This window comes from Micromonospora sp. NPDC051300 (genome assembly GCF_044455315.1).
Taxonomy (GTDB): Bacteria; Actinomycetota; Actinomycetes; order Mycobacteriales; family Micromonosporaceae; genus Micromonospora; species Micromonospora robiginosa.
The window spans coordinates 1-57,671 of sequence record NZ_JBITEP010000016.1 but is presented as its reverse complement, the minus strand read 5'-3'; the positions used below and the strand labels follow the sequence as shown (position 1 = coordinate 57,671).

General features: G+C 71.8%; 48 protein-coding genes (1 of these 48 running past the window's edge). 27 read left to right on the top strand and 21 right to left on the bottom strand.

The genetic code is table 11. The features are described from left to right. The 9 genes in view from ACIA5A_RS18935 to ACIA5A_RS18895 are tightly spaced (at most 4 nt apart) and all read left to right on the top strand, a layout consistent with a single transcriptional unit that may run on beyond the window. Positions 1–35, top strand: partial view of an amino acid adenylation domain-containing protein gene (locus tag ACIA5A_RS18935; protein ID WP_396763637.1) — the final stretch only. 14,602 nt of this gene lie to the left of the window's left edge; the window shows 35 of its 14,637 coding nt (coding positions 14,603–14,637); the start codon falls outside the window, past its left edge; the stop codon is at positions 33–35. Beyond that, positions 32–7,390, top strand: a complete 7,359-nt coding sequence (locus ACIA5A_RS18930; protein ID WP_396763634.1) for an amino acid adenylation domain-containing protein — start codon at positions 32–34, stop codon at positions 7,388–7,390. The genes ACIA5A_RS18935 and ACIA5A_RS18930 overlap by 4 nt, the downstream gene beginning before the upstream one ends. A 2-nt stretch (positions 7,391–7,392) precedes the next feature. Further along, on the top strand, positions 7,393–9,054 hold the full coding sequence (locus tag ACIA5A_RS18925) for an ABC transporter ATP-binding protein (RefSeq protein ID WP_396763631.1): 1,662 nt from the start codon (positions 7,393–7,395) through the stop codon (positions 9,052–9,054). Continuing rightward, complete coding sequence (locus tag ACIA5A_RS18920; RefSeq protein WP_396763628.1) at positions 9,047–10,723, top strand: ABC transporter ATP-binding protein; 1,677 nt, start codon at positions 9,047–9,049, stop codon at positions 10,721–10,723. Before ACIA5A_RS18925 ends, ACIA5A_RS18920 begins: the two co-directional genes overlap by 8 nt. A gap of 4 nt (positions 10,724–10,727) precedes the next feature. Continuing rightward, positions 10,728–11,528, top strand: coding sequence for an alpha/beta fold hydrolase (locus tag ACIA5A_RS18915; RefSeq protein WP_396763625.1), 801 nt, complete (start codon positions 10,728–10,730; stop codon positions 11,526–11,528). Then, on the top strand, positions 11,525–12,328 hold the full coding sequence (locus ACIA5A_RS18910) for a siderophore-interacting protein (RefSeq protein WP_396763623.1): 804 nt from the start codon (positions 11,525–11,527) through the stop codon (positions 12,326–12,328). The genes ACIA5A_RS18915 and ACIA5A_RS18910 overlap by 4 nt, the downstream gene beginning before the upstream one ends. Continuing rightward, positions 12,312–13,340 carry a FecCD family ABC transporter permease gene (locus ACIA5A_RS18905; protein ID WP_396763620.1) on the top strand — a complete coding sequence of 343 codons (1,029 nt, stop codon included), beginning with the start codon at positions 12,312–12,314 and terminating at the stop codon, positions 13,338–13,340. Before ACIA5A_RS18910 ends, ACIA5A_RS18905 begins: the two co-directional genes overlap by 17 nt. Before the next feature lie 2 nt (positions 13,341–13,342). Then, on the top strand, positions 13,343–14,422 hold the full coding sequence (locus tag ACIA5A_RS18900; RefSeq protein WP_396763617.1) for a FecCD family ABC transporter permease: 1,080 nt from the start codon (positions 13,343–13,345) through the stop codon (positions 14,420–14,422). Further along, a complete protein-coding gene (locus tag ACIA5A_RS18895) occupies positions 14,419–15,231 on the top strand; it encodes an ABC transporter ATP-binding protein (RefSeq protein WP_396763614.1) in 813 nt (270 codons plus the stop codon). The genes ACIA5A_RS18900 and ACIA5A_RS18895 overlap by 4 nt, the downstream gene beginning before the upstream one ends. A gap of 319 nt (positions 15,232–15,550) precedes the next feature. Here ACIA5A_RS18895 and ACIA5A_RS18890 read toward each other — a convergent pair whose 3' ends face one another. After that, on the bottom strand, positions 15,551–17,008 hold the full coding sequence (locus ACIA5A_RS18890; RefSeq protein ID WP_396763611.1) for an SDR family NAD(P)-dependent oxidoreductase: 1,458 nt from the start codon (positions 17,006–17,008) through the stop codon (positions 15,551–15,553). A 175-nt stretch (positions 17,009–17,183) separates the two neighbouring features. Beyond that, positions 17,184–19,700 carry a glycoside hydrolase family 3 N-terminal domain-containing protein gene (locus tag ACIA5A_RS18885; protein ID WP_396763608.1) on the bottom strand — a complete coding sequence of 839 codons (2,517 nt, stop codon included), beginning with the start codon at positions 19,698–19,700 and terminating at the stop codon, positions 17,184–17,186. Positions 19,701–19,911: 211 nt separating this feature from the next. Between ACIA5A_RS18885 and ACIA5A_RS18880 the strand changes: the two genes are divergently transcribed. After that, entirely contained in the window at positions 19,912–20,385 is a 474-nt protein-coding gene (locus ACIA5A_RS18880) for a hypothetical protein (RefSeq protein WP_396763605.1), read from the top strand. A gap of 158 nt (positions 20,386–20,543) precedes the next feature. On the opposite strand, the gene ACIA5A_RS18875 is transcribed toward ACIA5A_RS18880, so the two are convergent. Together ACIA5A_RS18875 and ACIA5A_RS18870 are read right to left on the bottom strand one after the other, a co-directional pair. After that, positions 20,544–20,939: a hypothetical protein gene (locus ACIA5A_RS18875; protein WP_396763603.1), complete on the bottom strand. Its 396-nt coding sequence runs from the start codon at positions 20,937–20,939 to the stop codon at positions 20,544–20,546. A 32-nt stretch (positions 20,940–20,971) separates the two neighbouring features. Further along, the gene (locus ACIA5A_RS18870; RefSeq protein WP_396763600.1) at positions 20,972–22,981 is read right to left on the bottom strand and encodes a hypothetical protein; all 2,010 of its coding nucleotides are present in this window, start codon (positions 22,979–22,981) and stop codon (positions 20,972–20,974) included. 23 nt (positions 22,982–23,004) lie between these two features. On the opposite strand from ACIA5A_RS18870, the gene ACIA5A_RS18865 reads away from it, so the two are divergent. From ACIA5A_RS18865 to ACIA5A_RS18855, 3 genes are all read left to right on the top strand, one after another. Continuing rightward, positions 23,005–23,238: a response regulator transcription factor gene (locus tag ACIA5A_RS18865; protein ID WP_396763597.1), complete on the top strand. Its 234-nt coding sequence runs from the start codon at positions 23,005–23,007 to the stop codon at positions 23,236–23,238. 140 nt (positions 23,239–23,378) lie between these two features. Continuing rightward, positions 23,379–24,608, top strand: coding sequence for a glycoside hydrolase family protein (locus ACIA5A_RS18860; RefSeq protein WP_396763594.1), 1,230 nt, complete (start codon positions 23,379–23,381; stop codon positions 24,606–24,608). A gap of 110 nt (positions 24,609–24,718) precedes the next feature. Further along, entirely contained in the window at positions 24,719–25,435 is a 717-nt protein-coding gene (locus ACIA5A_RS18855; protein WP_396763592.1) for a flavodoxin family protein, read from the top strand. Here ACIA5A_RS18855 and ACIA5A_RS18850 read toward each other — a convergent pair. The 7 genes from ACIA5A_RS18850 to ACIA5A_RS18820 all read right to left on the bottom strand — a co-directional run bounded on the left by ACIA5A_RS18850 (position 25,378) and on the right by ACIA5A_RS18820 (position 31,748). Next, positions 25,378–25,914: a hypothetical protein gene (locus ACIA5A_RS18850; protein ID WP_396763589.1), complete on the bottom strand. Its 537-nt coding sequence runs from the start codon at positions 25,912–25,914 to the stop codon at positions 25,378–25,380. The genes ACIA5A_RS18855 and ACIA5A_RS18850 overlap by 58 nt on opposite strands. After that, entirely contained in the window at positions 25,904–26,257 is a 354-nt protein-coding gene (locus ACIA5A_RS18845; RefSeq protein WP_396763586.1) for a carboxymuconolactone decarboxylase family protein, read from the bottom strand. Before ACIA5A_RS18845 ends, ACIA5A_RS18850 begins: the two co-directional genes overlap by 11 nt. Positions 26,258–26,299: 42 nt before the next feature. Beyond that, entirely contained in the window at positions 26,300–27,508 is a 1,209-nt protein-coding gene (locus ACIA5A_RS18840; RefSeq protein ID WP_396763583.1) for an MFS transporter, read from the bottom strand. Positions 27,509–27,515: 7 nt separating this feature from the next. Then, positions 27,516–28,028 (bottom strand): aromatic-ring-hydroxylating dioxygenase subunit beta, encoded by a 513-nt coding sequence (locus ACIA5A_RS18835; RefSeq protein ID WP_396763580.1) that lies wholly within the window; start codon positions 28,026–28,028, stop codon positions 27,516–27,518. Next, the gene (locus ACIA5A_RS18830; RefSeq protein ID WP_396763577.1) at positions 28,025–29,296 is read right to left on the bottom strand and encodes an aromatic ring-hydroxylating dioxygenase subunit alpha; all 1,272 of its coding nucleotides are present in this window, start codon (positions 29,294–29,296) and stop codon (positions 28,025–28,027) included. Before ACIA5A_RS18830 ends, ACIA5A_RS18835 begins: the two co-directional genes overlap by 4 nt. Next, positions 29,293–30,459, bottom strand: coding sequence for a glycosyltransferase (locus ACIA5A_RS18825; RefSeq protein ID WP_396763574.1), 1,167 nt, complete (start codon positions 30,457–30,459; stop codon positions 29,293–29,295). The genes ACIA5A_RS18830 and ACIA5A_RS18825 overlap by 4 nt, the downstream gene beginning before the upstream one ends. Before the next feature lie 689 nt (positions 30,460–31,148). Next, a complete protein-coding gene (locus ACIA5A_RS18820) occupies positions 31,149–31,748 on the bottom strand; it encodes a hypothetical protein (protein ID WP_396763571.1) in 600 nt (199 codons plus the stop codon). Between the two features lie 237 nt (positions 31,749–31,985). Here ACIA5A_RS18820 and ACIA5A_RS18815 point away from each other — a divergent pair, with 237 nt between their 5' ends. Further along, positions 31,986–33,182: an NAD(P)/FAD-dependent oxidoreductase gene (locus ACIA5A_RS18815; protein WP_396763568.1), complete on the top strand. Its 1,197-nt coding sequence runs from the start codon at positions 31,986–31,988 to the stop codon at positions 33,180–33,182. Between the two features lie 54 nt (positions 33,183–33,236). Here the strand turns inward: ACIA5A_RS18815 and ACIA5A_RS18810 are convergent, their stop codons facing one another. Both ACIA5A_RS18810 and ACIA5A_RS18805 read right to left on the bottom strand, forming a co-directional pair. Next, positions 33,237–34,184: an RICIN domain-containing protein gene (locus ACIA5A_RS18810; protein ID WP_396763565.1), complete on the bottom strand. Its 948-nt coding sequence runs from the start codon at positions 34,182–34,184 to the stop codon at positions 33,237–33,239. A 119-nt stretch (positions 34,185–34,303) separates the two neighbouring features. Next, positions 34,304–34,978, bottom strand: a complete 675-nt coding sequence (locus ACIA5A_RS18805) for a hypothetical protein (protein ID WP_396763563.1) — start codon at positions 34,976–34,978, stop codon at positions 34,304–34,306. A gap of 252 nt (positions 34,979–35,230) precedes the next feature. Here ACIA5A_RS18805 and ACIA5A_RS18800 point away from each other — a divergent pair, with 252 nt between their 5' ends. Then, positions 35,231–37,177 (top strand): S8 family serine peptidase, encoded by a 1,947-nt coding sequence (locus ACIA5A_RS18800; protein WP_396763562.1) that lies wholly within the window; start codon positions 35,231–35,233, stop codon positions 37,175–37,177. 39 nt (positions 37,178–37,216) lie between these two features. On the opposite strand, the gene ACIA5A_RS18795 is transcribed toward ACIA5A_RS18800, so the two are convergent. Then, positions 37,217–38,152, bottom strand: a complete 936-nt coding sequence (locus tag ACIA5A_RS18795) for a helix-turn-helix domain-containing protein (RefSeq protein WP_396763559.1) — start codon at positions 38,150–38,152, stop codon at positions 37,217–37,219. On the opposite strand from ACIA5A_RS18795, the gene ACIA5A_RS18790 reads away from it, so the two are divergent. Continuing rightward, positions 38,075–38,992, top strand: coding sequence for a carbohydrate ABC transporter permease (locus ACIA5A_RS18790; RefSeq protein WP_396763556.1), 918 nt, complete (start codon positions 38,075–38,077; stop codon positions 38,990–38,992). The genes ACIA5A_RS18795 and ACIA5A_RS18790 overlap by 78 nt on opposite strands. A 14-nt stretch (positions 38,993–39,006) precedes the next feature. Beyond that, a complete protein-coding gene (locus tag ACIA5A_RS18785) occupies positions 39,007–39,375 on the top strand; it encodes a carbohydrate ABC transporter permease (RefSeq protein WP_396763552.1) in 369 nt (122 codons plus the stop codon). Here the strand turns inward: ACIA5A_RS18785 and ACIA5A_RS18780 are convergent. Continuing rightward, complete coding sequence (locus ACIA5A_RS18780) at positions 39,372–39,590, bottom strand: hypothetical protein (RefSeq protein ID WP_396763549.1); 219 nt, start codon at positions 39,588–39,590, stop codon at positions 39,372–39,374. The two genes, ACIA5A_RS18785 and ACIA5A_RS18780, sit on opposite strands and share 4 nt — an antisense overlap. A 55-nt stretch (positions 39,591–39,645) precedes the next feature. Between ACIA5A_RS18780 and ACIA5A_RS18775 the strand changes: the two genes are divergently transcribed. Beyond that, a complete protein-coding gene (locus ACIA5A_RS18775; RefSeq protein ID WP_396763546.1) occupies positions 39,646–39,954 on the top strand; it encodes a hypothetical protein in 309 nt (102 codons plus the stop codon). A 127-nt stretch (positions 39,955–40,081) separates the two neighbouring features. Here ACIA5A_RS18775 and ACIA5A_RS18770 read toward each other — a convergent pair whose 3' ends face one another. After that, on the bottom strand, positions 40,082–40,744 hold the full coding sequence (locus ACIA5A_RS18770) for a hypothetical protein (RefSeq protein WP_396763543.1): 663 nt from the start codon (positions 40,742–40,744) through the stop codon (positions 40,082–40,084). A gap of 367 nt (positions 40,745–41,111) precedes the next feature. Here ACIA5A_RS18770 and ACIA5A_RS18765 point away from each other — a divergent pair, with 367 nt between their 5' ends. The 6 genes from ACIA5A_RS18765 (at position 41,112) to ACIA5A_RS18740 (ending at position 48,395) form a co-directional block, all read left to right on the top strand. Then, on the top strand, positions 41,112–43,199 hold the full coding sequence (locus tag ACIA5A_RS18765) for a PQQ-dependent sugar dehydrogenase (RefSeq protein WP_396763540.1): 2,088 nt from the start codon (positions 41,112–41,114) through the stop codon (positions 43,197–43,199). Positions 43,200–43,347: 148 nt separating this feature from the next. Beyond that, positions 43,348–44,865 (top strand): alkaline phosphatase D family protein, encoded by a 1,518-nt coding sequence (locus ACIA5A_RS18760; RefSeq protein WP_396763821.1) that lies wholly within the window; start codon positions 43,348–43,350, stop codon positions 44,863–44,865. An 11-nt stretch (positions 44,866–44,876) separates the two neighbouring features. Beyond that, positions 44,877–46,244 (top strand): hypothetical protein, encoded by a 1,368-nt coding sequence (locus ACIA5A_RS18755; RefSeq protein WP_396763537.1) that lies wholly within the window; start codon positions 44,877–44,879, stop codon positions 46,242–46,244. 260 nt (positions 46,245–46,504) lie between these two features. Beyond that, positions 46,505–47,251, top strand: coding sequence for a hypothetical protein (locus ACIA5A_RS18750; protein ID WP_396763534.1), 747 nt, complete (start codon positions 46,505–46,507; stop codon positions 47,249–47,251). Positions 47,252–47,401: 150 nt separating this feature from the next. Further along, entirely contained in the window at positions 47,402–48,016 is a 615-nt protein-coding gene (locus tag ACIA5A_RS18745; RefSeq protein ID WP_396763531.1) for a GAF domain-containing protein, read from the top strand. A 172-nt stretch (positions 48,017–48,188) separates the two neighbouring features. Beyond that, a complete protein-coding gene (locus ACIA5A_RS18740) occupies positions 48,189–48,395 on the top strand; it encodes a hypothetical protein (RefSeq protein ID WP_396763528.1) in 207 nt (68 codons plus the stop codon). Between the two features lie 47 nt (positions 48,396–48,442). On the opposite strand, the gene ACIA5A_RS18735 is transcribed toward ACIA5A_RS18740, so the two are convergent. The 4 genes from ACIA5A_RS18735 to ACIA5A_RS18720 are packed head-to-tail and all read right to left on the bottom strand — an operon-like array spanning position 48,443 to position 52,307. Continuing rightward, complete coding sequence (locus ACIA5A_RS18735) at positions 48,443–49,249, bottom strand: ABC transporter ATP-binding protein (protein WP_396763525.1); 807 nt, start codon at positions 49,247–49,249, stop codon at positions 48,443–48,445. After that, entirely contained in the window at positions 49,246–50,277 is a 1,032-nt protein-coding gene (locus ACIA5A_RS18730; RefSeq protein ID WP_396763522.1) for a FecCD family ABC transporter permease, read from the bottom strand. Before ACIA5A_RS18730 ends, ACIA5A_RS18735 begins: the two co-directional genes overlap by 4 nt. After that, positions 50,274–51,293 carry a FecCD family ABC transporter permease gene (locus ACIA5A_RS18725; protein WP_396763519.1) on the bottom strand — a complete coding sequence of 340 codons (1,020 nt, stop codon included), beginning with the start codon at positions 51,291–51,293 and terminating at the stop codon, positions 50,274–50,276. Before ACIA5A_RS18725 ends, ACIA5A_RS18730 begins: the two co-directional genes overlap by 4 nt. A 3-nt stretch (positions 51,294–51,296) precedes the next feature. Next, positions 51,297–52,307 (bottom strand): ABC transporter substrate-binding protein, encoded by a 1,011-nt coding sequence (locus ACIA5A_RS18720; RefSeq protein WP_396763516.1) that lies wholly within the window; start codon positions 52,305–52,307, stop codon positions 51,297–51,299. Positions 52,308–52,710: 403 nt separating this feature from the next. Between ACIA5A_RS18720 and ACIA5A_RS18715 the strand changes: the two genes are divergently transcribed. The 3 genes from ACIA5A_RS18715 (at position 52,711) to ACIA5A_RS18705 (ending at position 57,245) form a co-directional block, all read left to right on the top strand. Further along, positions 52,711–53,292 carry a dihydrofolate reductase family protein gene (locus tag ACIA5A_RS18715; RefSeq protein WP_396763514.1) on the top strand — a complete coding sequence of 194 codons (582 nt, stop codon included), beginning with the start codon at positions 52,711–52,713 and terminating at the stop codon, positions 53,290–53,292. A 366-nt stretch (positions 53,293–53,658) separates the two neighbouring features. Continuing rightward, entirely contained in the window at positions 53,659–55,371 is a 1,713-nt protein-coding gene (locus tag ACIA5A_RS18710) for an ABC transporter transmembrane domain-containing protein (RefSeq protein ID WP_396763511.1), read from the top strand. After that, a complete protein-coding gene (locus tag ACIA5A_RS18705) occupies positions 55,368–57,245 on the top strand; it encodes an ABC transporter ATP-binding protein (RefSeq protein ID WP_396763508.1) in 1,878 nt (625 codons plus the stop codon). Before ACIA5A_RS18710 ends, ACIA5A_RS18705 begins: the two co-directional genes overlap by 4 nt. 32 nt (positions 57,246–57,277) lie before the next feature. Here ACIA5A_RS18705 and ACIA5A_RS18700 read toward each other — a convergent pair whose 3' ends face one another. Further along, positions 57,278–57,415, bottom strand: coding sequence for a hypothetical protein (locus ACIA5A_RS18700; protein WP_396763505.1), 138 nt, complete (start codon positions 57,413–57,415; stop codon positions 57,278–57,280). Positions 57,416–57,671 lie beyond the last annotated feature (256 nt).

Below are 57,671 nucleotides of genomic sequence, written 5' to 3'. Positions count from 1 at the left end.
TCGACGACTTCGAGGACGGGTGGGAGACCCTGTGAGCAAGCCGCCTGGACTGCAGGACATCCTGCCGCTGTCCCCGCTGCAGGAGGGTTTCTACTTCCTGTCCTCCTACGCCGGGCAGGACGCCGACGTCTACACCGTGCAGCAGGTGCTGGAGTTGTCCGGGCCGGTCGACGCCGACCGGCTGCGGGCCGCCGCCGCCACGCTGCTGGAGCGGTACCCCAACCTGCGGGCCGCGTTCCGTCCGCGCCGAAGCGGTGAGCCGGTGCAACTCGTCCCGGCCCGGGTGGAGACGCCCTGGTCGGTGGTGGATCTGCGGGGGACCGGCGCGGAGGCGGTCGAGGCGGCGCTGACCCGGCTGCTCGACCAGGAGCGGGCTCGCCGGTTCGATCTCGGCCGGCCGCCGCTGCTGCGCTGGGTGCTGGTCCGGCTCGCCGAGGACCGCCACCGGCTGCTGCTGACGGCCCACCACATCCTGTTCGACGGCTGGTCCGGCCCGCTCCTGGTGCGTGACCTGCTCCGGATCTACGCCGGCGAGCCGTTGCCGCCGGCCCCGCAATACCGGGACTACCTCGCGTGGCTGGCCGGGCAGGACACCGGCGCCTCCCGTTCGGCGTGGGCGGCGTACCTGGAGGGGGTGGGGGAACCGACAGTGCTCGGCCGGGTGGACCCGCACCGGCGGGCCGTCGTTCCCGTCGAGACCTCGACGACGGTTCCGGCGGGCGCGCTCCTCGCGTTCGTCCGCAACCACGGCGTCACCCTGAACACGGTCGTGCAGACCCTGTGGGGGATCCTCCTGGGCCGGCTCACCGGTCGGGACGACGTGCTCTTCGGTGCCACCGTGTCCGGCCGGCCGGCGGCGCTGCCGGGCGCCGAGGAGATGGTCGGCCTGTTCATCAACACCCTGCCGGTACGGGTCCGGCTCGCCCCCTCGGACACGCTGCTCGACGTGCTGCGTCGGGTGCAGGCCGAGCAGGCCGGCCTCCTCGACCACCAGCACCTGGGCCTGACGGAGATCCAGCGGCAGGCCGCCGCCGGGCCACTGTTCGACACCCTGGTGGTGTTCGAGAGCTATCCGGTGGACGCGGGCGGGCTGGCCGCCTCACAGGACGCGGCGGGCCTGCGGGTCACCGGGGTCACCGGCCGCGACGCCACGCACTATCCGGCGACGCTGACCGTCGTGCCCGACGCGGAGTCGGTGACGTTCAGCCTCGACCACCGGCCGGACGAGTTCCCCGCGACGTGGGCGGCCGAGGTGCTGGGGCGCCTGACCGACCTGCTCGCGATCATGCTCGCCGACCCGGCGGCGACGCTCGCCTCGGTGCCGATCGGCCCGGCCGAGACGCTGGTGGGGGAGATCGCCGCCGGGCCGCCCGAGTCTGTGGTGGACGTCTTCCGGCGGCAGGCGGCGGCCACCCCCGAAGCGGTGGCGCTGGTCGCCGGCGACCAGGCGCTCAGCTTCGCCGGGCTCGCGGCCCGGGTGGACGCGCTCGCGACGCGGTTGCTCGCCGAGGGGGCCGGACCGGAGCGGGTGGTCGCGGTGGCGCTGCCACGGTCGGTGGACGCGCTGGTCGCGTGGCTGGCGGTGCTCGCCGCCGGCGCGGTCTACCTGCCGATCGACGCCGACCTGCCGGCCGAGCGGGTCGACTTCATGGTGGCCGACGCCGGCGCGGTGCTCGTGCTGCGGGACGCCGGGGCACCGGCCATGCCGGCGCCGTCGGTCGCCGTCGATCCGCGCTCGGCGGCCTACGTGCTCTACACCTCCGGTTCCACCGGCCGGCCCAAGGGCGTCGTGGTCGCCCACGACAGCCTGGCCAACCTCTACGCGAGCCAGCGGTCGCTCTTCCCGGCCGAGCGGCGGCTCCGGGTCGCGCTGACCGCCGCGCTGTGGGTCGACACCGCTGTCGAGGGGCTGCTCTGGCTGGTCGCCGGGCACGAGCTGCACCTGGTCGACGACGAGACCCGGCACGATCCGGCGCTGCTGGCCCGCTACGTCGCAGCGCGCGGCATCGACTACGTGGACGTCACACCGTCCTTCGCCGAGGCGCTGCTGCCCCAACTCACCACCGCGCCGCGGTACCTGGTGGTCGGCGGCGAGGCGACCGGGCCGGCGCTGTGGACCGCGTTGCGGGGCTGCGGCAGCACCGTGCTCAATCTGTACGGCCCCACCGAGTGCACCGTGGACACCCTGGTGGCGGACGTCGCCGACAGCGTCACCCCGCTGGTCGGCCGCCCGATCCGCAACACCCGCGGGTACGTCCTCGACCGGGCGCTGAGGCCGGTGCCGGCCGGTGTCGCGGGTGAGCTGTACCTGGCCGGCGTGCCGGTCGCCCGGGGCTACCTGGGTCGGGCCGGACTCACCGCTGCCCGGTTCGTGGCCGATCCGTTCGGTCCGGCCGGGTCCCGGATGTACCGCACCGGCGATGTGGTGCGCCGGACCGCCGACGGGCGCGTCGAGTTCGTCGGCCGGGCGGACGACCAGGTGAAGATCCGGGGCTTCCGGATCGAGTTGGGCGAGGTGCGGGCGGCGGTCGAGGCCGCGCCCGGGGTGCGGCAGGCGGTCGTGGTGGTCCGCGAGGACGGGGCGCGGCGGCTCGTCGCGTACCTGACCGGGGCGGGGTCGCTGGACGCGGTCCGCGCGCACGTCGCGGCCTCGCTGCCGGAGCACATGACGCCGGCCGCGTACGTCCGGCTCGACGCGCTGCCGCTGACCCCGGCCGGCAAGGTGGACCGCCGGGCGTTGCCCGCTCCGGAGGTCGCCGTCGGCGCGACCCGCGCCCGCAACCCGGTGGAGGAGACGCTCGCCGGGCTGTTCGCCCAGGTGCTGGGGCTGCCCAGGGTCGGTGTCGAGGACAGCTTCTTCGCGCTCGGCGGGGACAGCATCCTCAGCCTGCAACTGGTCGCCCGGGCCCGCGCCGCCGGATTGCGGATCACGCCGCGGCAGGTGTTCGAGGAGCGCACTGTCGCCGGCGTCGCCGCCGTCGCGGAGGCGGCGACCGAGCCGCCGCGTCCCGGTGTGCCGGCGACCGGTCCGGTTCCGCTCACCCCGGCCGTCGCCCGTCTCGCCGAGCAGGGGGTGCCGGCCCGGTTCAGCCAGTCCATGGTGTGGCACACCCCGGCCGCGCTGACCCGCCCAACCCTGGTTGCCATCCTGCGCGCGCTGGCCGACACGCACGACCTGCTGCGGGCGCGCTGGACCGGCACCCACCTGGACGTGCCACCGCCCGGCGGCGCGCCCCGGCTGACGGTGCTGCCCGGCGGCGCCGACGTCGCCGCCGCGCGCGCGGCGGCCGTGGCTCGGCTCGACCCGTTGGCCGGCGCGATGGCGGAGGCGGTCTGGTTCGACGGTGGTCGGGACACGCCGGGCCGGTTGCTCCTGGTCGCGCACCACCTGGTCGTCGACGGGGTGTCGTGGCGGGTCCTCGGCGACGATCTGTCTGCGGCGTGGTCGGCCGTGGCCGAAGGTCGCGACGTGGCGCTGCCGGCGGTGCCGACCTCGTTCCGGGCCTGGGCGACCGGTCTGGCCACCGTGGACCGGACCGCCGAGACGGGCCACTGGTCGGCGGTGCTGGCCGGCGCGGAGCCGCCCCTGGGCGCGCGGGCCGTCGATCCCGCCCGGGACACCGTGGGCGGCAGTCGGGCGGTAACCGTGTCGCTGCCGCCGGAGCGTACCCGGGCACTGCTCACCACCGTCGCCGAGGCGTTCCGGGCCGGGGTGCACGAGGTGCTGCTCGCGGGGCTCGCCGTGGTGCTGGCACCGCGCACGGGTGGCCGGATCCGGGTGCAGTTGGAGGGCCACGGCCGGCACGCCGAGGTGGTGCCGGGCGCCGACCTGTCCCGCACGGTCGGCTGGTTCACCACCGAGTACCCGGTCCGGCTCGAGCCCGGTGACGGGGCCGCGACCGCGCTCAAGCGGGTCAAGGACCAGCTGCGGGCCGTGCCGAGCGACGGGCTCGGATACGGGGTGCTGGGCCTGCCGGCCGTCTCGGCGCAGGTGCTGTTCAACTACCTGGGCCGCTTCGACGGCGACGCCGACCACGGCGACTGGACGCCGGTCGACGGGCTCGGTGGCGACGCCGACCCGTCGACCCCGATGACCCACGCGCTGGAGGTCAACGTCTCAGTGACCGGTGACCGGCTCACCGCGCACCTGGCCTACCCGGCCGGCGTGCTCACCGAGGCCGAGGTGCGGGAGACGGCCGCGCGATGGTTCGCCGTGCTGGAGTCGCTGGAGCGTGCGCCCGGCGGGCGGAGCACCGCCGACCTGCCGCTGCTCGACGTTACCCAGGACGATGTGGAGGACCTGGAGCGGCGCTTTCCCGACCTGGTCGACGCCTGGTCGCTGGCGCCGTTGCAACGGGGCCTGTACTTCCTCTCCTCGTACGACGAGGCGGCCGGTGACGTCTATACCGTGCAGCAGGTGCTCGACCTGACCGGCCCGCTTGACGTCGGCCGGCTGCGGGCGGCGGCGGCCGACCTGTTCGACAGGCATCCCAACCTGCGGGCCGGCTTCGTCACCACCCGGTCCGGCGTGGCGGTGCAGGTCGTCCCGGCGACTGTGGAGCTGCCCTGGCGGGAGGTCGACCTGTCGGACGCCGCCGACCCGGAGGCGGCGACCGCCGAGGTGCGGGCCGCCGAGCGCGGGCACTTCGACCTGTCCCGGCCGCCGTTGCTGCGCTGGACGCTGGCCCGCCTCGGTCCGGACCGGCACCGCCTGATCAGCACCGAGCATCACATCCTGCTGGACGGCTGGTCCGGTCCGCTTGTCGTACGCGACCTGCTGGCCCGCTACGCGGGCGGGGACGTCGCGCCGCCGCGGCCGTACCGGGCGCATCTGGAGTGGCTGGCCACCCGGGACACCGCGGCGGCCGAGCGGGCCTGGCGGGACGCGCTGGCCGGGATCACCGACGCGAGCCGGGTGGTGCCGCCGGACGCGGGCCGGCCCGCCGAGCCGGGATACCTCGACGCGGACCTTCCCGACGACCTGCGTCGCCGCCTCGCCGCGCTGTGCCGCACGTACGAGGTCACGTTGAACACCGTCGTGCAGGCCGCCTGGGGCATGCTGCTGGGTGGGCTGACCGGCCGCGACGACGTCGTGTTCGGCGCCACCGTCTCCGGCCGCGAGTCCGGCCTGGACGGCGTCGAGGACATGATCGGGCTGTTCATCACCACCGTGCCGGTGCGCGTGCGGCTGCGTGCCGGCGAGCCGTGGTCCGCGCTGCTGCGCCGGCTCCAGGCCGAGCAGTCCCGGTTGCTGGACCATCACCACCTCGGCCTGGCCGAGATCCAGCGGGCGCACGGGCGGGGCGAGCTGTTCGACACCCTCACCGTCTTCGAGAGCTATCCGGTGGACGCCGCCGCGCTCGCCGCCGGCGAGGCGTCGGCCGGCCTGAAGATCGACGGGGTACGCCAGCACGACGCCACCCACTACCCGCTGACGTTGGTGGCCGGGGACGAGGGCGGGCTGGCGATCAACCTGGAGTACCGCCGGGACCTGTTCACCGCCGAGGCGGCGGGTACCCTGCTCGACCGGCTGACCGGGATCCTCACGACGCTGATCGTCGATCCGGACCGGCCGGTCGGCCGCACCGACGTGGTGGCCCCCGCCGAGCGGGAGCGGATGCTGGTGGCCTGGAACGCCGATCGCACCCCGGTCGACCAGATCACGCTGCCCGCGGTGCTGAACGGCTGGGCGGCGCGGACCCCGGACGCCCCGGCGCTGACCGTTCGCGACGAGACGCTGGACTACGCGTCCTTCGCGGCTCGCGCCAACCGGCTGGCCCGGCTCCTGGTCGAGCGGGGAGCGGCACCGGAACGCCGGGTCGCGCTGCTGCTGCCGCGTAGCGTCGACATCGTGGTGGCGATCTGGGGCGTGCTCGCCTCCGGCGCGGCGTACGTGCCGATCGATCCGGACTATCCGGCGGACCGGATCGCGTTGATGCTCGACGACGCCGATCCGGTGCTGGTGCTCACCGACACCGCCCACGCCGGCCTGCTGCCGGCCGGCCGGCAGCGGCTCCTGCTGGACGACGACCCGGCGGCGGGCCACGACGGCGCGCCGGTCGAGACGACGCTCACCCCGGACAACGCCGCCTACGTCATCTACACCTCGGGCAGCACGGGCCGGCCCAAGGGGGTGGTGGTGCCGCACCGCACCGTGGTCAACCTGTTCGCCAACCACGACCGCGACGTGCTCGCTCCGGCCGGCCCTGGTCGGCTGCGGATCGGCCACAACTGGTCGTTCGCCTTCGACGCCTCCTGGCAGCCGATGCTGGGCCTGCTCGGCGGCCACCACCTCGACCTGGTGACCGAGGAGATCCGCCGGGATCCGGCGGCGCTGGTGTCGTTCGTCCGGGACCGGGGGATCGACTTCATCGAGGTGGCGCCGTCGCACCTGGAGCAGTTGCTCGCCGCCGGGCTGGCCGAGGGCGGCCGGACCGGGCTGCGGGTGCTCGGTGTCGGCGGCGAGGCGATCCCGCAGCCGCTCTGGGAGAAGATGCAGCACCTGCCGGGCACGGCCGCCTTCAACTTCTACGGTCCCACCGAGTGCACAGTCGACGCGGTGGTGGCCGACGTCCGCGCCTCGGCCCGCCCGCTGATCGGCCGCGGCGTCACCAACAGCAGCCTCTACGTGCTCGACCGGTGGCTGCGCCCGGTGCCCCCGGGGGTCGACGGCGAGTTGTACATCGCCGGCGCGCAGGTGGCCCGCGGCTACCACGGCCGGCCTGGACTGTCCGCGGGTCGGTTCGTGGCCGATCCGTTCGGCGCCCCCGGCACGCGGATGTACCGCACGGGCGACGTCGTGCGGTGGACGTCCGACGGTCGGATCGACTTCGTGGGGCGTACCGACAACCAGGTCAAGATCCGCGGCTTCCGGATCGAGCTGGGGGAGATCGAGGAGGCGCTGGCCGCCCATCCGGCCGTCCGGCAGGCCGCGCTCGACGTGCGGGACGACTCCGGCACGCGCCGGCTGGTCGGCTACGTCGTCGCCCCGGCCGACGTGACCGCCGGGGACCTGCGGGCCTTCCTCGCCACCCGGCTGCCCGCGCACCTGGTGCCGGCCGCCTTCGTGGTGCTCGACCGCCTACCGGTCACCGTCAACGGCAAGATCGACCGGGCGGCACTCCCGGCTCCGGTGATCGAGGGCGCCGGGCGGGCGCCGCGGACCGGCACCGAGCGGGTGCTGTGCGAGGTCGCCGGCGAGGTGCTGGGGGTGTCCGGCGTCGGTGCCGACGACGACCTGTTCGACCTGGGGGCGGACAGCATCTCGGCGATGCGGCTCGTCGCGGCGGCACGCGCGCGTGGCGTGGCGCTGCGGACCCGGGACCTGTTCGCGGGGCGCACGGTGGAGGCGGTGTCCCGGCTCGCCGACGATCAGGTTAGGCTCGCCTAATCATGACGACCCCTGCCCTGTCGCCGCGTGCGCTGCTGAGCTGGGCGCTCCGCGACAGCGCCCCGCACCTGGGTGTGTCGTGGCTCAGCGGCCTGCTCTACCAGGGTGGGCTCCTGGCGCTGCCGATCTGCCTCGGCCGGGCGATCGACGCCGGGATCCGCACCGGCGACACCTCCGGCCTGCTGCTCTGGGTCGGTGGGCTGCTGGCCGTGTCGGTGGGGCTCACCGCGGGCGAGACCGGCATGCGCTGGTTCGGGATGCTCGGCGCGGCGCGTACCGGCAACCGGCTCGTCGCCCGGATCGCCGGCCACGTGCTGGGGCTCGACCGGGTCGGCGTGCAGCGGTACGGCTCCGGCGATCTCGTCACCCGGGCGACCCGTGACGTCGAGGCTGTGCGGGTCCTCCTGGCCGGGTCGCCGTCGCTGCTCAGCGGGCTGGTCGGGTGTGTCGCGGTGATCATCGCGATCGCCCTGCTGGAGCCGGTGCTCGCCGTCGTCGGCCTGGCCACGCTGCCGCTGCTGGTGCTGGTCAACCTGTGGTACCCACCCCGGTTCGAGCGGTCCAACCAGGACGTCTCGCGGACACACTCCGAGCGGGCCGACGCGGTGGAGGATCTGCTCGTCGCGGGCACCGCGGCCCGCGGCCTGGGCGGCCGGCAGTTCCTGGTCGACCGGCACCACGAGCGCAGCGCCGTCGTGACCGCGCGGACGCTGAGCCTGGCCCGGATCACCGCGAACTGGTCCGCCCACGCGCCGTTCGTGCCGGCCCTCGCGTTGGCCGTGGGTGTGCTGCTGGGCGGCCTGGCCGTGCTCGACGGTGACCTGACCGTCGGTGGCCTGGTCACCTTCGCCGGGTGGATGAGCCTGCTCAGCCTGCAGGTGGAGCGGATCACCGGCCGGTTCGCCCAGGTGGGGCAGGGCTGGACCGCCGCCGGCCGGATCGCCGAGGTGCTCCGCACCGGGATCACCGTGACCGATCCGGTCCACCCCGTGCCGCTGCCGCCGCGCGGCGACCTGGTCGCCTCCGGGTTGCGGGCCGACCTGCCCGGTCGCACTCTCACCTGGGCGGATCTGCACGTCGCGGCCGGCGAGTTCGTCGCGATCACCGGCGCGGTCGGCAGCGGCAAGACCACGCTGCTGCGCCTGCTGTCCCGGCTCGAGGATCCCGCCGCCGGGACGCTCACCTACGGCGGGGTGCCGCTGCCCGCCGCGTCGCTGCACGAGCTTCGCCGGCGGATCACCGGGGTGCCGCAGCGGCCGGTGCTGCTGTCCGGGACGATCGCCGACAACCTGCGCCTGGGCCGGCCGGACCTGACCGACGCGGAACTGCGTGCGGCGTGCCACGCCGCGGCGTTCGACGTGGACGCGCTGCCCGACGGCTACGCGACCGAGGTCGGCGAACGCGGCGATGCGCTCTCCGGCGGGCAGGTGCAGCGCCTCGCCCTGGCCCGGGCCCTGGTGCGCCGCCCGGCGGTGCTCCTGCTCGACGACGTCACGTCGGCCGTGGACGCGACCACCGAGGCGGCACTGCTGGACCGCCTGCGTGGCTGGCTCCCGGACGCCGCGATAGTGGCGGCCACCTCCCGGCCCGCGGTGGCCGCCCGCGCCGACCGGGTGATCGAACTGCCCGTCCCCGATCGGGTGGGGGTGGCCGCCGATGGCTGACGTCCGGATGCTCAGCGAGGAACCGGATCGGCGCCGTGCCCTGCGGCAGGTCTGGCCCTACCTGCGCCCGCACCGGCGGCTGCTGGTCCTGGCGATCTGCGTCAACCTGCTCTCCACCGTCGCGCTCAGCCTGGTGCCGGCGGTCGTCGGCCGAGCCGTCGACGCGCTCAGCGAAGCCGACGCGGACCGTCTGCTGCGCCTGTGCGCGCTGCTGTTCGTCCTGGTGACGGCGCGGATGGTGCTGCTGCGCCAGGCCGAGCTGCTGCTGGTGCGCCTCGGCGAGCGGGTGGTCCGGGACCTGCGGGACCGGGCCGTCGAGCGGATCGCCGCGGCACCGCTGCGCTTCCTGGAGGCGCATCGGGGAGGTGACCTGTTGCAGCGGGTCACCGTCGAGGTGGCCGAGCTGGCTACCTTCGTCCGCCAGCAGATCCCGGACCTGATCTCCCTCACCGGGTACGTCGTCTTCACCGGCGTCGTGCTGTTCGTCTCCTCGTGGCAGCTCGCCCTGCTGCTGGTGGTGCTGTTCGCGCCGATGATGTGGTTCGTCGGCCGGCGGTTCCGGCGGGCGGCGGGTGCGGCGTACGCGGGGGAGGCCGCCGCGGAGGCGGCGGTGACGGCGAGCGTGCGGGAGACGCTGGACGCGCGCGAGCAGGTGCAGGCGGCGGACGCGGCCGGTCCGTGGCAGGCCCGTCTCGTGGCGCGGCTGGACGACTGGCTCGCCGCGGTCCGCCGGACCCAGAAGGCGTTGACCTGGTTGGAGACGGCCTGGATCGTGCAGGGCGTGGTCACGGCGGGCCTGCTCGTGGCCGGCGGCGCGCTGGTCGCGGCGCAGGCGGTGACCGTCGGTGTCGTGGTGACCTTCGTGCTGGCCAGCCGGGAGTTGTTCAGCTCGGCCGACGACCTGACGTACGTGGCCGGTGAGCTGGTCGGCTCGCAGGTGAACCTGGCCCGGCTGCTCGACCTGCTCGACGCCACCGAGCCGCCGCGGCCGGTGCCGGCTCAGCCGTCCGGCGGAGACGGCCCGGCGGACCTGGTCGTCGAGGGCGTCTGCTACTCCTACGGCACCGATCGCATGCTGCACGAGGTGAACCTCGTCTTTCCCGCCGGTTCCCGGGTGGCCCTGGTCGGCGAGACCGGATCCGGCAAGACCACGCTGGCGAAGGTGATGTGCGGCCTCTACCCGCCGGACGCGGGGGTGGTCCGCCTCGGCGGGACCGACCTCGCCGCCCTCGACGAGGGGGAGAGAGGCCGCCGGCTCGTGCTGGTGCCGCAGCAGGTGCACCTGATCACCGGCACCCTCGCCGAGAACCTGGCGCTGGCGCCGGGCGGCGCCGACCCCGGCCGGGCGATCCGCGACCTCGGCCTCGACGACTGGGTCGCCTCGCTGCCGGACGGGTTGCACACGCACCTCGGGCCACGCGGCGCCCACCTCTCCGCGGGGGAGCGGCAACTCGTCGGCCTGATCAGGGCCGCGCTGCTCGCCCCGGACGTCGTCGTGCTGGACGAGGCCACCGCCGACCTCGACCCGGCGACGGCGCACCGCATCGAGACCGCGGTCGCCCAGCTGCACACCGACCGTACCCTTGTCGTCATCGCCCACCGGCAGGCCACGATCGAGCGTTTCCCGCGCGTCGTCCGGCTCGCCGGCGGGGTCCTCGTCGGAGCGTGATCACGTGCCTGTCCTGACCGTCGGCGACCTCGACCTGCACTACGAGCAGGCCGGGTCGGGTCCGTCCGTGGTGCTGGTGCCCGGCACCGGAGCGCGGGGGCGCACCTGGTGGCTGCACCAGGTTCCGGCCCTGGTCGCGGCCGGTTACCGGGTTGTCACCGTCGACAACCGTGGCGCGGGCAGCCCGCACACCGGGCCGCTGACGGTCGGCGCGTTGGTCGGTGACCTGGCGCTGTTCGTGGAGCGGGTCGCCGGCGGGCCCTGCCGGCTGGTCGGCTCCTCGATGGGCGCGCACCTGGTGCAGGAACTCCTGGTCAGCCGCCCCGACCTGGCCGTGCAGGCGGTGTTGATGGCCTCGCGGGCCCGCCCCGACGCGCTGTCCCGGGCGCTCACCGCCGCCGAGAAGCAGTTGTACGACAACGCCGTCACCCTGCCGCCCGGCTACGCCGCCGTCGTCCGGGCGATGCAGAACCTGTCGCCCCGCACCCTCGCCGACCCCCAGCGGGCCCAGGACTGGCTGGAGATCTTCGAGCTGTCACCGGCGGGGGACGCGGGCGCCCGGGCCCAGCTCGACCTGGACTGGGACACTGACCGCCGCGACGCCTACCGGACGATCACCGCGCCGACGCTGGTGGTGTCCTTCGCCGACGACCTCGTGACGCCCGCGCCGCGCGGCCGGGAGTTGGCGGACTGCATACCCCGCGCCCGGTACGCCGAGATCCCCGACTCGGGCCACTACGGCTACCTGGAACAGCCCGACGCGGTCAACGACGCCGTCCTCGCCTTCTTCAAGGAGTTCCCATGAGCACGCCGGTACGCGAGATCGAACTCGTCTGGCACGATCTGGTGCCGCGCCTGCTCACCGTGGTGCGCGCCGAACGGATCACCCCGCGCATGGCACGGATCACCCTCACCGGCGACGACCTGGACACCTTCGCGTACGCCGCGCCGGAGGACCACGTCAAGGTGTTCTTCCCCGAGCCGGGCGCGGAGCTGCCGGTGATGCCGACGATCGGGCCCGAGGGCTTCGAGCCGCCCGGCCCCGGCACGCCGCAGCCGATCTTCCGGGACTACACGGTCCGCTACGTGCGCCGGGAGCAGCGGGAGATCGACATCGACTTCGCGCTGCACGGGCACGGTCCCGGTGCGTCCTGGGCCGGTGCCGCCCGGCCCGGCCAGCGGATCGGGGTGCTGGGCCCGCGCGGGTCGTACCTCAATCCGTTGACCTTCGACTGGTATCTGGTCGCCGGTGACGAGACCGCCTTGCCGGCGCTGGGCGCCTGGCTGGAACAACTGCCGGCCGGCGTGCCGGTGTACGCCTTCGCCGAGGTCGCCGACGCCGCCGAGGAGCAGGACCTGGCGATCTCCCCCGACACCGTCCTCACCTGGCTGCGTCGCGACGCCGGCCAGTCGCTCGGTGCCGCGCTGGCCGACTTCCGCGCCCCGGACGGCGCCGGCTACGTGTGGGTGGCCGGCGAGGCCACCGCGCTCAAACCGATCCGCCGGCGGCTGCGCGCGCTCGGCCTGCCCCGCGAGCACGTCGAGGTGGACGGCTACTGGAAGCGCGGCACCGTCAACCTCGACCACCATGACGTCGACGAGTGAACTGGTCCGGCGGTCCGGCCGGCGGAGCCGGGTTCCCGGCCTGATCGGGCTGGTGGTGCTCGCGGGCGTCGCGGTGCTGCTCAGCCTCGCGCTCGGCGCGCAGGACGTCGCGCCGCACGACGTGTGGCGTGCGCTGGTCAGCCCGGACTCCTCCGACGCCACCGCCGTGGTCCGGGAGCTGCGCGCCCCGCGTACCGCGTTGGGGGTGGCGGTGGGTCTCGCCCTCGGCGTGGCCGGGGCCCTGATCCAGGGGCACACCCGCAACCCGATCGCCGACCCGGGCCTGCTCGGGGTGTCGGCGGGCGCGTCGTTCGCCGTGGTCGTCGCCATCGCGGTGTTCGGCGTGACGTCGTTCGGCGGCTACATCTGGTTCGCCTTCGCCGGGGCGCTGGCGGCCAGCGTGGTCGTCTTCGCCGTGGGTTCCGGCGGCCGGCACGGGCCCACGCCGGTGACTCTCGCGCTCGCCGGGATGGCGATCGGCGCACTGCTCGCCTCCTTCACCTCCTCGATCTTGATCAACTCGCCGGAGACGCTGAACGTGTTCCGCTTCTGGGTCGTCGGCTCGCTGGCCGGTCGGGAGATCGGCACGGCCGGGCAGGTCACCCCGTTCATCGCGGCGGGTCTGCTGCTCGCCGCCGCCAACACACCGGCGCTCAACGCGCTGGGCCTCGGCGAGGACGTCGCCCGGGCGCTCGGCCAGAACGTCGCGTTGGCCCGGGCCGTCGGCGTTGTCGCGATCATGCTGCTCACCGGCGCGGCGACCGCCGCGTGCGGACCGATCGGTTTCGTCGGCCTGGTCGTGCCGCACGTCGCGCGCGCCCTGACCGGCCCCGACCACCGCTGGCTGGTGCCGTACGCCGGGCTGCTCGGGGTGGCGGCCGTGCTGCTGGCCGACGTGGCCGGGCGGCTCGTCGCCCGGCCCGCCGAGGTGCAGACCGGCATCGTGCTGGCGGTCGCCGGGGCGCCGTTCTTCATCTGGCTGGTCCGCCGGGTCAGGCTGGTGCGGTTGTGAGCGTGCTGACCCGAACCGCGGCGACGGAGACCGCCCGGCTGCGGTTGCCCGGTCGCCGCGTCGTGCGGGTCGGGCCGGTCTCGGCTCCGGTGCCGCTGCGGGCGGTGGCTGTCACGGTGGCCGCTCTCGTCGCGGCCGTCGCGCTGGCCGTGGTAGCGGTCTGCCACGGCGACTTCCCCATCGCCCCGCCGACGGTGTGGGAGGTGCTCACCGGGGGCGGAACCCGCATCGAACGGCACATCGTGCTCAACCTGCGACTGCCCCGGGTGCTCTGCGCGCTGCTGGTCGGCGTCGCCCTCGCGGTCGCCGGGGCGCTCACCCAGACGTTCGCCCGCAATCCGCTGGCCAGCCCCGACGTCCTGGGCGTGACGAACGGTGCGGCGGCCGGAGCGGTCGCCGCCATCGTGTTCGGCGGGGTGACCGGCTCGTACGGGGTTCCGCTGGCCGCCCTGGGCGGTGCGGCGGTCAGCGCCACCCTGATCTACCTGCTGGCCTGGCGGCGGGGCATCGACGGGTATCGGCTGGTGCTGGTCGGGCTCGGTGTCGGCGAGATCCTCGGCGGCGTCACCAACTGGGTGCTGGTCCGGGCCGAACTGGTCGACGCGACCCGCGCCACCATCTGGCTCAGCGGCTCCCTGGCCGGCCGGGACTGGGGGCACGTCCGGCCACTCGCCGCCGCGCTGGCCGTGCTGCTGCCGCTCGCGCTGGCCGCGTCGGTCGCGCTGCGCCTGTTGCAGTTCCGCGAGGACACCGCGCAGGGTCTCGGCCTGCGGCTGCGGAGCGCCCAGCTCGCCGTCGTCGCGGTGGCCGCCGCGCTCGCCGCCGCGGCGGTGGCCGCCGCCGGCCCGATCGAGTTCGTGGCGTTCGTCGTGCCGCAGATCGCGCTGCGCCTGTGCGGCGGAAGTCGCCCACCTCTGCTCCCTTCGGCGCTGCTCGGCGCGCTGCTCGTGGTCGGCGCGGACCTGGCCGCCCAGGTCGTGATCGCGCCGAAGGAGTTGCCTGTCGGCCTGCTCACCGCGATGATCGGCACGCCCTACCTGCTCTGGCTACTGCTCCGGCGATCCAGGAGGATCAGCGCATGAACGCCCGGCTGCGCGGCGAGGGCCTGCGCCTCGCGTACGGGGACCTGACCGTCGTCGACGGCCTCGACGTCGACGTCCACGACGGCCTGGTCACCACCATCATCGGCCCCAACGGGTGCGGCAAGTCCACAGTGCTCAAGGCGCTCGGCCGGCTGCTGCGACCGAGCGGGGGGCAGGTGTCGCTCGACGGCAACCGGATCGACCGGATGCCGACCCGGGAGGTAGCCCGGATCCTCGGCGTCCTGCCGCAGTCGCCGAGCGCTCCCGAGGGGCTGACGGTCGCCGACCTGGTGATGCGCGGGCGCCACCCGCACCAGAGCTGGTTTCGCCAGTGGTCCCGGGACGACGAGGCGCTGGCCGCCGACGCGCTGCGCTGGACCGACATGCTGGAGTACGCCGACCGCCCGGTCGACGCGCTCTCCGGCGGGCAGCGGCAACGCGCGTGGATCAGCATGGCCCTGGCGCAGGGCACCGACCTGCTGCTGCTCGACGAGCCGACGACATTCCTCGATTTGGCGCACCAAATCGACGTGCTCGACCTGGTCCGGCGCCTGCACCGGGAGATGGGCCGGACCGTGGTGATGGTCCTGCACGACCTGAGCCTCGCCGCCCGCTACGCCGACGTGCTGGTCGCCATGAAGGACGGCCGGATCGTGGCGACGGGCTCGCCGGCGGAGGTGTTGACCCCGGACCTGCTGGCGGAGGTCTTCGGGCTGCGTGCCCTGGTGGTGCCGGATCCGGCGACCGGAACGCCGCTGGTCGTGCCGCTGCCACGCTCGACGGTCCCCGGTCCGGTGCCGGCCGGTTGACTGGACGTTTGTTTCGGGTTCGTGTCAGTAGCAACCGGTTTGCGCGTCGATCCCCTCAGGGCAATATGCCGGACCTGACCCGGAAGGCGCACATCCTGGCCAGCTGTACCTTGACCAGAATCAGAGCATTTCAGCCCGCGATCGTGTCTGATTCACTTTCACCCGACATCGACGTACATGAGGTCCGTCGATCCGAGCACGAGACGCCGTACGCCTGCATCATGACCGCGCGACGAGCCTATCCGTCCGTGGCCGGGGGCGACGTGGTGACCCAGGTCGGCCTGAGGCCGGGCGGCCGACGGCGGGGTGGGCGCGCTGATCACCAGGCGCAGGGCGCGTAATCCTTCAGGAAGCAGCCGTAGAGGTCTTCGCCCTGTTCGCCGCGGACGATCGGGTCGTAGACCCGGGCCGCGCCGTCGACCAGGTCCAGCGGGGCGTGGAAGCCGGCGTCCGCCAGCCGCATCTTCGTCGGGTGGGGGCGCTCGTCGGTGATCCAGCCGGTGTCGACGCTTGTCATGAGGATGCCGTCGGCCAGCATCTCTTGGGCGCTGGTCCGGGTGAGCATGTTCAGCGCGGCTTTGGCCATGTTGGTGTGCGGGTGCCCCGGCCCCTTGTAGCCGCGGGCGAACTGGCCCTCCATCGCCGACACGTTCACCACGTACTTTCGACGGGCGGTCGCTGCGGCCATCGCCGGCCGCAGTCGGCTGACCAGCACGAACGGTGCGGTCACGTTGCAGAGCTGCACTTCGAGCAGCTCGACCGGATCCACCTCGTGCACCCGCTGCACCCAGCTGTTGACCGGGTCGAGGTCCGGCACCAGACCGCCGGCGTCGATGGCGGTGGCTGCCGCGATCCGTTCCGGCGAGGCGGAGCCGCTGGTCAGCGCCAACGCGGTGAGCGCCTGCGGGGTGACCGTGGCCGACTGCGGCGAGGCGATCATCCCCGCGGGGTCGCCCGGGCCGGCAGGTTTGGCGAACGTGATCAGCTCCGGCAGGGCACCGTCCGGCAGGGCCGCCGCCTCCGCGGCGACGAGCTGCGCGTACGCCCCGGGCGTGCGGCGGACGGTCTGCGCCGCATTGTTGATCAGGATGTCGAGCGGTCCCTGGGCGCTGACCGAGTCGGCGAGGGCGATCACCTGGGCGGGGTCGCGCAGGTCGATCCCGACGATCCGCAGGCGGTGCAGCCAGTCCCCGCTGTCCGGCATCGCGGCGAATCGGCGGACCGCGTCGTGCGGGAACCGCGTGGTCACCGTGGTGTGCGCGCCGTCGCGCAGCAGCCGCAGCGCGATGTACATGCCGATCTTGGCTCGGCCGCCGGTGAGCAACGCGCGCCGGCCGGTCAGGTCGGTGCGCGCGTCGCGGCGCTCCCGGTTGAGCGTGGCGCAGGGCGGGCAGAGCTGGTGGTAGAAGGCGTCCACCTCGTGGTAGCGCCGCTTGCAGACGTAGCAGCCGCGCGGATTGTGCAGGAAGCCGGCGGTGGCACCGGCGGTGGGGGAGGCGAGCGGGATGCCCTGGGTCTCGTCGTCGATCCGGCCCGGGGCGCCGGTGGCGGTGGCCGCCGTCACCGCGCGGTCGGCCGCCGCGATGGCATCCCGCCGTTCCTCGCGTCGCCGCTGCTTGATCACCTTGTAGAGCTTCGCGGTGGCCCGTTGCACTCGCACCACGTCGGGGTGGTCGGGAGGCAGGGCCTCCAACGCCTCGAAAACGCTGAGACAGGTCTCCAGCCGTCCGCGGTCAATGCCGTCTTGACCGGTTTCGGTAATGTTGTCCGCCGTCATGCGTCGCTGTCTCGTCCCATTCCCTGTGCCGGATCCACCCGGCCCACCCCAAGTCCGACCCGAAACTGTACGCACCTCACGGCCACGGACGCATCCCGCGGTGTGCCGGGGTGTCACCAGGTGACGACACCGACACACCACGGCTGGTGCGGAACGATCTGCTAGGGCTGACCGGTCACCCGGCGGTGCACGGAGCCCCGTTGAGGGTGAACGAGGCCGGGCGTGGGTTGGCGCCGCTGAAGGTGCCGTTGAAGCCAAGCCCGGTGGACGCGCCGGCCGGCAGCGAGCCGTTCCACGCGGCGTTGCTCGCCGTCACCGCCGTACCGTTCTGCGACCAGGTGGCCGACCAGCCCTGGGTGACCCGCTGGCCGGCGTCGGGGAACGCGAAGCGCAGCGTCCAACCGATCAGCGCGGCGGTGCCGGTGTTGCGCACGGTGATGGTGGCGCTGAAGCCGCCGGCCCAGTCGTTCGTCGCGTAGGTGACCTGGCAGGCGGCCGCGCCCTGGGTGGGCGTGGGCGTGGGGGGCGGCGTGGGGTCCACGCCCGCCGCCTGCACCACGACCGTCGTCGAGGCCGGCGAGGTGTTGCCGGCCGCGTCAGCCGCGACCACGTAGAACTGCCGCGACGCGCCGGGAACCAGTCCGCTGATCGTGACGGACGGAGTGGTCGTCCGGCCGTACACCGTGTCGGACGTGCCGGCCGTCTCGTGGACGACGTACTCCCGTACCCCCACGTCATCGGTGGACGGCGACCAGGTCAGCGTGGCGGACGTGCCGCTGACGGTGGCGCGCAGGTTGCTCGGCGCGGTCGGCGCGGTGGTGTCCGGCGTCGGGTTGCCGTAGCTCAGCCCGAAGCCGTACGGGAACAGCGGGGCCTTGCCGTCGCCTTCGTTGATCGGCTGCTGGCCGGCCGACTGCATCCACGTCACCGGCAGCTTGCCGGTGGGCTGGCGCGCCGCGAACAGCACGTCCGCCACGCCCTGGCCCTCGGTGCCGGGCAGCCAGCCGGCCACCAGCGAGTTCCAGTTCGGCACCTGGGACGCGACGTCCAGCGGGCGACCCGAGACCAGCACGACCACCACCGGCACGCCGGCCGCGCGCAGCGTGTTGATGGTGTTCAGGTCGGTGGCGTCCAGACCCAGGCCGGCGGGCCGGTCGCCCTGGCCCTCGGCGTACGGCGTTTCGCCGACCACCGCGACCCCTACGTCGTAGGAGGAGTCGATGCCGCTGCCGTTGAGGCTGTAGGTCACGGTGCCGGCCGAGCCGACGGTGTTCCGGATGCCCTGCAGGATCGTCGTGCCGGGGGTGGTGTTGCCGCTGCCGCCCTGCCAGCTGACGGTCCATCCGCCGCTCTGGTTGCCGATGTTGTCGGCGTTCCTGCCGGCGACGAAGATCCGGCTGTTGGTGCGCAGTGGCAGCGCGCCGCCGTTCTTCAGCAGCACCTGCGACTTGGCCACCGCCTCACGGGCCAACTCGCGGTGTGCCGCGCTGCCCACGGTGCCCGCGTACGAGCGGTCCGCGAGGGGACGTTCGAAGAGGCCCAGCTCGAACTTCTTGGTCAGGATCCGCCGGTTGGCGTCGTCGATGCGCGACAGGGGCACCCGGCCCGCCTGCACCTCGGCGCGCAGGAGCGTGATGAAGGACTGCCAGGCGTCGGGCGCCATCACCATGTCGATGCCGGCGTTGACCGCCTGCGCCACCTCGGCGCCGGTGAAGCCCGGGGCGCCGTCGATCTGGTCGATGCCGTTCCAGTCGGAGACCACGAAGCCGGTGAAGCCCAGCTCGTTCTTCAGCAGATCGGTGATCAGGTAGCGGTTGCCGTGCAGCTTCTGCCCGTTCCAGCTGCTGTACGAGACCATGATCGAGCCCACGCCCCGGCGGATGGCCTCCACGAAGGGCGGCAGGTGGATGGCTCGCAGCTCCGCCTCGGAGAGCTGGGTGTTGCCCTGGTCGGTGCCGTTCGTGGTCCCCCCGTCGCCGACGTAGTGCTTGGCGGTGGCCAGCACGCTTGCCGGTCCGCCGAGCGTGGTGCCCTGGTAGCCGGTGACGATGCTGCTCATCTGCGTCGCCAACTCGGGCTTCTCGCCGAACGACTCGTAGGTGCGGCCCCAGCGGTCGTTGCGGGCCACGCAGAGGCAGGGCGAGAAGGTCCAGTCCACGCCGGTGCCGGTGACCTCCTCGGCGGTCGCCTGGCCGATCCGCTCGGCCAGGTCCGGGTCGCGGGTGGCGCCCAGACCGATGTTGTGCGGGAAGATCGTTGCGCCGACCACGTTGTTGTGTCCGTGCACGGCATCCGAGCCGTAGAGCATCGGGATGCCGAGCGGCGTGGCCAGCGCGCCTCGCTGGAAGGTGTCGTACATGTCGGCCCAGCCGGCCGGGGTGTTCGGTGACGGTGCCGAGCCGCCGCCGGACAGGACGGAGCCGAGCCGGTAGGTGGTCACGTCGGCCGGACCGACCTTGGCGCGCTCGGCCTGGGTCATCTGGCCGATCTTCTCGTCCAGCGACATTCGCGACAGCAGGTCCACCACCCGCTGGGCCACGGGTAGGGATGGATCCTGGTAGGGCAGCGTCTGAGCCGCCGCGACCGGGGCCAGGGCCAGGCCGGTCGCGGCGAGCGCGACCGCTGTGGCGACGCCGACGACGGTTGTCCGGGTACGAGATGGGCGCGTGGATCCGCGGAGCCGGATGCGCATGAGCATTCCCTTCGGGAATCGATGGCGGTGCCCTGAGGTTGCCCTGTGCCCGGAACTCGGCTCTGCCTCATGATGCCACGCCCGGCGCCCTCCTTCGTGCACGGCCGCGGTCGACACGGTATTGACAGGGCACCGCATCCGCACGGTCACCGCCGATCCGAGGCCCTACCGGGCAGTCGACCGGCTCGTTCGGGGTGGCATCACACCCATCGTGTCGCTGCGCCGGACCGATGATCTCGCCGCTCGCTCGTTCTGGAGCGTGGCGGCGGAGGTGTTCGGGGACGACAACGCGGTGGTCTTCGACATCTCGCCCGACACCTTCCCGGCGGCCGGCGGCACCGATCCCGTGGCGGTCTGGACCTGCTGGCGCGACGGTGGTCCCGCGTGCCTGGGCACCAGCCTGCCGAACGTCGGCGTGCAGGAGCAGATCCGCCTGCTTCGCGTGCGAGGCTCGTTCAACCTGGTCCTCACCGGCAGGGTCGACGGCGGTAACGACCTGCGCCGGTGGCTGGAATACCGCCCGGCCGACCCGGACGGCCGCAGCGTGGCTGCCGCCTGGCGCGTCGACGACCGCACGGCCTGCGCCACGCCGGCCTGCAGCGACTTGCCGAGCAGGTCGACGCGGAACCGGGACGTCACGGAGTGCAGGGAGGTCCCCGCGAAGGACCGACGCTGCCGGCTCTGACCGGACTGCCGGCGGGGAGTCGCCGAACGGACCGGCCTCGGCGACTCCCCGCCCGGCCCGACGTCGACCCGCCCGCCGCCTGGCCGCGCGGTCCATGCCCGGCGGCCGTACCTCTCGACGGTGCACGGGCCGGCCGGGCGGCGCTGATCCTCGGTGGGCTACAGGTTGTTGATGCGGGCCAGGAGATCCGCCTCGGTCAGGTTTTCCAGGGCGGCGTCCTGCTTGCGGCCCAGGGCCGCCAGCAGCTTCTCCTTCTCCAGCTTCTTGGCCGCTGCCGCCTTCGCCGCCTGATCCTCCATGAGGCGGACGGCGATGACGTGCTTGACGACCTCCAGCTTCGCCTCCAGGGTCGCCTTGGCCGGATTGGCCTCGGTGGCCACGAACGACTCGGTGTCGACGGCCTTGAGCTCGGCGTTGACCGCCTTGGCCACGTCGTCGAGGCTGAAGCCGGACTTGGCGGTCAGCGGAAGCTCCCAGAGCTGTTCCGTGGTCAGCAGCCCCTTGGTCGACGGATAGCGGAACTTCTCCCGGGTGGCCTTCTCGAAAACGGTCACGGTGACCTCTCTGGGATATGCGGGTAGGAGATTCAGAACTGGATGCTCATGAGGCGGCGCCGGCCGCCGGTCATGGCCACCCTGGCGAGCACGGAGTTGCGGACGGTGGAGCTGAAGCCGAGGCCGGAAAGCTGGCCCGGAGACGGTTCGCACCTGGTGCGGTCGCCGAGGACCTCGAACACCTTTCGGTGCGGCTGCAGGTCGCCGCGGAGGAACTCGTTATAGATGCCGCGCGTCGGCTGGTCGTTCAGGCACCCCTTCAGGACGAAGAAGTAGTGCCGGTTGCCGACCTCGTTGTCGTCGAAATAGTTCGGCGAGTACATGATGGTGGAGACCGGCACGAACTGTTCGGTGGTGATGCCCCACATCTCCTTGCCCGCGCTGCCCGGCTGCACGTCCCTGCCCGGCCGGAAGGCGGTGATCACCCCGCCGGCGACAGTCATCCGGCCCACCTCGACGGTCTCCTTGTGGCCGATCGCGCGCTCGTGGCGGTAGTTCTCGATCTTCCCGTTGCTCTCGGTCTCGATCACGAAGCCGCCCTGGCTGCTGTCCCGCCTGCGGTACTGGTTCACCTCGATCCGGTACTCGCCGTCGGGGACACGGTCAGTCCAGGTGACGTTCTCCACCGGCTCGCGGGAGAGCGTCCCGCCGGCGTTCATGTCGACGTCCAGCTTGTTGCGCTTCTCCTGGTACCAGATGTGGTCACCGTTGGGTTCGTACACGTGCAGGTCCAGGTCGTCGTGGTTGAACCAGGACAGGCTCACCCGCAGCTTGCCGGTGACGTTGCCGCCGGCCCGCTTGACCCGCTCCCTGATCGAGTCGGTGACATTGCCGCCGTACGACCAGCCGAAGTCGTTGTCCCACCTGAACAACCGCGGGGCAGCCGGGTGGCGGCCGGTGGTGAGGCTGACGAGGTGCGGCTCGTGGGAGTTGGCGACCCACAGGTCGATGCTGGCGGAGCCGGGCAGGATGTCCTTCAGGAAGGAGACCACCGGGATCTCCTCCGGCTCGGCGCCGCGCGGGAACGCACCCGACGACCGGGCGGTGGCCGCCCGCATGAGCAGACCTTCGATGCCGTCCTTCATCCGTGACTGGGTGTCGTTGTCGACCCACAGCACGTTGGTGACCGACACGTCGGACAGCCGGGCGAACCGTCGCTGCAACGACTCCTCGATGCCCAGCTCGGCGATGGTCTTCATGGCGGCCTTGACCATGCTTGGGGTGATCAACGCCGTCGGGCGCTGGTAGTTCTGCGGCGCCACCTTCGTCTCGAACGACCGGACCGCCTGCTCCAGGTCGACACCCGCGGAGAGATCCTGGACGAGGGTGCCGATCACCGTGTTGCGGAGACGGGCCGCCGGGTTGGTGGCGTTGGCGAAGACGAAGGCCCGTCGGTCGGCGGCCTGGGTCCACCGGCTCTGCAGCGAGCGGAACTCGGTCATCGCCCGACGATGCTCCGCGCCGCGGTAGAGAGCGTTGCCGTCGACGAGGTCGACGACGGTGTCCAGCGCGTGCCGGGTCAGCTCGGCCAGGCCACGCTGGAAGACCTGCACCGCGGCGTCGAAGTGGCCCTGCGCCGCGCCGACGTCCTCGGTGCGGTGCCGCTCCCGCACCCGGCCGTGCAGATGGTGCCACACCTCGACCTGACCGTCGCGCAGGCTTCGGGTGGTCTCCGTGCCGTACTGCGGCTGAGCGGACCGGAAGACGGTGGCCAAGGGCAGCGACAGCACGAACTCGTCCAGAGCGGCGGCGACGACGGAGAAGACCGGGTCGGACGCCGACACCCCGGACCAGACGGTACGGACCCGCCCGTCGTGGATCTCGACGACGTTGCCGAAGTGCTTGACGAATCCGCGGCAGGTCGAGCAGTCGTACTCGGATCGCTCACGGAACCGCGGATTGGTGCCGGCGGGGAAGGAGTCGAGGAAGGTGAGCCAGAGCGAGTCCCGGTCGAGACCGTCGCCGACGGCGTACAACTCGTTCTTGGACATCGTGGACAGGCGCGACGTAACATCCGTCGCGAACTGCTGGAAATCGCCCACCGTTTCATCCCCCTTGATCGCCGGTGATCCTACGGAGCGAACACCAAGCGGAGAAAGGCGTTTCCAGCAGTTCGCGCGGTCACCGGAGCCGCTGTCACCGACCCCCACGCCGGGCCTGCCCCGAGATCGGCGACGAACTGTCCATCAGCCTCAGCACTGTCAAGACCCACATGGCCGCCCTGATGCGCAAGCTCAACGCCCGCAACCGCGTCGAGGTCGTCAGGTGGGCCTACGAGACGCGCCGCGTCGGCACCTGACCGGCGCCCGCACGCCCGGCTCGGGCCTCTGGCGGTCGCCGGTCCGCCCGGATCACGTGATCGGTGAACCGAAGGCCGTCCCCGACCGTCGAAGGCGCAGTCCCGCCCGCCGTGGGGCGGGTCCGGCGAGTGGAGGTCGAATGTACGTGTGGCAGCGGGACGGCGCGAATCGGGTGGGACGCGCCGTCGTGGTCCTTGGTGCGGTCGGGGCCGTGCTCGGCGCGGGTCTGGCCGTCGCGCCCACCGCGCGGGCCAATTCCGACGCGACAATCGTCGGCGCCGGTGGGAGGTGCGTCGACGTGCCGTGGGCGCAGACCGCCAACGGCACACCGATCCAGGTCGCCGACTGCAACGGCACGATCGCCCAGGACTGGTCCCACGACGGCTCCGGGTCGGTGCGGGCGCTGGGGAAGTGCCTCGACGTCGCGGGCAGCGTTTGGGCGGACGGCACCCGTATCCAGTTGTTCGACTGCAACGGCACCGGCGCGCAACAGTGGCGGATCACCGACGGGCAACTGGTCAACGCCGGCTCCGGCAAGTGTCTCGACACCCCCGGCGACGCCGACGGCACGCACCTGCGGCTGTGGACCTGCACCGGCAGCCCGACCCAGCGGTGGAGCGTGCCGGGCGCGCCACGGCCGGCCGCCGGGGCGGGCAAGAAGGGCGTGAGCGCGTGGGCCTTCCCCCGGGTCGCCGACGGCGTCCGGGCGGTGGGGGCCGGCTGGTACTACGACTGGTCCGCGGACCCGGCGGACGTGCCGGCGCCTGCGGAGTTCGTACCGATGATCTGGGGCGCCGGCGCGGTCGACGACGACCTCGACACCGCGCGGCGCTCGGGCACCACGCTGCTCGGTTTCAACGAGCCCGACCTGCCGCAGCAGGCCAACATGAGCGTCGAGCAGGCGCTGGCGTTGTGGCCTCGGCTGGAGCGAACCGGGATGCGCCTGGGCAGCCCGGCCGTCGCCGCCGGCGCCGACGTCCCCGGCGGATGGCTGGACCGCTTCCTCAGCGGCGCGCGCGAGCGAGGCATGCGGGTGGACTTCATCGCCCTGCACTGGTACGGCTCGGACTTCGGCGACGCCGCTCCGCAGCACCTGATGGACTACGTGCAGGCGGTGCACGAGCGCTACGGGCTGCCCGTGTGGGTCACCGAGTTCAGCCTGACCAACTTCACCGGTCATCCTCGTTACCCGAGCGCCGGGCAGTTGACCGAGTTCATCCGTCAGGCCACCGCCCGGCTCCAGGCGGCCCCGTACGTGGAGCGCTACGCCCTGTTCCCGCTGCCGGCGTCGGGGGACGCCGCGGCGATTGGTCTGTATCGCGAGGACGGCATGCTGACGCCGGCCGGCGAGGCGTACCGCAGGTCATGAGCAGGACCGGCGGGAGGGTGAGGTCGTCGTCTCTCCCTCCCGCCGGTGCGGGGGCGTTTCGGTCGTCCGCGATTGTCGGTAGGTTGGGCGACCTCAGGGTTGGTGGCCAGGTGCGGGATGTCGTCGGGTCCCGGGTCCTGGCTGGCGCCGAGCGGGCAGGGGGCACCCGGATGAAGGTCATTGCGTTGTCCTGCACACAGCGGCGGCTTCCGTCGCTGACCGACGCGCTGCTCGATGCGGCGATCTCCGGTCTCGTCCGGGAGGCCGATGACGCGCAGATCCAGCGGATCCGGTTGATCGACCATCGCATCGCGATGTGCGAGGGCGAGGACACCTGCCTCGATCCCGAGGTGGGCCGGTGCACGATCGACGACGACTTCGCGCGCGTCGTCGACCTGGCCGAGGGTGCGCAGGCGATGCTGCTCGCCATGCCGGTGTACGCGGGGAACGTGCCCGCGGTGCTGAAGATCTTCCAAGAACGCCTGAAGAGCTTCATGAACGCAGGGCAACGCCCGTTCGGCGACCTGCTGGTGGGGACGATCGTCCATTCGCGGACGATGCTGACCGAACCCGCTCTCGGATCGTTGTTCCCGTGGTATCTGCGGCTACGGAACAAGAACGTGGCGTCGGCCTGCGTCACCCAGAACGTCCATCCGGACCTGACCCGCACCGCCGCGGTCGACCTGTGCGTGGCCGTGGGCCGGCAACTGGGCATGACGCTCGACGTCAGCCGGTCGCCGGCCGTCGACCGGGCGTTACTGCCGTTAGTTCAATCATCGGCTCGGCCCCGGTGCGGTGACCCGACCGCGTCCGCTCCCGGCTCGTGAGCAGATTCCGCGCGCCAGGTGCACCCGTCGCCCGCCTGTTCGCACGAGACCGTGACGTGCGGTTCGACGTAGCGGGCGGCGATGGCGGTGTTGAGTTCCTGGCAGTACGGGCACGGTGAGGAGAACGTCAGTGCGACGCCAGCGCGGGCGGCTCGTCTGCGGTAGCGGAGGATCCCACAGTCGGCGTTGCGCAGGACGGTGCCCGAGGGCTGTGGCTCACTGGTCACTGCCGAGTCGTACAGCAACAGCTGACGCTCGAGCCGGGTCATGAAGTGATCGGTGGTGGACATTCCGGCGGGCCGTTGCGCTCGCAGCAGCGTCGCGGTGATGCGGGAGTTCGCCGCGATCCACGCGGACAGCCCCGCTTCGCCGTGCTCGCCGAGGACGAACTCCTCCGCGGCGGCCTGAGCCTCGAAGAACCGCTGGCGCCACAGGTCGACCTTTTCGGCCGGGTCGAGGGGAATCGGTTCACCGGTCACGGTCCGCGTCCCTTCCGGCGGCGTCGTCGAGCTCGGCGAAGACCTCCTGGGCGACGCGCAGACCGTTGTTGGCGACCGGCCAGCCACCGTAGTAGGCGAGTTGGATGATGACCTCGACGATCTTCTCCCGCGACATCCCGAGGTGCAGGGCAGCGCCGATGTGGCCGCGCAACTCCCAATCCGTGCGCGCCAGAGTGACAGCGGTCAGCGCGACCAGCTCACGTTCCTCGACGCTCAGGTGCGGGCGGCTCCAGATCTCACCGAACAGGTGGTCGACGGTGATCTGCAGGAACTCCGGGTAGGATCCCGGGCGTGGTTCGCGGCCGAAGACCTGCTGGAACATGGCCTCACCTCGCTCACGTCGGGCAGCGGACCGATCCATCGCTCAACTCCTTCGGGTTGGTCGAACACGTGTCAACGTCCACGACGCCGTGAAGGCGACGACCAGCAGCGCGGCGCCGCTGCCGAAGGCGGCCGGAACACCCGCCCGCTCGGCGATGAGCCCGACGACGACCGGTCCGACAACGGCGCCGACATCGGTACACATCGAGAAGACGGCGACGCCACTGCCGGCCCGGCCGGCGACGACGTCACCGATCAGCGCGGCCGGTGCGGCGTTGAGCAGGGCTGATCCCGCCGCGTACACACAGAGCAGGACGACGAGCCAGGCGTATCTGTCCACGAACGCCAAGGCGCTGATCGCCGCCGCGCCCACACCGGTGCCGGCGATCATGGCGGGCCGGCGTCCGGCCCGATCGACGACCCGGCCGGCCGGCACGATCAGCAGCGCCTGAACGACGGCGGATGTCGTGAACGCCCAACCGACCCACGCCACGTCATGTCGCCACGCCATCACCACCGTGGGGACCAGTGCGCTGCGCAGTCCGAACAGGACCCATCCCTGCGCCGACGCGGCGAGGCAAGCCACCAGGTAGCGTCGATCCCGCAGCAGGACCGGTAGCCGGACCACGTCCCGGCGTGGCTCCGCGCCGGCGGTTCGGCCGGTGCGCAGCACCGCCTGTGCCAGCACCGCGGCGGCGAGCAACAGCACGGCGTACGCCACGAATGGCGCGGGCAGGGTGATGAGCGCGAGCAATCCGCCCAGTGCCGGTCCGCAGATCCCGCCGAGCAGGAAGCCGGCTTCGAACACGGCGCCGGCCCGGCCCCGCTGGCCGGCCGGCGCGATTGCCAGGAGCGTCGCCAGCGCGGACACCGAGAACAGCACCGAGCCGACGCCGCCGAGGCTGCGGAACACGAGCAACTGCCCGTAGGACCCGGCGAACGCCGTCAGGGCCGAGGAGACCGCACACAGCAGCAGGCCGGCGACGAGGACCCGCCGCTCCCCGAAGCGTGCTCCGAGCGGCCCGCAGAACGGACTGGCGGCGAGCCGCATCAACGCGAACAGGGCGACGAGTGCCCCGATCTGAGCGGGCCCGGCGCCGAACGTCGCCGCGTACACCGGGAGCACCGGGAGCACCAGTCCCAGGCCCAGCATGACGCAGCCACCGACGACACTGAGGACGTAGACCTCGCGCGGGAGGCTCGGCTGGGCGGCGGCGACGGGGTGGACGCTGCCGGTGTCGGCCGCCGTCACTGTCCGGTCACAGGATGATGCTGAGCTTCGCGTGCTCGTACAGTGTCTCGTGGTCGAGCACCACGACCCGCCTCCGGACCCGGAACGACCCGCCATCGACGACGAGTTGGAACCGGTACTTTCCGACGTAGGCGTCAGAGCGTCCGTGCCCGAACCGGTACGCGACGACATTCGCCGCCACGTCGAGGTACGTGCCCCGATCGGCCAGGATCTCCACGTTGCTGATCATCCGATTCGTTCGCGACCGTGGGCTCTCGCACCACACCTCACCGTTGAGGAGTTGTTCGACCCGCTGACGTAGCCGGGCGGCGTCGTCGTCGATGAGCCCGAGCGCGTCGGCCGGCTCGCCGCGGATGTCGGTGGCCGGGACCGAGTAGCGGATGTCGTCGGTCAGCATCTCGTCGTACCACTCGAGCAGGCGCCACTCGTCGAGCAGCCGCGCCTCCCGGAACAGGAACTGGCTTACCCGGTGCCACAACCGCACCTGGGCCGCGTCGTCGATTGTCAGTTCGATGGTCATCGCGATTCCGCCCCGTGCATCAGCCGGTCCCACTGCCGCCAGAACTCCCGGGCGGGAAGCTCGTCGGTCGTCTCCGGAACCTTCTTGTTCATGCCGCGTGACAGATCCGAGTAGCGGACCGCGCGGTTGAGGTAGCCCCGCTGACACGACTCGACGATCTCGATATCGTCGGGGGTGGCGAAGCCGGCGGGGCCGAGGAAGGTCAGGTAGTGGCTCTTGCGGAGGGCCCGGATGTCCGGATCCTCGTCACGGGGGGCCAGGGCGACCGAGGTGATGGCCATCCGGCCGGCGCCGACCGGGTCGATCTTGCGGATCGTGATGGCGATCGCGTCGATGATCATCAGGTTGGGGAAGATCAGCACGGCCCGATTGGTGCCGGTGATCCGTTCGGCGCGCTCGGCGCCGAACCGGTCGACGAACCGTGCGGCCGTCGCCTCGATCCGAGGCCGGACCTCGGTGCCGAACATCGGCGTCCAGTAGGCGAGTGGGCGGGCCGCCGCCGGAGGCAGTTCGTTGGCGCCGTGCCCCAGCCCGAGGGCGCAGCCGAAGCCGCCTCGTCGTCGTGGTGGCACCGACCCCAGCGACTCCATGTAGCCGACATACCGCTTGTGCAGGGCCCGGAAGTGGTAGATGTCGACGCTGTTCTCCATCATGAGCTTCCAGTTGGCCCGAGCCCCGTGGAGCTGCGCGCCCTGGATCACCTCCATGCCGACCTCGGACTGATCGTCGATCAGATCGAGGTACTCCGTCGCACCCGCCAGGTACTCGGTCAGGGTGCGCGGCTGCTCCGGATCGAAGGTGACGAACACGAAACCGCGGTAGGTGTCACTGCGATGCCGCACCAGGTCGAAGTCCGCCTTGCGTAAGCCCGGCCCGTACCCGTCCGGGATCGGGACCCCGACCAGCTCGCCCTGGTTGGAGAACGTCCAGTCGTGATACGGGCACCGGAACGACCTGGCCTGCCCGGTCGGCTGCGAGCAGAGCAGAGCCCCGCGGTGGGTGCAGCTGTTCGCGAACACCCGGATCACGCTGTCGGACCCGCGCGTCATGAGCACCGGACGCCCGCCGACGTCGCGTGCCACGTAGGAGCCCGGTCCCGGCACCTCCGACTCGTGTCCGACGTACAACCAGCAACGATCGAAGATCCTGGTCATCTCCTGGGCGGCCAGATCCTCGTCGGTGTAGGCGCGGCGATCCACCCGGAACGAGAGGCGCTCAAGATCTTCGATTACGATCGGGCCGCGTACCGGCTGCAGCTCGATGGTCACAGCTCCCCCTTCCGCGGAAGCGCCTCAACCGTGCCGATGACCAACTCGGCCGTGCGCGCGGCGGAATCGCCGCACTCCGGCTGCGCGGCGCGTAGCCGGGCCCGGTAGTCCCGCGCGGGATCGAGCAGATCGGTGACGGCGGCGGCAACCGCCTGCTCGGTCACGCCACCCGGCTCCAACGCCGCCCCGAAGCCCGCGCTATCCACGAAGTGCGCCTGGATCGGCTGATCCACAGCCAGCGGGATCACCAGCATCGGTGTCGCCGCCCGGATCGACTCCGCCACGGAGTTGTAGCCGCCGTGGGTGATGAACACGTCGGCGCGCTCGAGCACCTCACGCTGCGGCAGGTACGGGGCGGTGAGCACGTCGGCGGGCAGCGCGAGATCCTCGGCGAGGTCTCCTACCGAGGCGACCACCTGTGCGCCGGTTGCCGCGGCCCCGATGATCACCGTGCGCAGCAGGTCCGGCCGACGGTAGAAGATCGTGCCGAAGGAGACGTACACCACCGGTCGGTCGGGGGCGAGTCGATCCAGGTCGGAGAAGGCGACCTCGTCGCCGCGGGTGCCCGCCGCACCCGGCAACCCGACCAGCCGCACACCGTCGTCGGTGACCGCGTCGTCCCCGACCAGGGCGGGGATCGTCGGCATCACGTTGAGAATCGGCGAACGCGCCGAATGAGTTCGAGTCGACCACAACACCCCGTGCCCGGTCAGATAGTCGCCGACCTGCTCGTCGTACGGCCAGCGACCACGTCGATGCTCGCTCGGGCACACCCCACCGAGGTTGGCCCAGCTCATCCCGTACGGCACGCCGGACGCCCGCGCGCCGACCATGGCCGAGGCCGTGACCGGCAGCGAATCGACGAGCACGAAGTCCGGCGCCGTCGCACGGAGCACGTCAGCCGTTTGGTCCGCCACCGGCGACGACTGGAGCATCGGACCGATTTTCGCCGGGTCGCCGCTCCACGGGGCCATCTCGACTTCCCCGACCGCGTGGACTTCTGTCTCGCCCAGTGCCTGGCGGCGCCGCTCGTCGAGCGCGCCACCGTCCGCGGAGAGCAGGAGCAGCGCAACCTCACTGCCTGCGGCTCGGAGCGCGTTGACCACCGGAACATACGGGTTCAGGTGACCATGCTGAGTCGTGGTGAGGAGGGCGACGCGCATCAGTTCTCCGATCCGTCGAGAGAAGGAGCCGTGCTGTCACGGGGCATAACGCATTCCCCGACATCACTGCAAGGAATCGACCCGTGCCACTTCAAAACCTTGCACGATCTGCCTCGGGGAGTTCCGCAAAGCCTGCCGGGATGTGCAGCCGATGTCAACGCCTCGCATCTCTCGGAGGGTGGTTCGGGGTTTAGGTGCGGGCTGGACCGCAGTCCGACCCGCTCGGGGTGATAGGGGTGGAATATCCCGGATTCGATCGGGTGGCCGTGGCGTCGAGAGCGTAGAAAAAGTGCCTACGGGCGTCGGCTCAACCAGATCGGAACCGCTCGGAAATGACGAGAAGAATATGCGTGGGAACGAGAGGTAGCGGTTCTCGATTCGATTTCGACCGCGGAGCTAGCTTCTGCCGCACCGTCAGAAGAGATGCGTGACCGGATGGACGATACCGTCGCCGATCGCGAGCAGGCCGACGATCGCGAAACCGATCTCGCGATATAGCGTCCCAGCACCAGGCCGGGTGCCGACGCTGTCAACATCGATGAGCTGTCACCGGAGAAGCGGGAGGCACTGGACCGGTTCAACCTGGCCGTCGCCGGAGACGCCTGAGAGCGTGGTGACACCTCGGGGTGGTCCTCGCCGAACGATTCGACGAGGACCACCCCGGGGCGGCTGGGGCCGTACCGCCGGCGTCACACCGCCGGAATGTCGTGCACCCGGGCGTTGACCGCGAGGGTCTTCGTCCGCGTGCCGTCGGCGTTGCGGACCGTCAGCAGGTAGGTGTGCTTCTGGACGTCGCCCTCGACACCGGAGCAGGGGAAGGCGAAGGACTCGCTGCCGGTCGCCGGGTAGGTGTCGCGGTACACGCCGGGACCGTCGACCGAGAGGGCCACCGAGTCGACGTTCGTGGCCTTCCACTCGACGAGGACCGGATGCCCGGCGACCGGGTTGACGGTGGTCCCGGCCGGGCACGACGGCTTCTCGGCGACCCGGAAGTAGACGATGGTCGGGCCGTCGGAGGCGCCGCCGGACCGTCCCTCGTCGCTGCCGGTGCCACCGTTCGAACGACCGCCGGTCGTGCCGCGGTCGCCGTCCGTCGGCCCGGTGGCGGAGATGCGGGGTGCGACGCTAGCGGGCGCCGCCTCCGGCGTGGACGCCACGGCGGTGGGAGCCTCGGACACGGTCGTGGTCGCGGTGGACTCCGCGGATGTCGTCGGCGACGAACAGCCGGCCGCCGCCAGGGCGGCGACCATGACGGCGGCGGTGGGGCGGAGCAGGACTCGGGCGGGCATGGCCACTCCTTCGCGCGCCGCCGGCGGTCCGGGGCGACTGGATCTCACCGTAGGGCTGTCCGGCAACGCCGCCGCGACCTGCGGGGATGCGTCGGCCGGCCGGCCCCGCCGATCACCGGTGCCGCGGACGAGCCTCGACGTCCCCGGCGGGCGGGATTCGGTGATCCGGACCACGTCTGTCACAAACGGGGGGTCGTCGGTGTCCTGTGGTCGGAGCCCGAGAACGAAGGAGGCATCATGGCCGGGAACACCGCAGTGATCGTGGTCGGCGGCGGATACGCCGGTGTGACGGCGGCGAACCGCCTGACCCGCCGCGACGACGTCGCCGTGACCCTGATCAACCCGCGGCCGACGTTCGTCGAGCGGATCCGGCTGCACCAGTTGGCGACCGGGTCGGACGACGCGGTCGTCGACTACCGCGAGGTGCTGAGCGAACGGGTCAGGCTGAGGGTCGACACGGTGACCCGCATCGACGCCGCCGGGCGCAGCCTGACTCTGGCCGGTGGCGACACGGTCGGCTACGACTATCTGGTGTACGCGGTGGGCAGCGGGAGCGCCGAGGTGACCGTCCCCGGTGCGGCCGAGCACGCGTACCCGATCGCCGGCCTGGAGGAGGCGCGGCGGCTGCGGTCGGTGCTCGACGCCGCGCCGGCCTCGGCTCCGATCACCGTCGTGGGTGCGGGGCCGACGGGCATCGAGACCGCCGCCGAGCTGGCCGAACAGGGCCGGCCCGTGACCCTGGTCTGCGGCTCGGTGCTGGGCCCGTACCTGCATCCGCGGGGCCGGCGCTCGGCCGCCGCGCAGCTCGCCACACTCGGGGTGACCGTGCTCGACGGACCTGGCGCGAGGGTGACGGCGGTGACACGCGACGCCGTACGGCTCGACGACGGTCGTGAGCTGCCGAGCGCGGTGACCGTCTGGACGGCCGGGTTCAGCGTGCCGGCGCTGGCTGGGCGCAGCGGGCTGAGCACCGACGCGCTCGGCCGCCTGCTCACCGACGAGACCCTGACGAGCGTGGACGACGAGCGGATCGTCGCGGCCGGTGACTCGGCGGCGCCGTCGGGAGTGCCGTTCCGGATGAGCTGCCAAGCGGCCGGCCCGTTGGGCATGCACGCCGCCGGAACGATCCTCCGCAAGATCGCGGGGGAGCAGCCCGAGCAGGTCGCCCTCGGCTTCGTCGGGCAGTGCATCAGCCTGGGCCGCCGAGCCGGCCTGGTCCAGCTCAGCGGCCGTGACGACACCGCGACGAGGTACCACGTCAGCGGGCGCGTGGCGGCGAAGATCAAGGAGTTCGTGTGCTGGGGCACGGTCAAGCAGTTGACCGTCGAGGCCCGCCGGCCGGGGGCGATCTCGGTCCCGTCCTGGATGACGGACGGCACGCGCGAGCAGCGGCTGGGGGATGCGGGGCAGGCCGAGGCGGGCGTCGGCCGGTGAGCAGCGGAACCGCCGATCCGGCGACGCGGGCCGCCGCGCCGCGTCCCGCCATACTCACACCACCTGGGTACGCCAGGTGCGCGACGGGTCGCTGTCGCACGTGTACTGGACGATGGCGACGTTGAGGCCGGTCGAGCCGCCGGCCGGCGACAGGCAGAGGTTGCTGAGCACGTTCTGGAAGCGGGTGTTGCCGGCGCCGTCGGTCAGCAGCCGCCACGCTCGTGCCGGGTTGCTGTCGCAGTAGAACTGGACGACGACGGTGTTCAGGGTGTCGACGCCGCCGGCCGGGGACAGGCAGAAGCCGCTGTTCATGTTCTCCAGGAAGAACGTGGTGGTGCTGTTGCCGATCGGGCGGATGTTCCACAGGCGCGACGGTGCGCGGTCGCAGTAGTACTGCACGGCGGTGGCGTTGGCGGTCGTGCTGGCGCCGGCGACGGTCAGGCACAGGCCGCCGGCGTTGGCGTTGGACACCGCCTTGGCGGCGACGGTGTCCCAGGCGCGGGTCGGGTCGTCGTCGCAGGTGAACTGCACGATGGCGACGTTGAGGCCGGGATCGCCACCGGCTGGGGACAGGCAGAGTTGGCTGGCGAGGTTACGCAGCGCGTAGTGGCCGCCCTTGGGCAGGAAGGTCCACAGCCGTGCCCGGTTCGAGTCGCAGGCGGACTGCACGACCACGACGTTGAGGCCGTTGCTGCCGCCGGCCGGCGACAGGCACAGGTGTGTGTAGACGTTGCGGATCTGGTAGGAGAACGTCTCCTGGTTGAGGACGAACTGCCAGTTGCGCGGGTTGTAGCCCTCGCAGGCGTACTGCACGATCGTGGTGCCCGACGCGGTGTTCGAGCCGGCGGGCGTGAGGCAGAGCCGGGTGCCGACGTTCTGGATCTTCAGGACCGGCGGTGGCGGCTCCTCCGCGGCGGCCGGCGCGGCCACCAACGTGGAGCCCAGCAGGGCGAGCACGGTGGTCACGGACAGGATGCGGCGACTACGACGACTGTCGGGCATGGTCGATCCCCCTTCGGTGACTCCGCATGCTAGAGCCCCTGTCCAACCTCGACGGCGGGTGCGACGTGGGCGGTGCGCCGCCGAGCCGCAGCGCCTTGTGGACCAGGAAGTGGGCTGTGTCAACAGGCCGCGCGTTGACCCGAGTGGTGGGTGCCGATCCGGCCTACCACGGTCAGGTCGGTGAGAGCCGTGTTCGCCGCACGTGCCACATAGCACGAGTACCGATGCTGGTTGATCACCTCCAGGTGGATGTGCGCCCCGCTGTCGCCGTTGACCTGGTAGCAGCTGGAGTAGCGGAACCTGCCGGTCTCGCCGAGCCTGGTCCACGGTCCGACGGAGGCCCCGACGACGATGCCGCCGGGCTTGTTGTTCACGTGCATCACGTCCGCCCGGCCGATGATCTCGCCGGTCGCGGTGTCCCGTGCCTCGAGCCCGATCCGGTAACCGCCGTCGGCGAGGTTGCCGGTCGCGCAGCCCGCGCGGACGGTCACCACGGTGACCGCGACCGGGTGCCCGGCCGCGGTCTTGGTGCCGAAGGGTGAGACAACGGTGGCCCCGGGGGCGCGGTAGATGTCCACCGCCCAGTCGTTGGTGTACCCCCAGTTCGCGAACACGATGTGGTGGCTGGCTGGGCCGGACACGCCGAAGCGGTCCCAGGTGGACGAGCCCTGGATCGGCGGATAGACCCCGATCGTGTCGGCCGTGGCGTGCGCGCCGGCCGGCGCCGCCGGCGCGGCGGCGGCGCCCAGTGCGAGCGCGAGCGCGCCGATCGTACGGGCGAGACGGGACCTCATCGTGCCTCCGGAAAGGGTGTGTGGCGCGGTACGGGTCAGCGCTTGATCGACAGGGATGGATGAGGATATCGCCTCTGGCCGCGCGTCGGGAGGGGCCGACCCCATAAACAGTTTTGAGCCGGCACATCGTCGACAGCTGTTAACCGACCTGTCGCCGCCGGCACACCCGCTCCTACCTTTCCGACACAGCCCTCCGGGTCTCCCCGTCGCCGGGACGCGACATCCGGAGTCGGCATGAGGAGGAGATCAACCGTGTCGATACGACTCACCGCCGCCGGTCTCACGCTGGGCGTGGCACTGGCCGGCATCGTCGGCGTCGGCGGACCGGCCCAGGCCGATCCGACCGGTGTCATCCGGAACGCGGACAGTCCGACCGCGGTGGCCGGCCGCTACATCGTGACCCTGAAGGACGCCGGGCTCTCCCGTGCCGTGCTCGACAGCCGCGCCCGAGAGCTGACCGGTCGCTTCGGCGCCCGGACCCGCCACGTGTACGGGTCCGCGCTGACCGGCTTCTCGGCCGAGATGTCCGCGCGCCAGGCCGCGCGCCTCGCCGCCGATCCGGCCGTCGCCGCAGTCGAACAGGTGCAGCGCATCGAGGTGTCGGACACCCAGAGCAACCCGCCGAACTGGGGCGACGACCGGATCGACCAGCGGAGCCTGCCGTTGGACCGGTCGTTCACCTACCCGTCCGCAGCCGGGCAGGGCGTCACCGTCTACGTCCTGGACACCGGCATCAACGCCACCCACACCGAGTTCACCGGCCGGGTCCGCCAGGGCACCGACGTCGTCGACGGCGACAGCACCCCGCAGGACTGCCATGGGCACGGTACGCACGTGGCCGGCACGGCGGTGGGTAGCACGTACGGCGTCGCGAAGAAGGCGGCGGTGGTGTCGGTGCGGGTGCTCAACTGCCAGGGCACCGGCACCAACGACGATCTGATCGCCGGGATCAACTGGGTTCGTGCCAACGCGCAGAAGCCGGCGGTGGCCAACTACAGCATCGGCTGTGGCAGCCGGTGCTCCAGCCAGGCGATGGACAGCGCCGTCACCAGCCTGATCGGGTCCGGCGTGCAGTTCGTGCAGGCGGCCGGGAACTCGTCCGACGACGCCTGCTACTACAGCCCGCAGGCGGTCGCGGCGGCCGTCACCGTCGGCAACAGCACCAGCTCCGACGGGCGCAACAGCAGCAGCAACTACGGCTCCTGCCTCGACCTGTTCGCCCCCGGCACCAGCATCGTCTCCGCCTCGTACGCCAGCAACACCGGCAGCGCGACGATGACCGGGACCTCGATGGCCTCGCCGCACGTGGCCGGCGCCGCCGCGCTCTACCTGGGCGCCAACCCGTCCGCCACGCCCGCGCAGGTGCGGGCCGCGTTGGTGGACAACGGCACCACCGGCAAGATCACCAGTGCCGGCAGCGGATCGCCGAACGTGCTGCTCTACACCGGCTTCCTCGGCGGCACCGACCCCGCGCCGGGGGCCCCGACGGTGACCGGGCCGGGTGACCAGACCTCCGCGCTCGGGCAGGCGGTCGACCTCCAGGTGCGCGGCAGCGGCGGTACCACGCCGTACACGTGGAGCGCCTCCGGCCTGCCGGCGGGGCTGGCGATCGGCGCCACGACCGGCCGGATCACCGGCACCGCCACGGCGGCGGGCACCACGACGGTGACGGTGACGCTCACCGACGCCGCGTCGCGCTCCGCGACCGTCACCTTCCGCTGGACGGTGACCGGCGGCGGCGGTGGCTGCACGTCGGCCCAGGTGGTCGGCAACCCGGGCTTCGAGAACGGCACCACGCCCTGGACGGCCACGGCGAACGTGATCGGCACGTGGGCGGCGCAGCCGGCCCGTTCCGGCAGCCGTAACGCCTGGTTGAACGGCGGCGGCGCGGTGCAGACCGACACCGTCTCGCAGCAGGTGACGATCCCGGCCGGGTGCACGACCGCGACCCTGCGCTTCTGGGTACGGATCACCACCGCGGAGTACGAGAACCTCGCGTACGACACGTTGACCGTCAGCTACGGCGGGACCACCGTGGCCCGCTACTCCAACCTCGACCGCACCACCGGATACGTGGAGAAGGTGATCGACCTCAGCGGATACGCCGGCCGGACCGCCGCGCTCACGTTCACCGGCGTCGAGGACTGGTCGTACCAGACCAGCTTCGCGCTCGACGACGTCACGGTCACCGTCGGCTGATCGGCGCGGAGGTGGGAGTGGGCGGCGGACCCGGGCCGCTCACTCCCACTCCCACCGCATGCCCACGATCCCGGGCGGGATGTCCGAGGCGATCAGGTGGGCGCCGTGGGTGGAGCCGATCCACGCCTCCCAGACGCCCTGGTCGGGGGCGTCCAGAGCACGACGCTCGAACCGGTGGCAGCGGGCCGGCACGGCGTCGTGGTCGAACTGCACCTGGAGCACGTACTCGCCGACAGGTGTCGAGAAGGCCCGGTAGTAGTTGTCGGTGGGGCGCTGGGAGTCGCTGAGGAACTCGTACTCGAGGACGACCGAGTCGCCCCGGGCCAGCATGCGGTCGAAGACGATCTCCGCGACCAGGATGCCCGATCCGGGATCGGAGCGGACGCGGCCGATGCGGCAGTTGCGGACCGCGTTGATCCGGGTCGTCGCGGCCGGGTCGTCGGTGCGGAAGATGCCCACCGTCCGCGACACCCGGTCGGCGTTGGCCCGCAGCACCTGGCGACAGACGAGGCTGATCTCCTGACGACGGACGCCGACCTGGTAGAGATCGTGCAGGCTGAGTCGGGTCAGCTCGTGGTAGTGCCAGCGGTCGACCTCGGCGATCATCCGGGCCAGTCCGGTGCGGTCGTGGAACAGCCGGTCGATCTCGATGGTCCCGGGCGGTTGATTCAACCACCGGCCGCGCGGGCGACGCGGTCCGAGCTGCACGATCAGCGACTCGGACGGGAGGTCGAGGATCTTCTCCAGCAGCCGCACCGCCCGGATGGAGTCCGGACGTTCCGGCCGGCTGCGGCCACGGCGCCAGTAGCTCAAGGTGGTGAGGCTGACGCCGACTCCCGCCGCCGACAGCCGTTCCTGGATCTCCTCCAACTTCAGCCCGCGATCCTCGATGGCCAGGTGGAGCGCCGCCGAGAACGGCCCGGTCCGCAGCGCGTGCGCCAGGTCCCGGCCCAACTCCGCACGGGGCCTTTCCATGGTGGCGAGTATCGCTACGCCGGACCCGGCGCGCACCTCGGGGGTCGGGATGGACGCCGCGCGATCGCGGGCTCCGGCGCGTACCAGATCGTCTACTTCTTTCCGCAGCTGCTGTCCCTCGTGGTGATCGCGGTGCTGTGGGGTTTCGTCTACCACCCGAACAACGGCCTGCTGAACGGCGCGCTGCGGTCGCTCGGCCTGGACGCGCTGACCCGCAGTTGGCTCGCCTCACCGTCCCTGGCGCTGATCGCGGTCATGGTGGTGCTGGTCTGGTCGTCGGTGGGCTTCTACGTGGTGCTGTTCAGCGCCGCGATCGACGGCATTCCCCGAGAGCTGTTCGAGGCCCCCCTGCTCGACGGCGCCGGTACCTGGGCGACCTTCCGCACGGTGACGTTACCGCTGGTCCGCGAGAGCGTTCAGGTCGCATTCGTGTATCTCGGTATCGCGGCGCTGGACGCCTTCGCCGTCGTCCAGGTGATGACCGTCGGGCCGGGTGGACCGGACGGCGCCACCGAGATGATCGGGCTGTCGCTGTACCGCACCGCCTTCCAGTACGGGAAGTTCGGCTACGCCTCGGCCATGGGTGTCGCGCTGAGCGACCTGTCGTTGCCACTCGGCCCGCACCGGTACGTCCGGTCCGGCGTACGCGCGCCTTCCCGGCGCACCTCGCCAGGTTGGCCTGGGCCGTCGTTACCGCGCTGCCGCTGCTCTGGGCGGTGGTCAGCTCATTCAAGACCGACAACGAGATCCTCAACGAACCGTGGTCTCTGCCGGCGTCACCGCAATGGGGCAACTGGTCCCGGGCGTGGAACCAGGCAAGCATCGGACGTTACTTCCTGAACAGCGTCATCGTGGTGGGCGGGGCGCTGCTGCTGACCATGTTGCTCGGCTCGCTGGTCGCCTACGCCCTGGCACGCTACGAGTTCCGCGGAAACCGGCTGGTCTACTACACCTTCGTCGCGGCAATGTTCTTCCCGGTGTTCCTGGCGCTGGTGCCCCTCTTCTGCGTCGTCCAACAGCTCGGGTTGCTGGGCACGTACCCCGGTCTGATCCTGGTCTACGCGGCGTACGCCGTACCGTTCACCGTCTTCTTCCTACACGCGTTCTTCCGCGCGCTGCCGGGTGAGGCGGCGGAGGCGGCCTTCATCGACGGCTGTTCGCACGGCTCGGTCTTCTTCCGGGTGATGCTGCCGATGGCGCACTCCGGCGGGCTGAGCACCTAGGTCCAGCAGGTCGACTGGGTGTTGTTCGCGAAGAACCAGGCGCTGACCCCGACGCAGGTCGGTGCGACGACCGCTGCGTACCGCTCGGCTGGCAGCGCCTTCGCGGACACGGTGGCCACGGCGGTTGGCTGCTCGACCCCCACGAACCCGCCGACCACGCCGACCACCGTCCCACCGAGCACCGCGCAGGTGCCGACCACCCCGCCGGCCGGCACCTGCGCGACCGTGCCGGAATAAGCGTTCGGTACAGCCTACGCCGGTGGTCAGACGGTGAAGCACGAGAGGAGCAGAAACGGCGACCCGGGCGGTCCGCCGTCGGGGGACGGCAAGCACCTGTGGCAGGCTCGGTACTGGACCCAGGGGTCTGGACCCAACAGCGGGCGGATCTGGGCCGCTGCTGAACCGGGTAGGCAGGGCTTCACGGCTGCCGAGGCCGATGCCGTGGTGCGAGGCTTGGTGCAGGGCGTCGACCTGCATCAGGACAGGCCGGATGCCGACGCTGTCAACATCGATGAGCGGTCACCGGAGAAGCGGGCGGCACTGGACCGGTTCAACCTGGCCGTCGCCGGAGACGCCTGAGCGTGCCGACATCTCGGCGTGGTCCTCGCCGAACGAGTGGACGAGGACCACGCCGAGGTGGCAGGGCCCGTTCCCCGGTTCGGCAGGACCACCGAGCCCGCCGGGGGCAACCCGAGTGGCCGCTTTCTCAAACCACCAAGTGCACGCCGAGCACCCTGTTGACGTGCGGAGGGCCGGGGGTGGTGAGCGCTTGAAGGCCGGTGTGTACCCGGTGCAGCGCGGCGCCGAGACGGCCGTACGTCGACTCGTAGATCTGTCTTGCGCGCCCACGGAAGAGCACCGTCTTCCCGGTGAGCTGTTCGAGGGCGACCAGGTGCGAGCCGATCAGCTTCTGACACGAGGCGCAGGGGGTGTTGGTCTGGTACGCCTCGAAGATGACCGCGAGGACGCCCTCCTGGCAAAGGTTGGCGACGGCCGCCTCGGTCCAGCCGAGGAAGAACTGGAACTCGGAATGCGCGACGCCGGCGACGCCCTGCATCTGCATCGGCTCGATGGCGTTCTCGCGGGGGTGCTGCCAGGTGACGGTTTCCTGTTCAACCCCACCGCCGGCGGCCCGGCGCACCACGGTGAGGCCGCTGATCATCACATTGCCCGCGACTCCCGCGCTCGGATTGGGCAGGTGCAGGTGGTACATCTGCGGAGCCCGGACGAGGTGCTCCTCCTGATCCACGGTGACCCGGACGTCGAGGGTGTTACTGATGGCCCAGGGGCCCTGTCCCGCGACGGTGTGGTCCTGCGTCTGGTATTCCCACGCCTCCCCGGGCAGGATCAGGTGGGCGGCTGCGGGCACGGCTGGCTGTGGCTGTACGACGGTCTCCTCCGGGCGGTCAGTCGACTCTCGTTGACGCTAGACGCCACCGGTGCGGTGTCCGGTCCGCTGCGCGACGCAGTGCCGTCAGGTAGTCGACCACGGCGCGGCCTTCCGCCCGGAGCCCCGTCGGGTCGTCGGCGTACGAGCGAAGAGCGTCCCGGTGATCGCGCTGCCGCCACTCCTCAGGATGCCGTCTGGCGGTGTAACTCCTGGTCAAGGAGCTGGCGCATGACTGTTGCCTTGATGGTGGCTCCCTCGTACATTGATGATCGTAGCTATTCGGCCAATGTGGCGATCACCACCGCGGGGCCCGCCGGAGCGGCCCGCGCAGGGAAGGACTCCGCAGATGCCTCTGTCCGTCGATCGACGAGCGCTGCCCCGGCGGGTGCTGGCGAGCATTGCCGCTCTGGGCTTGGTGACCGTGCTGGCGGTCGTTCCCGCTGCGCCGGCCTCGGCGGCGGTGACCACCGTCGTCGGGGTCGGTTCCGGCCGCTGCCTGGACGTGATCGGTGACAACAACGCCATCGGCACCGGCGTCAACATCTACGACTGCAACGGCCGGGCCAACCAGGCGTGGAACGTCACGCCAGCCGGCGAGCTCCGGATCTACAGCGACACCCGCTGCCTGGACGTCAAGGGCCAGGACACCACCGCGCCGGCGGCGGTGCAGATCTACACCTGCACCGGTGGCGCCAACCAGAAGTGGCGGGTCAACTCCGACGGCACGATCGTCGGTGCCCAGTCGAACCTGTGCCTGGACGTCACCGGGGCCGGCACGGCCAACAATACGCTCGTCGGGCTCTGGACCTGCAACGGCCAGAGCAACCAGCGCTGGAGGGCTGCCGTCGGCGGCTCCGACGCCCAGCCGCCGACGGCGCCCGGCAACCCCCGGGTCAGCGACCTGCTCTGCAACTCCGTGACCTTCGCGTGGAACGCCTCAACCGACAACGTGGCCGTCGCGTTCTACGACATCTATCACGACGGCCAGCAGGTGCGGACGGTCAGCGGCAGCACGTTGTCGACCAGCCTCACCGTCGTACCCGGGGCCACCTGGGGCCTCTACGTGAACGCGCGGGACGCCGCCGGAAACGTCTCGCAGGCCAGCTCCACCGTGTCGATCACCCCGCCGCAGTGTCAGGTCGACACCACGCCACCGAGCGCGCCGGCGCAGCTCACCGGCTCGGCGTCGGGCACCACTGTCTCGCTGTCCTGGACGGCGTCCACCGACAACATCGGCGTCCGCGCCTACGACGTGTACCGCAACGGTGCCCGGGTCGGCACCGTGTCCGGGGCGGGCACCGTGCCGCCGTCCACCACCTTCATCGACACCGCGCTGACGCCCACCACCAGCTACCAGTACTACGTACGCGCGCGGGACGCGCAGGCGAACGTATCGTCGCCCAGCAACAGTGTCACGGTGACGACCGGATCGTCCTGTGGAGCCTCGGTCTGCTCGGTCCGGCAGGTCACCACCGACACCGACATCCCCTGGGGCCTGGTCACCCTGCCCGACGGGACGATCCTCTACACCCGTCGGGACGCGCACGACATCGTCAGGCTCGACCCGACCACCGGCGGGAAGACCCCGGTCGGCACGGTGCCGAACGTGCAGAGCACCGACGGCGAAGGCGGCCTGCTCGGCCTGGCGATCTCGCCGACCTTCGGCACCGACCCGTGGCTGTACATCATGCACACCACGCCCACCGACAACCGCATTGTGCGGATCAGGATGCAGTACGGAACATTGCACACCGCGAGCCTGCAGGTCCTGGTCAGTGGCATCCTACGCAACAAGTACCACAATGGCGGTCGGCTGCGGTTCGGACCGGACGGCAAGCTCTACGCCAGCACCGGCGACGCCCAGAACGGCGACAACGCGCAGAACGTCAACAACCTCGCCGGCAAGATCCTGCGACTGAACACCGATGGGACGGTGCCCTCGGACAACCCATTCGGCAACTACGTGTGGAGCTACGGTCACCGCAACCCGCAGGGGCTCGCCTTCGACTCGCAAGGGCGGCTCTGGGAGCAGGAGTTCGGCAACTCGGTCATGGATGAGACGAATATGATCATCCGAGGCGGCAACTACGGTTGGCCGGCCTGCGAAGGCACCAGCGGTGCCTGCGGGACTGCCGGGTTCATCGCGCCCAAGCGAACCTACCCGACGGCCGACGGCTCATGCTCCGGCATCGCGGTCGTCCGGGACGTGCTCTACGTGGCCTGTGCTCGCGGTGCCCGGATGTACCGCGCGGTGATCAGCGGAGGCAGCCTCACCAACGTCCAGACGTACTTCAACGGCGTCTACGGTCGGCTGCGCACGGTGGAGCCGGCACCGGACGGCGGTCTCTGGCTGACCACCACCAACAGCGGCGACAAGGACAGCGTCCCCGACAACAGCAACGAGCGGATCTTCCACGTCACTCTCGGCGGCTGACCCGGAGGCGTGGCCCGGAGAGGCACCCCGGATGGATCTGCGCCGGAGTCGCGGGTAGCACCGTGTCGACCTGATCGCGTTACCTCACGTTCGCGGGTATCCTGGCTGCCATTCATCGACGCTCATCATGATTTCGGTCGTGACGAAGATGAGCCGTCGTATGATGGTTGTCGGTGGACTCGCTGCGGCGGGCGCCGCGTTGGCGCCGTGGCGTGCTGCCCAGGCAGTCGTGCCGTACCCCTTCAAGCTCGGTGTGGCCTCCGGCGACCCGGCGCCCGACAGTGTGGTGCTGTGGACCCGGCTGGCGCCGGTCCCGCTGAACACCGACGGGCAGGGCGGAATGGCGAACGCGGACGTGACCGTCGAGTGGCAGGTGTCGACCAACGACCGCTTCTCGCCGCTGGTCGCCTCCGGCTCGGTGCCCGCCCGGTACGTGGACGCGCACTCGGTGCACGTGATCGCCGGAGGGCTCGCCCCGGACTCCGACTACTACTATCGCTTCCGCGCCCAGGGCCACATCTCACCCGTCGGCCGGACCCGCACCGCGCCGGGTCCCGGAAGCCCGGGCCGGGATCTCGTGATGGCCTTCGCCTCGTGCGCCCACTACGAGGCGGGCTACTACACGGCTTACCGGCGGATTGCGGAGGACGGCCCAGGGCTGATTCTGCACCTGGGCGACTACATCTACGAGGGTGCCGCCGCAACCGGCAAGGTGCGCCAGCACCTCGGCGGTGAGATCGTGTCGCTGGCCGACTACCGTCGCCGGTACGCGCTGTACAAGTCTGATCCGGACCTACAGGCGGCCCACGCGGCGGCACCGTGGCTCGTGGTGCCCGACGACCACGAGGTGGAGAACAACTACGCAAACATGGTCCGCGCCGACAGCAGTCCGACGCTGACGGCGGCGCAGTGGACCGCGCGCCGCACCGCCGCCTACCGTGCCTACTACGAGAACATGCCGCTACGGCCGGCCTCGGCACCCACCGGCAACAGCATCCCGCTGTATCGGCGGATACGGTGGGGCCAACTGGCGACCTTCCACATGCTCGACACTCGGCAGTTCCGCGACGACCAGGCGTGCGGGGACGGCTGGAAGGTGTGCGCGGACGCTGACCTGCCCTCGCGGTCGTTGAGCGGCGCCGCCCAGGAGGCGTGGCTGCTCGACGGCTTGGCCCAGCACTACGGAACCTGGGACATCCTCGGTCAGCAGGTCTTCTTCGCCCGGCAGTTCGACGCCGGCGGGGCCGCGAACATGGACGCGTGGGACGGCTACCGCGCCTCCCGCAGCCGGATCCAGACCGGATGGCAGCAGCGCGCCGTGCGCAACCCGCTGGTTCTCACCGGGGATGTGCACCGATCGTGGGCCAACGAGCTCAAGGCCGACTACGCCAACCCCTCGTCGGCCACGATCGGCACGGAGTTGGTCTGCACCTCGATCACGACCGATGGCAACGGCGACGCCGGCGCCGCCATGCCCAACGCGGCGACCAACCCGCACCTGAAGTTCTACTCGAACCTGCGCGGCTACGTCCGTACGACGATCAGCCGCAGCCAGATTCGCGCGGACTTCCGCGCGATCGGCGCGGTGACCGAACACGGCGCGGCGGCGTCCACCGTGCGCTCGTTCGTCATTCTCGACGGCCAGCCCGGCCTGCAGGCCGGGTAGAAGGAGCGACCATGTCGACGTTCGCCGCACTGCTCACGGCCGGCGTGCTCGCGCTGACGCCGGTATCCGGCCCTGTCGTGCCTTCGGACGCCCCGGCGCGTGTCACCGCGGCGGCGCTCACCTGGCTGACGGCTAACAGCGTCGCCTCCGGCGACCAGGACGAGTCGGCCGTGGCCATGAACCGAAACGGGCAGGTCGCGGTGGTGTGGGAGGACGACCGGGACGCCACCGATCCGCAGGACGACGCCCACAGCGAGATTTTCGTGCGGTTGTTCCGGGATGCGGCTCCGGCCTACGAGATGAAGCTGTCCGACGGCGGAACCAGCGGGCGCCCCTGGCGACACGTCAGTCCGCACGTCGGCCTCGACGACCGGGGCGACGCGGTGGTCGTCTGGGCCGCCGACGGTGACGGCAACGGCATCTACAACATCCAGTACCGGGTGCTGTCACCCACCGGCACGGTCCTCGGCTCCGGCCAGGCCAACGCCGCCGACGCCGGCCAGCAGATCTGGCCCAGGGTGGCGGTCGACCCGGACGGCGCGCCCGCCAACGCCGCATCTGTCGGCTTCACTGTCGTCTGGGAGGACATCCAGGGCACCGCACCCGCCACCGTCCGGGCCGCCGGCTTCACGACCGCGACGACCAAGGCCTACGAGGTGACGGCCTCGCAGGCCACCGGCGCGCACCACCGGCCGGACGTCGCCGTGTCGGCCGCCGGTGAGGCGGTGGTGGTCTGGGACGAGGACGCCGACGCCAACGGAGCCTTCAACATCGGGCTGACCCGACTGGCACGCGGCAACGGCTCGGTCGTGCTGACCCGGCGGACCGCGAATGCCCAGACCGGCGGTCAGCAGCAGCGTGCCTCGGTGGCCGCGAACTTCGCGGGTGACTTCGCCGTCGCCTGGGAATCCGACCATACCGGCACGCGCGGCATCTGGGCCCGCTCGTTCACCGCTGCCGGCGCTCCGAGGCACGGCGAGGTTCAGGTCTCCTCGGCAATCGAGGCCACGACACCCGACATCGGCATCGACGACCAGGACAACGTCGCGATCGGCTGGACGGTCCACGCCGCCGACGCGAACGTGTGGGCCGCTGGCCTCAACGCCGACGGTACGACCACCGGCCGGCTGGCCAACCAGCAGATCGGGCAGACGGCGACCGGCCGTCAGGAGCAGATGGCGCTGGCCGCGTCCCCCTGGGGCGAGATCAGCATCTGCTACACCGACGACAACGACGGGAACTCCTTCGACCAGGTGCTGCTCGGCCTCGGTGCCACCAACTCCACCTGGCTGCTGTCCGCTGACGAACTGCGCCGGCTGAGGGCGCGGCACGGCACGCCGCCGGCGGCTGCCGACCGGGACAGCACCACGCTGCCGTAGCGGATGCCGGTGACGATCGCCACGGAGGCCAGCGCGGATCTTGCCACCGGATGAGCGAGCGCCGATCGGGCTGGTGGGCGGGCTTGGGCCGCCATCATCGCCGGAGCGCCGCCTGACCCGACGCGCCGCCGGACCGGAGTCGTCGGGCGCATCCCCGTGGCCGGCACGCGTGGCCCCGCGCCGAAGGGTGGCTTCGGGGAGTGGCACATCGCGCGACCGGGTAGGACAGGCCCGTGACGCGGACGGTGCGGAGTGCGAGGATGAGCGGACGCGGGACCGGTCGCGCGCTCGTGGGGCTGCTTCTGCTGGCGACACTGGTCGGCGGTTGCCGATCGGGCGAGCCGCGGAACGCCGCCGGTGGTCACGGCCACACGTGGACGGGCAGCGGCGCCGGTGACCCTCGCACCCTGGCGGCGGCTCGCGGTGACCTGCGGTCGGCGGTGTTCGCGCTGGTCGACGGTGCGGACGTGGTGCGGGTGCGGACCGCCGATCTCGGCGACGATCTGTACCGCGTGTCGACACCGGCGGGGGCGAAGGTCCGTCCGGCGGTGTCGGCTTCTGACGGCACGGTGACGGCGGGACTGGCCGCCACCGGCGGTGCGGGTCCGGCGCTGGTCGATGTGGTGCTGCACGATGACGTGCGGTGGCGCGTCCGGCTCGGCGGCGGCGCCCAGGAGGAGGTGCTCGACCTGCGCGGCGGCCGGATCGAGGAGGTCGAGTTGACGGCCGGCACGAGCCGCGCGGAGGTCACCCTGCCGCCCGCCGAGGGCACCATGCGGCTGTCGATGACCGGCGGTGCGGGCCGGCTGCTGGTGCACCTTGCCGGCGACGCTCCGGTGCGGGTACGCGCCGCGGGCGGTGCCGGCCGGGTGAGCGTGGACGGCGTCGAACGGGTCGGGGTGGCCGGTGGTACGGCCCTCGCGCCGAGCGGTTGGACCGCCGCGACCGACCGGTACGACATCGACGCCGTCGCGGGAGTCTCCGACCTGATCGTCGACCACCGCTGAGGTGCCTCTTCGCCCGTGCCGGCAAGATCTTGACAGGCTTGGATCTGTCGGCATGTCGACTGTGCGCCCGGCTCACCGTGTCGGAAATCAGTCCCGCCGGTATGGTCGTCGGCGTCGTCCCGCAGATTCCTCACTCGCCCGTGGGTGCGGATGACGGACGAGATGAGGTTGCGACAGATTGTGGCAGCGATGTACCGGCTCAATGGCGGCGACGCCGAGCACGAACGCGTCCGCCGCGACCCGGACAGACTCGATGTGCTGCGCCGTCACGGCGTTCTCGACAAGCCCGCCGATGGCACCTTCGACGACATAGCGGCACTCGCCGTCAGCGTCTGCGGCACGGCGATGTCGACGGTGAGCATCGTCGACGCGGATCGGGTCTGGTTCGCCGCCAGTCGGGGCCTTGACGGCGTCAGCGAGGTCGGGGTGGACCCCGGACTGTGCGCGTCGGCGTTCTGCGCACACGGCCCGTACATGATCGAGGACCTACAGGTCGAGCCGCGGACACTGAGCCACCCCCTCGTACGGGGAGGTCTGGGCCTGCGCTTCTACGCCGCCGCGCCGATCATCACCCGGGACGGTCACCGCCTGGGAGTGGTGACCGCCCTCGATGTCATCACGCAGAAGCTGACCCCTGACCAGAGAGCCTCCCTGGTGCGTCTGGCCGGCCTGGTGGCACGGCAGCTCGATCTACGACTCGACGCGCTGCGGGCGGTGCGAGCCGAACGGTGGGCCGGCCGGAATCCGGATCGAGGATCGCCGTGAGGTGAGAGCGGCTCGAAACGCAGGCGGGCCACGCTGGTCGCGCCGTCGCGCCGTCGCGGCGGGAGTGTGGAGCGGAGGTACGTTCCGTCGACCGCTGTTCACGCCGATGTCGCCCATGACGGAAGGCATCGGCGTTGACTGGCTGGCATGAACCCGTTGCGGGAGGTATGCCGTGGCGCTGCCGCCGGATGAGGCTCTGCTCCTGAGCGCCTGGATGATCGCGGTGACGTCCGCCGCGACTGCCGGCTATGTGACGGTCACACACCGGCACTCACCCCGCCCGGCTCGGGCCCTGCGGGTGGGGCGGATGGCGATACTGGTCGCCCTGGTGGCGTTCGCGGCGCAGATCGTCTGGGCGTCGCTCGCTCTGCTGGACTGACACGGCCGCTGTGGGCGGCGCCGCATCCTCGGTTCCGGCAGCGTGGATCAGCCGATCCGGTGCCGCCCGATCGGCACGATGAGCGGCGTGTTCGAGACGGGGTCCGGTATCACCCGGCACGGCATGGCGAACACATCCTCGACAACCTGTTCGGTGAGCACGTCGCCGGGCTCGCCGGCGGCGGCGACCGCGCCGCCGGACATCACCACGAGATGGTCGGCGTACCGGCAGGCCAGGTTGAGTTCGTGCAGCACCATCACCACCGTCGTGCCCTCCGTCTGGTTCAGATCGGTGAGCAGGTCGAGGACCTCGACCTGGTGGCTCACGTCCAGATAGGTGGTGGGCTCGTCGAGGAGCAGGATCCCGGTTCGCTGGGCCAGCGCCATCGCGATCCAGACGCGCTGCCGCTGCCCGCCGGAGAGCTCGTCGACGGCTCGTGGGGCGAGGTCCAGCGTGTCGGTGGCGGTCAGCGCGGCGGCGACGGCCGCCTCGTCGTCGCCGGACCAGCGGCGGAAGTAGCCCTGGTGAGGATGCCGTCCCCGGCTCACCAGGTCACTCACGGTGATACCGTCCGGCGCGACCGGTCCCTGCGGCAGGATACCGAGCCGACGGGCGACCTCTCGACTTGGAGTCGAGTGGATGGACGCGCCGTCGAGCAGGACGGCGCCCGACGAGGCCGGCAGTAACCGCGCGAGACCACGCAGGAGCGTCGACTTTCCGCAGGCGTTCGGGCCCACGATGATGGTGACCTTGCCGGTCGGGACGTGGAGCGAGAGGTCCTCGACGACGCGGCGCTCGCCGTAGGCGAGCGACAGGTCCCGGGCCTGCAGGGTGGACGGTGCGGGCACAGTCATCCTCCTCGTGCGGATCGGTTGGCGGTGGCGAGCAGCCAGAGCAGGTACGGCGCGCCGATGATGCCGGTGACCACGCCGACCGGGAACTGGGTCGGCCCGAGCAGGTGGGACCCGATGAAGTCGGCGGCGAGCACCAGCGCGGCGCCCACCAACCCGGCCGGCAGCAGAACGGGACGACCGCCGCCGACCAGCCGGGCCGCGATCGGCCCGGACATGAACGCGACATAGGCGATGGGTCCGGCCGCGGCGGTTGCCGTGCCGGCCAGGCAGACCCCGACCAGCAGCAGAGTGAGTCGGCTGCGTTGCACCGCGAGACCGAGGCCCCGGGCCAGGTCATCGCCGAGTTGCAGGCCGGTCAGCACTCGAGCGAGCAGCAGAGCGACCGGCGCCAGCACCAGGGTGCCGACCGCCAGCGGCCCGACGCTGTCCCAGGTGCGACCGTTCAGGCTGCCGGCGAGCCAGATCAGCGCCTCCTCGGCGACCCGTACGTCGGCCCGGGTCAGCAGGAACGAGGTGAGACCGGCCATCGCCGCGCCGATGCCGATGCCGACGAGCACGAAGCGGTAGCCGCCGACGCCGTTGCGCCAGGCGAGCAGGTAGACGAGCGCGGCGGTGGCCAGAGCGCCGCCCAACGCGACTACGAACACCGTGCCACCGCCGGCTGACAGGACCACTATGGACAGTACCGCCGCCGCGGTCGCGCCCGAGGTGACACCGATGACGTCCGGACTGGCCAGCGGGTTGCGCAGGAGCTGCTGGAAGATCGCACCGGCGAGCCCGAAGGCCGTTCCGGCCAGGACGCCGACCAGCGCACGCGGCAGCCGCAGCGTCTGCACGATGTAGTCGACCTGTGGCGGCGTCGGCCGGCCCAGCAGAGATCGCACGATGTCGGGCAGCGAGACCTGGAACGACCCGTAGGACAGGCTGAGGGCGAACAACGCGACCACGGAGACCGCGAGCACGACGGTGACCGTGCGGGCGCGGGCGTGCTCGCGACGGCGGACGCCCGCGACGAGCCCGGCGCTCACAGCTCGGCCAGCCCGCGTCGGCGGGCCAGGGCCACGAAGACGGGCGCGCCGAGCACCGCGGTGACGATGCCCACCTGCACCTCGCCGGGCCGGGCGACGATGCGCCCGAGCACGTCGGCGAGGAGCAGCAGCAGCGGCGCGAGCATCATCGCGTATGGCAGCAGCCACCGGTGGTCCGGTCCGGTGATGATCCGCGCGACGTGCGGGACGACGAGCCCGACGAAGACGAGCGGCCCGGCCATCGCTGTCGCCGCGCCGCAGAGCACGACGACAGCGACGGCGGCGACCAGCCGGGCGCGGGCGACGTCCTGGCCGACCGAGGTGGCCACGTCGTCGCCGAGCGCGAGAGCGTTCAGGGATCGGGTCGAGGCCAGGGCGATCACCATGCCGACGAATACGAAGGGCAGCCCCTGTCGGGCGATGTCGAGTCCCCGACCGGAGAGCGATCCGACCTGCCAGAACCGAAACTGGTCGTAGGTCTGCACGTCGGTCACCAGCACCGCGGTAGTGATCGAGAGTATGGCTGCGGTCAGGGCGGTGCCGGCGATGGCGAGTTTGACCGGGGTGGCTCCGCCCCGACCCAGCGCGCCGATCGCGTAGACGACCACCGCCGCCACGGCGGCGCCGGCGAAGCCGAACCAGACGTAGCCGGCGAGGCTGGTCACCCCGAAGACGCTGATGCCGACGACAACGAACAGTCCGGCGCCGGCGTTGACGCCGAGAATCCCCGGGTCGGCGAGCGGGTTGCGGGTCACCGCCTGGACCACCGCGCCGGCCAGCCCGAGGGCCGCCCCGGCGAGCAGACCGACGAGCGTCCGCGGAAGCCGCACCTCGGTGACGATGAGGCTGTCACGGATCGCGTCGTCGGGATGCGCGAGCGCCGCCAGCACCGTGCCGAACGGCACGTGCTGGGAGCCGACCGCGAGGCTGAGCAACGCCGCACCGGCCAGGGCCGCCGCGACGCCCACGAGACCCATGGGCAGCGCGACGGCCCGGCGGACGCGGTTGTCCGGCACGGCTTAGCCGGCCAGCGTGCCGGCGAGCAGCGGCGGCACCTTGTCCAGCGCGTACGTCAGACCCAGCACCGAATTGCTGGAGAAGGCGTCGGAGATGGCCTTGTCGTCGAGGTAGACCGCTCGGCCGGCCTCGACCGACGGCACGGCCTGCACCAACTTGTCGCTCTTCACGCTGTCCGAGGTGACCCCGATCAGGAAGATCGTGGTGAGGTCGGCATCCAGTTTGCCCACCTGCTCCTGGTTGAGCGGCACGAAGAAGTTGTCACCCTTGAGCCCCTCGATGTCCGGCGCGTTGGTGAAGCCGAGCTTCTGCAGGAAGTCGACCCGGCCGTCGCCGCTGACGTAGGCACCCCAGCCCTGGCCGGTCTTCACTCCCGCGCTCACCGTCTTGCCCTTGAACTGCGGGTTCGCGGCGGCGACGGCGGCGAACCGCGCCGTCAGGTCGGTCTTGATCTTGTCGGCCTCGGCGGTCCTGCCCAGCGCCTTGCCGACCAGGTCGAGCTGCTGCTCCCAGGTGGTCTTGTAGGACTGGGCGCCAGCGGGGATGTCGACGACCGGCACGCCCAGCGCGGTGAGCTGGTCGTAGCGGGCCTTGTCGCCGCTGGAGCGGGTGTCGAGGATGAGGTCGGGCTTCAGCGCGGCTACCTTCTCCATGTCCACCTCGAGCGTGCCGACCTTGACCGGCGGGGTCGAGTATCTGCCCGAATTCCACGGGCCCTGGCCGTCGCCGCCGAAGGCGAGCCAGTCGGCGTCGCCCACCGGCTGAACGCCGAGCGCCAGGGTGACCTCGGCGTCACTCCAGCCCAGGGTCACGACCCGCTGAGGCTGACGCGGGATGGTGATGTCACCGAAGGCGGTGCTGACGGTGACCGGGAACTGGTCGCCAGCGGCGGAGGGTGCGGCGGTGGTGTCGCGGTCACCCCCGGTGCCGGTTGTCGAGCAGGCGCTCAGGGTCAGGGTGGCGGCGACGGCGGCGAGCAACAACCGGCGACCGCGGCGGGGAACAAGACGCATGACGGGAAACTCCAGGGGGGACAAAGGTTTGCCTACCCTAACTATGGCATCTGCCTGGTCAGCGGGTCGAGGCGGGGAACGCCACGACCGGCCTGATCGGGAGCGGGAGCTGCGCTACTGTCTACGCCGGCAGATCAGTGCGGTCCGAGTGGTGACTGATCCGCGCCGGCCCCGCGGTTCAGAGTCAGCGGTGCGTCGACCGCCCGCCAATCCGCGGGACCCTCGCGGCTCGTACGACCGGCTCGAAGTTGCCGATCCTCCCTGCCCCTCCTCCGGCGCCAAGCACGCTACGCTGCGTGTTCGTCGGTTGGCCAGCTTCGCGGCGGGGTGCGGATGCGCCACGGTGGCGTGCCGAGCCGAACGATGGCAGTGGTGGACATTTTCTCGTCCCTAGGAGCGCGTGGTGCCGGGCCGGTTCGTGTACTGGATGAACGTCTCCGTCGACCTGAAGATCGAGCACATCGAGGGGGAGAAGGGCGGTGGGGACTGGCTCCGCGTCGGAGAGTCGCTGCACCGGGATGTCAACGCGCGGGCGCGCAAGTTGCGGGCCATGGTGCAGGGCCGCCGGGTCTACGAGATCATGGAGGGGTTCTGGCCGACCGCGCGGCTCGACGAGTCGCTCCCGGACTACCTCCGCGAGTACGGCGAGATCTGGACGTCGATGCCGAAGATACTGGTGTCCCGCACGCGTAGCGCAGCCCCGCACCACACCCGGATTGTCGGCCGGGACGGGAACGCGGTGGAGCAGCTTGCCCGTTTCCGCGATGACGTCGACGGCGATGTCGGCGTCGGCGGAGCAACCCTCGCCACCCACCTGCTTCGTGCGGGGCTGCTCGACCAGATCCTCCTGTACACCCACCCCACCATCCTCGGCAACGGCCGGCCCCTGTTCGACGGACACGACCGGCCGGTGGAGCTGGACCTGCTCGAACACCAGGTGCTCGACGAGGGCATCACGTTGCACCGGTACGCCGTGCGCCGGTAGCTTCCGCGATCGGCCTCCGGCACTCGCCGAGCAGCAGCGGTGATCTGTTGTCGATGCCGCTCAGGAGCAGGCCGAGGTAACAGCCGACCGGCCCGTCACGTCGGCCGTGCGCTGAAGCCGGGCGTGGGCCCTACCTGTCGGTCCGGCTGGCGGGCAGGCCGCGCCCGTTAGCCGAGTTAGGGCAGGCTACCCTGGCTTGATGTCGCCGGTGTGCCGTCCGGTGCTCGGCGAGCCCTGCCCCGACGTACATCGCGCTTGCGCCGCCGTGGCGGCCTCGACGTCACCGGCCCGGGGCGCGGTCTCGCCGCGCCGGCGACGTCCCGCCGGGCCAGACATCGACACGAGCACCCGGAGGTCGCCACCCAGATGGCCGGAACCAGTGACACGCCAACGGCGCGGACCGTCCTGCGCCGCGCGCTGAGCCGTCAGCGGCGGCGCGTGCTGACCGGGGTGGCACTGCTGTGCCTGCACCAGTTCGCCGAGGCACTCGTGCCGGTCGCGATCGGCGTCGTCATCGACCGGGCGGTCGTGACCGGCGACACCCGGGCGCTGTTCCTCTCGCTGGCCGGACTCGCCGCGCTGTTCACCGTGCTCGCGTTCGCCTACCGCAACGGCGCGCGGCAGGGCTACTCGGCGGTGGAGCGGGAGGCGCACCTGATTCGGGTCGAGATCGCGCGGCGAGCGCTCGATCCCCACGGGCACCGCTCCGGGCTGCGCGACGGTGAGCTCCTCTCCGTCACCGCCTCCGATGCCGAGTTGTCCGCGCTGGTGGTGCGGGTCGCCGGACTCGGCGCTGCCGCGCTGACCGCGTTGACCGTCGCGGCCGTCGCGCTGCTGGTCGTGGACGTCCCGCTCGGGCTGGGCGTGCTTTTCGGCGTTCCGGTCCTGGTCCTCGGCCTGCAACGGATGGCACCGATGCTGTCCCGTCGTGGTGCCGCACAGCAGGAGGCGCTGGCCCGCACCACCGCGCTCGCCGTGGATCTCGTCTCCGGGCTACGGGTCCTGCGCGGCATCGGCGCCCAGCAAAGCGCCGCCGGCCGGTACGCGAGCGCCAGCCGCGACGCCCTCGCCGTCACGTTGCGCGCCGCCACCACCAAGGGGCTGCACCTCGGCCTCACCACCGCCGCCAACGGACTCTTCCTCGCGGCGGTCGCCGGGGCCGCCGGTTGGCTCGCCCTGCGCGGCCGGCTCACCATCGGTGAGCTGGTGACCGTGGTCGGACTGGCGCAGTTCGTCGCCGAGCCGGTGCAGACACTGGGGTACTGCGTGCAACTGCTCGCGATGGCTCGCGCCTCCGCCGCGCGGGTGGCCCGTGTCCTCGGCGCCGAGCCGCTGCGGCCCGCCGGGCGTGCGCGACCGGGCGTTTGGAGCGGCCCACGGCTGGTCCTCGACGGGGCCGGGTACGCGGGGCTCGGCGGTGTGTCGCTGCGCGTCGGCCCGGGGGAGATCGTCGGGGTGCTGGCCTACGACCCGGCGGACGCGGAGGCGCTGGTGACGTTGTTGGCTGGACGGGTGGCCCGGATGGAGCACCGTGGCGTGCTTTACGTCGACGGGGTATCGGCCGACGAACTCGACATCGACGCCCTCCGGAGCAGGGTGCTGGTCGAGCCGCACGAGGTGACCCTCTTCGAGGGCACCCTGGCCGCCAATCTCGCGGCGGGCGGGCGGCCGGACCCGGCCAGCCTGCGGGCCGCCGTGCGCGCCGTCGCGGCGGAGGACGTCGTGGCCGCCCACCCAGGCGGCCTCGGCCACCGGCTCACCGAGGGCGGTGCGAACCTCTCCGGCGGGCAGCGGCAGCGGCTCGGGCTGGCCCGGGCGCTGCACGCCGACCCGCCGGTGCTCGTGTTGCACGAACCCACCACGGCGGTCGACGCGGCGACGGAGGTGCGGCTCGCCGCCGGGCTGGCCGACGCTCGGCGGGTCGGCTCACGGGCCACGGTCCTGGTCACCAGTAGCCCGGCGCTGTTGGGAACCACCGACCGGGTGGTCGTGGTGGCCGGGGGTCGGATCGTCGCCGAAGGGCCACACGAGCGACTACTCGCCGAGGACGCCCGCTACCGTGAGGAGACGCTGCGGTGACACCTGAGCCGAGCACGAGTGGCGACCCCAGCCGCCCGCTGCTGCCCACCGCGTCCGCTCGAGACACCTGGGTCACCCTCGGCCGGGAGTTCGGCCGCCGTCCCGTCCTGAGCACCGCCGCGGTGATGGTGATGGTCGCCGCCGCCGCGACCGGTCTCGCCGCCCCGTGGGTGCTCGGGCGCCTGGTCGACGACGTCATCACCGGGGCCGGGCCTGGCGTGCTTGGGCGCCGGGTAGCGGTGATCGCCGGTGCGGCCGTGCTCTCCGGCTTGCTGACCGCGGTCGGCGCCGCGCTCGCGGCCCGTCTGGGTGAGACCGTGCTGGCCCGGCTACGCGAGCGGGTGCTGGACCGCGCACTGCACCTGCCATCGACGACTATCGAACGCGCCGGCAGCGGTGACTTGGTCGCCCGCGCGGGTGACGACGTCGCGGTGGTGACGAACGTAATCGCCACCGATGGCCCGGCTCTTCTCGGCGCCCTGCTCTCCATCGTGCTGACGGTGGTCGGACTGGTGGCCCTCGACTGGCGACTCGGCCTGGCCGGACTGGTGGCCGCGCCTGCCTACGCGCTGGCGCTGCGCTGGTACCTGCACCGATCGGTCCGCTACTACGCCCGGGAGCGGATCGCCACGGGTGAGCGCACCCAGGCGATGGCCGGCGCGTTGCGCGGCGCGGCGACCGTGCGTGCCTACCGGATGGAGGACGCGCACGTCGCCGCCATCGCCGACCGGTCCGCCGCGGCCCGGGATCTGTCGCTGGAGATCTTCGACGTGCACACCCGCTTCGGACTGCGGATCAATCGATCGGAGTTCGTCGGGCTGACCGCGGTGCTGCTCGCCGGTTTCCTGCTCGTGCGGACAGACCTGGTCACGGTCGGCGCGGCCACCACCGCCGCGCTCTACTTCCACCGCCTGTTCAACCCGGTCGGTCTGCTGCTGATGGAATCCGACGCGGCGTTGCAGGCCGGTGCGAGTCTCGCCCGTCTCGTGGGCGTCGCCACGCTGCCGGCACGCGCCGCGACGGTGGGGCCCGTGGGCGCCGCGCCGCGTACGGGCGCCGCGGAGCCGGCGGCACTCACTGTCGTGGTCCGTCAACACCGCTACGAGGAGGGTCCGGCGGTCCTGACCGACGTCGAACTGCACATCGCGCCGGGGGAACGGGTCGCGCTGGTCGGAGCGAGCGGGGCGGGCAAGAGCACGCTCGCCGGCATCGCGGCCGGGATCATCGCGCCAACCGACGGTGCGGTGTGCCTGCGCGGCGTGCCACTGGCCGACCTGGATGAGCGCGTCGTCCGGCATGAGATCGCGATGATCAGCCAGGAGGTGCACGTCTTCGCCGGATCGCTCGCCGACAACCTGCGGCTGGCCGGCCGGCAGGCGACCGACGCCGCACTTACCGCCGCGCTGGAGGTGGTCGGCGCCACCACCTGGCTGCGGGCCCTGCCGGACGGTCTGGCGACCGCGGTCGGGGAGGGAGGGCGCCGGCTCAGCGCCTCGCAGGCCCAGCAGGTCGCGCTGGCCCGGTTGGTGCTGGCCGCACCCGCCGTCGCCGTGCTCGACGAGGCCACCGCCGAGGCCGGCAGCGCTGGAGCGCGCGACCTCGACCGGGCCGCGGTCGACGCCACCGAGGGGCGCACCACACTCGTCGTGGCGCACCGGCTCAGCCAGGCGGTCACCGCGGACCGAATCGTCCTGCTCGACCAGGGGCGAATCCTGGAGCAGGGCCCGCATGAGGAGTTGCTCGCCGCCGGTGGCCGCTACCGCGAGCTGTGGCGCGCGTGGAGCACTACCGCGGCGGGTGTCCCGCGGATCCGGGCCGGTGGGGAGGCAGCGGGTGGCGTGCTCCGGCCGGCGGTCGGGCAGCGGCGATCGTGACGTCGCCGAGTGAATCCGAGACCGTCGGCTGATCAGGAGTCGAGCGAGTAGTCGGCGAGGACGTGGCCGTCGGGATCGCGCCTCCAGGCGACCCGCAGGCCATCCTGCTCCGTCGACACACCCTTATCGTCAAGGCCGAAGGGGACGTCGTCGGATCCGAAGAACGGCACGCCGCGAGCGGACGGTGGCGGACACGTCGTCGACCCGGAAGGTCGCGACCGGAAAGATGGCCGAGCCGGCGTGGGAGACATCGGGCGCCTCCGGAGACGTGCCGGGGGACCGGGAGACGCCTGGTTGACGTAGCGAAGCGAGCGGTGGCAGGGGCGGCCGCCTAAGGCGTGTTTCAGAAGTCGTGGTGGCCGGTGAAGGTCTCGGCGTGGCGGTGATCGACAACTGAAGAGGTCTCCGGTATCTGGTTCTGCGACC

Coding starts and splice junctions, on each gene's coding strand:
- ACIA5A_RS18735 (WP_396763525.1), bottom strand. CDS start 49,249: ATGACTGTGCCCGCACCGTCCACCCTGCAGGCCCGGGACCTGTCGCTC.
- ACIA5A_RS18890 (WP_396763611.1), bottom strand. CDS start 17,008: ATGACGGCGGACAACATTACCGAAACCGGTCAAGACGGCATTGACCGC.
- ACIA5A_RS18835 (WP_396763580.1), bottom strand. CDS start 28,028: ATGACCATCGAACTGACAATCGACGACGCGGCCCAGGTGCGGTTGTGG.
- ACIA5A_RS18845 (WP_396763586.1), bottom strand. CDS start 26,257: ATGTTCCAGCAGGTCTTCGGCCGCGAACCACGCCCGGGATCCTACCCG.
- ACIA5A_RS18885 (WP_396763608.1), bottom strand. CDS start 19,700: ATGCGCATCCGGCTCCGCGGATCCACGCGCCCATCTCGTACCCGGACA.
- ACIA5A_RS18810 (WP_396763565.1), bottom strand. CDS start 34,184: ATGCCCGACAGTCGTCGTAGTCGCCGCATCCTGTCCGTGACCACCGTG.
- ACIA5A_RS18710 (WP_396763511.1), top strand. CDS start 53,659: ATGGCCGGAACCAGTGACACGCCAACGGCGCGGACCGTCCTGCGCCGC.
- ACIA5A_RS18895 (WP_396763614.1), top strand. CDS start 14,419: ATGAACGCCCGGCTGCGCGGCGAGGGCCTGCGCCTCGCGTACGGGGAC.
- ACIA5A_RS18905 (WP_396763620.1), top strand. CDS start 12,312: ATGACGTCGACGAGTGAACTGGTCCGGCGGTCCGGCCGGCGGAGCCGG.
- ACIA5A_RS18765 (WP_396763540.1), top strand. CDS start 41,112: ATGCCTCTGTCCGTCGATCGACGAGCGCTGCCCCGGCGGGTGCTGGCG.
- ACIA5A_RS18860 (WP_396763594.1), top strand. CDS start 23,379: ATGTACGTGTGGCAGCGGGACGGCGCGAATCGGGTGGGACGCGCCGTC.
- ACIA5A_RS18925 (WP_396763631.1), top strand. CDS start 7,393: ATGACGACCCCTGCCCTGTCGCCGCGTGCGCTGCTGAGCTGGGCGCTC.
- ACIA5A_RS18825 (WP_396763574.1), bottom strand. CDS start 30,459: ATGCGCGTCGCCCTCCTCACCACGACTCAGCATGGTCACCTGAACCCG.
- ACIA5A_RS18745 (WP_396763531.1), top strand. CDS start 47,402: ATGACGGACGAGATGAGGTTGCGACAGATTGTGGCAGCGATGTACCGG.
- ACIA5A_RS18760 (WP_396763821.1), top strand. CDS start 43,348: ATGAGCCGTCGTATGATGGTTGTCGGTGGACTCGCTGCGGCGGGCGCC.
- ACIA5A_RS18795 (WP_396763559.1), bottom strand. CDS start 38,152: ATGGAAAGGCCCCGTGCGGAGTTGGGCCGGGACCTGGCGCACGCGCTG.
- ACIA5A_RS18750 (WP_396763534.1), top strand. CDS start 46,505: ATGAGCGGACGCGGGACCGGTCGCGCGCTCGTGGGGCTGCTTCTGCTG.
- ACIA5A_RS18910 (WP_396763623.1), top strand. CDS start 11,525: ATGAGCACGCCGGTACGCGAGATCGAACTCGTCTGGCACGATCTGGTG.
- ACIA5A_RS18920 (WP_396763628.1), top strand. CDS start 9,047: ATGGCTGACGTCCGGATGCTCAGCGAGGAACCGGATCGGCGCCGTGCC.
- ACIA5A_RS18820 (WP_396763571.1), bottom strand. CDS start 31,748: ATGCCCGCCCGAGTCCTGCTCCGCCCCACCGCCGCCGTCATGGTCGCC.
- ACIA5A_RS18805 (WP_396763563.1), bottom strand. CDS start 34,978: ATGAGGTCCCGTCTCGCCCGTACGATCGGCGCGCTCGCGCTCGCACTG.
- ACIA5A_RS18815 (WP_396763568.1), top strand. CDS start 31,986: ATGGCCGGGAACACCGCAGTGATCGTGGTCGGCGGCGGATACGCCGGT.
- ACIA5A_RS18720 (WP_396763516.1), bottom strand. CDS start 52,307: ATGCGTCTTGTTCCCCGCCGCGGTCGCCGGTTGTTGCTCGCCGCCGTC.
- ACIA5A_RS18755 (WP_396763537.1), top strand. CDS start 44,877: ATGTCGACGTTCGCCGCACTGCTCACGGCCGGCGTGCTCGCGCTGACG.